The organism is Alkalitalea saponilacus (assembly GCF_900168165.1).
In the GTDB taxonomy this organism is placed as follows: domain Bacteria; phylum Bacteroidota; class Bacteroidia; order Bacteroidales; family Marinilabiliaceae; genus Natronoflexus; species Natronoflexus saponilacus.
The window spans coordinates 1-57,671 of sequence record NZ_FUYV01000017.1 but is presented as its reverse complement, the minus strand read 5'-3'; the positions used below and the strand labels follow the sequence as shown (position 1 = coordinate 57,671).

Genomic DNA, 57,671 nt, shown 5'->3' with positions numbered 1-57,671 from the left:
ATTTTTTCTGAAATATCGATATTAGAATGCAACATCAACAAAAATCACCATGGAGCTGGGTGCCATCGCTCTATTTCACACAAGGAATTCCTTATGTAATAGTCATGACGGTGGCAGTTATCATGTATAAGCGGCTGGATATTTCCAACACCGATATTGCCTTATACACCAGTTGGCTCTATTTACCCTGGATGATAAAACCCTTGTGGAGCCCGGTGGTGGATTTGCTCAAAACCAAACGGTGGTGGATTGTTACCATGCAATTGCTGGTGGGAGCAGGTTTGGCCGGAGTGGCTTTCACCATTCCCATGGATGGCTTTTTTCAATACTCACTGGCTTTTCTGTGGCTTTTGGCCTTTAGCTCTGCCACTCATGACATTGCTGCCGATGGCTTTTATATGTTGGCTTTGAATGATGGAGAACAGTCATATTTTGTTGGGATTAGAAGCACATTTTATCGCATTGCCATGATTGCCGGACAAGGTTTATTGGTAATAGCAGCCGGTTTTTTCGAAGAAAAAACCGGAAATATACCATTGGCCTGGAGCATAACATTTTGGGGAATAACAGGATTGTTTTTATTGCTTCTGCTCTATCACCAAATAATTCTTCCAAAACCGGCTGCCGATAAATCCGTATCGGGAGAAAAGAGCCGGGATTTAATGAAAGAGTTCCTGGTAACATTTGTCTCTTTTTTTGAAAAGAAGGGAATTGTTGCTGCTCTTTTGTTCCTTTTATTGTATCGGCTTGGAGAAGCACAGCTTGTAAAGCTGGCATCGCCCTTTTTGTTAGACCCGGCCAAAGAAGGTGGACTGGGATTAAGCACCGGAGATGTGGGACTTATTTACGGAACTTTTGGGATAGGTGCTCTGATGTTGGGTGGCATTACCGGCGGATTGGCTGTTTCCCGAAAAGGTCTGAAATATTGGTTGCTACCCATGGCCGTGGCCATGAATGCACCAAACCTTGCGTTCGTTTATTTGTCGTGGGTTTTACCCGAGAGCATTTATCTGGTAGGTGCAGCAGTGGTTGTTGAGCAATTTGGCTATGGATTTGGTTTCACCGCTTATGTGATGTTTATGATTTGGTTTTCGGAAGGTAAGCATAAAACAGCGCATTACGCCATTTGTACCGGATTGATGGCTGCCGGTATGATGTTTCCGGGAATGATTTCCGGTTGGTTGCAGGAGATGGCAGGATATCCGCTCTTTTTTGTGTGGGTGGTGCTTTGCACCATCCCCGGTTTTATAATCATTCGATATTTGAAAATTACTCCCGGTTTTGGGATGAAAAAAACCAGTGTCAAGTCAAGCATAAAATGACGGGCTAACTTGGTGTGTTTGGTGGTTCCCCCCTGAGGATTAGGTGTGAGAGATGGAGAAACTTCAGACTTGGCACTAATCCTCAATAATTGAGTCCCTCACTTCAATACTGGTATTACTGTGCATGGAAATGCCCGGATAAACAGGGTACCACGTGCCACCTATGTTGTTTCTAATCACTGACCGGTCAATAACAATATTTCCTGTCATGTTATTGGTGACAAAAAAAACAGCTGAACCATGTGCATTTACCTCATTTTGTTCAATCACTGTTCCCAATATTTTAAGTGTCATTTTATTTCCATCGTTGTAGATGGCTCCTCCGCTACCTCCACCGGCTGTCCCGCTTTGAGCGGGATTGCCGCAACAGCCTATTGCCTTATTGTGGGAAAAGAAACAATTGATAATGGTCCAAGATACGCCTATGCTGCTTATTGCACCTCCGTTTGCCCCTATGTTTGCGTATTCATGTCCCCCTCCAAATGTACAGTTGACTAAATAGACCGGTTGTTGGTCGTATTGACTAAAAACTCGTATGGCACCACCGCCGATATCGGGGCCTTGACTTCCGCAAATGTTGTTAAAGAAACGACAATTTACCGCTTTGAAACGCCCACCGCGAACCCAAACAGCTCCACCTCCATCGTAGGTGGTCTCGTTTGTTGAGTTGCCATCTATCAAGGTGATGTTTTGCAACGTTAGTCTTGGATGATCTTGATTCTGGCAATGCGGAGTAGTCCAAACTTGATCCTGGTCGCAGGTGTTCATGTAAATAATTCTTGTTTTTCCACTGCCACTCAGAGTTACCAATCCTCCACCATCTATTACAATATCAGGTTTTGCATTGTTAAATATTTTTGCCGGTTGGGTTAAATATAGCGTGAAAGGCTCCTCACCGCCGTTAAAAACAATGGTGCCGCCTTGTGCTACTGCCTTAATAAAATCTTCCTCAGTGCAACTCTCCGGGGTTCCGTTGCCTATAATATGGTCGGGGTTCGATACATCTTCTGGGCCGGCATGTTGCGGAACTGGGTAATTTCCCTCCGGATTTCCGGCAGCAGGCCCCCATTCCGGATTGGCAAGCAGATTATGAAATACGGCGGATTTTTCATTCTCATCCTTTTGACAACCTGATAATATTGAAATCAGAGGGAATATAACCGTAATGAAAATTAAGGTACATTTCAAAAATGTTTTGTTTCTATTCATACGATAATTTTTTCTTTCTTATGGCCTGCAATAATCTTCGATTTAAGCCAGCCGATGTATCTACCAAACTCTAATATAAAAAATACCGTTCAACATACTTACCAAAAGAAACAGCTTCTCTGTTCCATAAATCGAGAATATCTTCCACAAGGAATCTTTGTTGAAATAGGATTCTAACCGCATCGGTACCTACAACTTTGTCAAACATATCTAGTCGGGCAGGAGCGCACATCTCAAAAACATTTTTATCGGGGTGGAGTGCATAAGCCTCCTGAAGAACATAAAACTGAATAAGCGATAAAGGCACTTCTGAAATGTCTGTGATGTGAACCTGTACTCCATGGATCAAAGTCCCTTGCGATACGCTATAATATGGCCGGTAATGAACCGGCCGAAAGATGACCCCCGGAATATTGAGGTTGTTCAGGTTTTCCGCTAATCTTGGAGCATTGATCCATTCGGCTGCAAACATTTGAAAGGGCAAAGTATATCCAACACCGATGTTCATCACGTAAAGTTCACCAAGAATTCCGGAAACGGGGTAAAACCATGCTGTTTCAGCATGGGGGATGTGTGGCGACGATGGTACCCATGGAAGGCCTGTTTCCATGAAAGTCATTTCCCTGTTCCAGCCTTCCATTTCAACCACATAAAGTTCGCACTGAACGCCGTTTTTTAGCAATTGCTCTTTATTTAGAAAAATGGCCAGCTCTCCAACGGTAAAGCCATGTACATAGGTTACAGGGTACTGACTGACGAACGAAATAAATTCATTTTCTACCAGAGGGCCTTCAAATTTAAGTCCGCCAAGCGGATTGGGGCGGTCTAGAATAACCATTTTTATGTTATTCTCGGCGGCAGCCTCCATTGCCAGTCCCAATGTGCTGATGTATGTGTATGAACGTGAGCCAATGTCCTGGATATCATAAACCAGCACGTCGATGTTTTTTAGCATTTCGGGAGTAGGTTTTCTGGTGTGGCCATGAAGGCTGAAAACCGGGATTCCGGTTTTTTCATCACGGGCATCCGCCACATGGTCGCCGGCGTAGTAATCTCCACGAACGCCATGTTCCGGTGCGAAAAGAGCTGCCATATTTACTTCCGGCGCCTCGTGAAAAATGTCGACAGTAGATTTTAAATGGCGGTCAACTCCTGTTGGATTGGTAATTAACCCTACTCTTTGGTTTTTTAAAACATCAAATTGCCGATTCCGCAATACCTCAACGCCGGTTTTTACTTGCGATGCCAATGGGGTTGCAAATAGTAGCGTAATTATGAATATTAAAGTGCCTCTCATTCTATAGTTGATCATAATCCGGATTTCTAATGTTTAAAACAGAGCATAAATATAATCATGTCTTTTTTATAATTGCATACTGACTATTTATAATATTTACTGGTCAATATCTTTCGGATCCTTCTTTGGCTTAATTACATATCTGTTGATTTGAAGCAGGTGTTGTTTTTCATAATACGCGTACAAAAGCATTACTTTATAAGAATGGTGTTCACTACTTCAGAGGCATTATTGGCGTTAATTGAAGTAAAGATTTCGAGTCCTGTATAGATATCTTTGTAACTTTGTTTTGTTTCTGCTGCCGGATAAATTTTTAGGTATAATTTTAATCCATCTATAAATTGTAAATCATCAATTTCTATAAAATAGTTGGCAAACTCTAGTTGACTATTCTGAAATAGTACATCAGTTACAATGTATCTGTCGTATGAAACTTCAGATGTATTACTTAAGTAATATCTGAGGGGACTATAGGATAATTGTTCGATTTGATTTATAATTTGAACCTGAAGCATTAACTTATTGTCATTTTGTCCCAATATTATTAAATCAGATACTTCGTGCTGTGGAAGTTTATACAGCATAATCTTGTGTTCATGCATTGATAGGTAAGTTAGCTCGCTTCTGCCGGTAAATTGATAGTTCGCGATTTTGTGTTTACAATAACCATCTTTTTCGAAGTAGATATTATATGTTCCACTTTTTAATTCGTTTATGGTAAAAAAGCCTTCTGCATCTGTTAATGCTTCAATGTGAGAAAGTAATGACGAACGGGAATCCTTAACTTTTACTAAAATATCGCGATGATCTTCCTCTTCAGAAAGAGCTACAAATCCAATCAATTGACCTGTAGAGACCTCTCGTTTAATATCTTTTTGGCAGCTTGTTATGATGAATATTATAAATATTATTTTGGTAATGTTTATAGTCTTTTTCATGTTTGATTTTAAATGATAGTATATGAGTTAATTGGCATGTGGATATTCTGTCTGTTCTTTATTAATTTCTGTTTTTCGAAGCAGATAATGCAAAACGTTTTTATCCTCACTTGAAAAAGTATAGGCTTGGACAAAACTATATCCATTCTGAGTTAGGAAATTCAATGCCTCAATCATTGAGTTAAAGGTTTTCGATTTGCCATTTTCATCCATAATTAAATGACTTCTATTGGAAAAAGTCATTCTGTCCTGACCGTAATCTACTTCTATTTTTATATTTATTCTGGAGCCTTCCGGCCTGGCGCTGATTTGAATGTATTCAGCTTCTATGTCTTTAATTGGGATGTCGTTGACGGTTTGAGAATTGCTGTCTAAAAATGAAAGTGATAAGATAAGCGAAGTTAGAATTAAAGTTTTCATAATGATTAGATTTGGTAGTTATGCCGCCCCTCCGGGGCTTTGTTTCTGCATGTTTTGTTTTTCTATTATGATATCGCCCCTCCGGGGCTTTGTTTGTGCACGCGATATTTTTCTATTATGATGTTGCCCCTCTGGGGCTTTGTTTAATTTCCTTCTATGATTTTTATTTCGTCGTTGGTTAAATTATAAAGTTGATAAATTAATTGTGTTATGTTTTTTTTGATTATGTCGCCCCTCTGGGGCTTTGTGCCGGTGTTTGTTGTTCTTCTATTATGATATCGCCTCTACGAGGCTTTTTTTATAATTGCATTTTATTTTGATGTTGCCCCTCCGGGCTTTTGTGAATTTACATCCTGTTTTCTTTTAATCATTTCGCATTTTATCTAATTCATACTTCAACCTTTCACCCATTATGTTTTTAGAAACTATAATCCCATTGCCATCCAGTAAAACATTTTGGGGCAATCCCGGTAATTTATAACGTTTTGCAACTTCTGATGAAAACCCCTTCAAATCATTTACATGTGTTTTCCAAATCAAACCATCCATTTCAATCGCCTTTAGCCAAGCTGATTTATCTTTATCAAAAGATACAGAAAGAATTATAAACCCTTCCGCAGTACGAAAATTTTTATCTTTATACTGATTATAGATTGCAATTGTGCTTTGCTTATTCCTACAACCTTTGCACCATGATGCCCAAAAATCAACCAAAACAATTTTACCCCTTAAAGATTCTAATGATAGAAGCGTTTCATCAATCATTGGCAGCTCAAAGTTTGGAGCTTGATTGCCCACTCTCAGTCCTGTTGTTGGACTTCTTTGCGAAACTGCTTCAAAACAAATTATTACTATAAAAGCCGAACACAAAAAATACGAAATTTTATTATTCATAACGCGATATTTTACTATTTTCAAGATTTCTCTAGAACTATTTTATCTGTTCTTCCTGCATTATTTGCTCTCTTTGCACGCGTTGCCCCCTCTTACCACTTGAAAAGAAATAAGTGAATTTGAGTAAATAGACAGGTGTTTTATATCTCAGTTTAGATATGTCTTCATAAGTGTTATCCCATGATTTCATGTTAAATTTAACGGCCGTAGGATTAATCAATGATAAACCAATATTTCCTTTTCCTTCAAGTATTTCCTTTGTTAAGGAAATACGCTCAATAAAGGGACTTTCATATATGTGCATATCTATTCTGCTTTCGCTAAATCCGGAAGTAAAATCTACTCCTAAAGATAAATCAAAAGGCAAATGGCACTCGAGACCAAAAAAAGAATAATATGATAGGCCATTGTATTGAGATGATGAAAAATATGATTGAAAAATATTTATATCGGCATCAAACTCAATAAAATCAAAGAAGCTTGCATTACCAGATATTCTTAGACCTATTTTGTTTTCCCAATCAATGTTTTCCCACACACTTCTTAATACTCCATTTTCCATCGTGCGAACCATCCCAAAAATATCATCTGACCGCTGGTGATAAAATGACGTTGAAATGAATAGGTCATTTTTTCTATAGGTGTGTCTTAGAGAAAAGTTATGTTGCTTTTCAACATCCAACTTCGGATTCCCTGAACTGACAAAGGCTGCATCTCCGGAATAGTAATCAAAGGGGATCAGCATCTGAAAAGAGGGATATCTTAAACGCCTGTTATAGGTAAAACCAACGTTGTTACTCTGATTAATTGAATACATTACAGACCCAAGAGGCAAAGGGTGCAAATCCCGGGATGACAGCGTATCAGAAATATTTATTGTAAGATGCTCCATCCTGACACCTGCCCTTAACGAAATGTTTCCTTTTCTATGAGTAAAATCACCGTAAAATGAATTTCTGTAATCCCGATACTCCAAACTTATCGCATTATCAGAATCAAAAAAATCATTGTGGATTTTTCGTCTAAAAAGTTGATAACCCATATTCCAGACGATGTTTTCATGTATGGGTTGAGAGTAGTCAACTTTTATATTAATTGACCGCATTTCATTTATGGTTTTTTCTCTTCGAATAGTATGCTCAAGAGCCATCTCCTGAAGGTGGAATGTACGGTTAATATATTCATCATTCCTTGTTCTATTCATAAGAAACAGGTTGCTGTTAAGCTTTAATTCCTGCCTGGGCTTAAGTTTTAAATTATAAAAGAGGTTGTAGTTGTGTTGCTTAGCATCATAAAACGTATTGTCTTGTGTATTAGAACTGTATATTACATTATTGTTTTGCAGGGATTGAGAATGTGTTAACTGAAAGTCTTCAAAGTCATTAAGAAGCATGTTTCCGGTAAAACTTAATATGTTTTTATCATTTATTCTATAATCAGTTCCATATTGAAAACGATGGCTGTTGGTTTTCATAAGGTTTTCAGGACTAATGGAGTAGTACTGATTTATGACATCTCCAAGAAAATCATGTCGATTACGGGTCTCTATGACATTTCTCTCCTTGAAAGCATTTAAGTTATAACCGGCAAAAACCCGTAGCTTGTCAAAATTGTATTCAATTTGAGCATTGAAATTATTTTGAAGATTTACAAAACTATACTCAAGACTCGATGCTATATGAAACCCTTTTTCTATATCAGGTTTTAATATAATGTTAAGCACGGCTAAAATATCGCTTTCATATGCTGCCGTAGGGTTTTTTATTACTTCTATTCTTTCGATATGCCTGGGGTTAATTGCATTGATGTTGCGATCGCTGCTTGCTCCGTTTATTAGTATTAAAACATTATTGCTGCCTTCGACACTGATTTCTAAATCTCTTGGACGTACTCTGACTCCTGGTATCTTTGATAACAAATCCAATCCGGTGGTAGATGTTTTTATGCTTTGGGCATCAGGAATAAAAACATCCTTGTCAACCAAAGATCTTAATCCTGTCCTTTCTCCTTTAACTACAACTTCTTGCAATTCAGTGAAGTTTGATTGTAAGACAATTGTGTCTAAATCAAGGTGATGACTTTCAGCAGGCAAATCCAGTTCCCGAATGAATGAAGAATAACCGATAAATGATACGGTAATTCTGAATCTTTCACGAGGGACATTCCTTATACTGAATAATCCTGCATCATTTGTTATAGCACCCATCATTATGGTATCCTTTGCAAAAATATCAAGCACGATAGTGGCATAGGGAATGGCCTGATGGTCTGAGTCAATTATTCTTCCTGAAATATTGAAATGATTAATTTGCGAGTAACAACAAAAGGGAAAAATAATCGCTATAAGTTTTACAATTGTAAGCAGCTTTTTCATTTATGATTTTTGGTTAAGGTTGAAATTGTAGTTAGTGGTTTTTTTCGCCCCTCTGGGTCTTTTGCTGTTGCATGTTTTGTTTTTCTATTATGACTTCGCCCCTCCGGGGCTTTCGTTATTTTCCTTCTATGATTTTCATTTTATCGTTGGTTAAGAAGTAAGGTTGGTACACCAATTGTTGGATTTGGGATCCAAATTGTAATTAAGCTCCGTAGGAGCGATATTATTCAGTCCATTGGAAAAGATATTTTTCATCGTAATCAAGATCGAATTTTTGTAATAGTTCTAAATATTCATCTTTAAATGATTTTGCTTTGTGGTGTTTTTCTTGATTGTTTATGTATCTAATAGCCGCATCCGAAAGTTTTATATGCTATATTATAATATTTGGTTGTTCTTGTTCTGTGTCAGTGTTCAGCAGCCAGTTAAAAACATTAAGATGCTTAATTCCGCTTCTGTTTTGAGTAAAGGAGTCTGACGTGAGTAAAAATTTAGGGTAATTGTCGTTGATTTTTTCTAATGCACCAAACTCTCGTTCAATTGTGCTTTCACCCGCCATTTTCCAAGCAACCTGGTAATACTCAATATCGCCTGTCTTGGTTTTGCAAACAAAATCAACTTCGCTATTTCGTGAAGTACCAGTCCAAATCTTGTTGCCTCTTCTAAGCAGTTCCAGATAAACTACGTTTTCTAATATATGCCCTCTGTCCGTAGTACGTTCTTTTCCCGCCAAAATATTGAGCAATCCAACATCCACTAAATAATATTTTTCTTGAGTTGCCAATTGTTTTCTACCTTTTAAATCGAAGCGGTTTACTTTGTAAAATACAAAGCTTGCTACTAAATAATCTAAATATTTCTCAACGGTGGTATTGTGTGTGTTTTGTCCGTCTTGTTTTAATGTTTTTGCTATATTCCCGGGCGAAAGAGGGTTCCCAATGTTGGAAGCTACAAATTTTGTAATATTGCCAAAAGCCCGCTTGTCGTTTATTTGGTGACGTTGTGTAATATCTTTTTCGACAATAGTGGCGTAAATTGCTTCCAGGTACTCATATATCTTATCGAATCCGCCCTCTCGCAGTTCAACACCTTTGGGTAATGATGTTTCATTTACATAATCAAAAAAGAGAGCTTCATAATTGAGGTATCTGTTTGATATGTCAATTTTGCGAGCAGTTAAGTACTCTTTGAATGAGAAAGGCAATATAGAAATTTCAATATATCGACCACTTAAAAGTGTTGCTAATTCACCTGACAGTAAAAAAGCATTTGAACCTGTGATGTAAACATCTATATTCGGTTTTACGAATAACCCATCCACCAATCGTTCAAATTCGTTTACATTTTGCACCTCGTCTAAAAAAACATAGCAGGGCTTTGATAAATCTAACTGACCGATTATATGTGCATACAAAGAATCTAAGTCGTTAAGAAATTTGCGCAGTTCAAATTCTTCAAAGTTTAAAAACACTATTTGCTTCTCTTTCACCCCCATTTGCAATAGCGTTTGTCTATATAGTTCAAACAAGGTGCTTTTGCCGCTTCTGCGCAAACCACTCACCACTTTTATCAGGTCTTTGTCTTTATAAGCCAATAACTTGCTTAAATATTCTTCGCGATTTGTGTAATTATTCATACTGCAAAGATAATGACATAATCATTAAAACATGCATGACTTGCAAGTTTTAATAATTTGGTAAATATTCCTATTAATCATTGTTGTTTGGTTATGGGAGTTTTGGATTATTTCGCCCCTCTGGGGCTTTTGTAAATAGGCGCCTTGTTTATCTATTATTATGCCGCCCCTCCAGGGCTTTGTTGTTGCATGTTTTGTTTTTCTATTATGATATCGCCCCTCCGGGGCTTTTATGAAATTACACCCTTTTTCCTATTAGGATATCGCCTCTCCGGGGCTTTGTTTGTGCACGCGATATTTTTCTATTATGATGTTGCTCATCCGGTGCTTTTGTTGATTCCTTCTATGATTTTTATTTCACCGTTTGTTAATATGTAAAGTTTGTAAACCAATTGGTGGATGTGATTTTCAAATTGTAATTAAGCTCCGTAGGAGCGCCATCGTAATAGCACGATTCTTTGTAGTGATTTTGAAGCTCCGTAGGTGCGATATTATTCAATCCATTGGAAAAGATATTTTTCATCGTAATCAATATCGAATTTTTGTAATAATTCTAAATATTCATCTTTAAATGACTTTGTTTGGTGGTGTTTTTCTTGATTGTTTATGTATCCAATAACCGCATCCAATTGAGATTGAGCATAAGAAAAAGCTCCAAAACCTTCTTGCCATTGAAATTGCCCCATAACTAATTGCTTTTCATTTACCCATTTTGATGAATTTGATTTAATGTCCCGAACCAAATCAGATATAGCAATGTTTGGTTTAATGCTGATTAGTATATGTATATGGTCGGCCATTCCTCCAATGGCATACGCTTTTTGTTCTTTGCCATTAATAATTCCACAGATGTATTTATGTAATTCGTCTTTCCATTTATTTTGAATGAGGTTTTGTCGTCCTTTTACCGAAAACACAACATGTAAATATATTTGGGTATATGTATTTGCCATTTTGTAATTTATTTTATTGTTTATGTCGGCCCTACGGGGGTTTATATATGCGCTGTTTTCTATTATTATTTCGCCCCTACGGGGCTTTGTGTCTGTGTTTGTTGTTCTTCTATTATGATATCGCCCCTCCGGGGCTTTGTTTAATTTCCTTCAATGATTTTTGTTTCGTCGTTGGTTAAGATGTAAGGTTGGTACACCAATTGGTGGATTTGGGTTTCAAATTGTAATCAAGCTCCGTAGGAGTGCCATCATAATAGCACAATTGTTTGTGGTGTTTTAGAAGCTCCGTAGGAGCGATATTATTCATTTCATTGTTGTTATTTGGTTATTGGGGTTATGGAATATGCCGCCCCTACGGGGCTTTTGTTAATATATGCTCTGTTTTCTATTATGATATCGCCCCTCTGGGGCTTTGTTGTTGCATGTTATGTTTTTCTATTATGATGTTGCCCCTCCGGGGCTTTCGTTAATTTCCTTCAATGATTTTTATTTCTTCCTCCGTCAATTCGTAAAGTTGGTAAACCAATTGGTCGATTTGGGATTCTAGGGCGGCGGTGTCGGCTGATGGGTTTTGTTTTTTGAGGGAGAGTATTGAATTCACCAAATCAGAAATATTTTTACGGACGATATCGTTACCCATTGCAATTGGAATTTGACTGAAATACTTCCAAATCAATTGATAGCCATTCTGAATTGCTGTGCAATATTTTGAAATGAGCCACCAGCCAATTTTTGAATTTAGGATGCCTAAAAGAACTTTGTCTGCCGATGGTATAAACCACATAGAATCATTACAATACATTGCATTGTTATCAAGAATAAAACAAGGTTTAACTTGAAATTTTTGATACATTATTTTGGGTGAAAGAAATTTATCGTAATAATCGCAAGCCCTTAATTCCCACCAGTAATCGCCTTTATCGGTACGGGCTTCTGCTTTTTCTTTATGCTTTATAAGATGTTCGGCCAGTCCGGGGTAATTGCCCCTGAACCACGCCCATGCTTCATCATATTCAATATATCCATATCTGGGCATAGCTTCTGAAACATAGTTTGGGTTATCTGGAGGAAGGTTTCTTTTAATTGTAAGCCCTTTGGGGACAAGGATTAGCCAGCTTTTATTTTTTGTTGTAGCATAAGGTTTAACATCTCTTCCCAATAAAAATGGCTTGATTAATTGAGCCGAGTTAGAGTCCGATGAAATGATGCGATTCCTTGTTTCATCGTCAATTAAAAATGCTTCTGTCAACCCAGTTTTAATACCATATTTGCCCATCTGGCCCAAATAAGATTCTAACTTAACACCATTTTTATTAAGCTTTCTTAGAAGTTCTTGTGATAGAGAATCTTCAATAACCCATGTTTCGCCTGATAAAGATGATTGCTCAATATTAAGCTTGTTTGACTCAATATAACTGCCGAAGTTTTTGAAAAAATCAGATGTTTTAATTTTTGTGGTGAAAAAACTTTCTGCTAACGTTTTTTTGCTTGCTATCAAAATACACGGATAAGTAGTTGCTTCATCAAATACCTGAATGTCTCCAAAATCAATAATTTCCAATAAATTGTTTTCCAAAAGGAATTTTCTTGCAGGCTGACCATAAGCGGCTTGCATAAATTTATTTGGCATAATGTAGGTGAAGACTCCGTTATCTTTCAAAATCCCAAAACCTTTTTCAATAAAATATACATAAATATCAGTAGTGCCAGTATGAAGCCTATAATTGGTTTTGTAAAATGACTTAAATTCCTTTAATTCCTCCTGCCTTATATACGGCGGATTCCCAATCACCACATCGAATCCCACAAAATCGCCATCATTGTTAAGCACTTCGGGGAATTCGAAACGCCACTCAAAGGCGTTCTCATAAATTTTGTTGCTTTTAATCTCTTCAATGGCAGCTTCCAGATTTTTGGCTTCGGCTGTTAGTTTATCAACTTTTTTGTTCCATTCGGCTTTTTCTTTTTTAGCGAGTTCAAACAGGGTTGTTTGGTTTGCCAAAGCAAACAATTCGCCATTTACGGTTCGCAGACGCTTTACTTTGGGGTCGTTTTGCGATATTTCGCTGCGGAAATTGGTTTTAATATCGTTAATTAAACGTTCCATCTCCCTTTTTTGCTCCTTGTTTTGGGCGTTTCGGTAGGTTTGCACAGCAACCCGGTAGCCGTCGATGGTCCATTTTGATGAACTCTTTTTTAATGCCTGTTTCAAATCAGAATCCAAAGCAAAACGACTCACCAGAGAATTTCCACATTTTATATTGATGTCGATGTTTGGTAAGGTTTGAAGTTGGGGGTGGTTAGTGAGGGCGTGACTTTGAGTCACACCCTCACTTTGTATATAGTATGCGTTTTTCAAAAGTTCAATCCATAAACGCAATCGGCAAATTTTAACGGAATTAGGGTTTATGTCAACACCAAAAAGGCAGTTTTCAATAATGGATTGCTTTTCGTGAAATAAAGTTTCCTGTATGCGTTGGCTTTCTTTGCTTGTTGGGTTGTATTCGAATAGTTCGCCATCTTCATCGGTAACAATTAACTCGTCGTTGATTACTTCAAAATGATACTCTTTTAATCTTCGGCCTTCACGGTCTTGCAAAATTTTCAAATCGTTTTTAATGGCAATGATTTCATTGAGAGCCGACACCAAAAAGTGACCAGAGCCAACGGCGGGGTCACATATTTTTAGGTCGTTTATAATTGTATTGGCTTCGTGGCGGTCTTCAATTTTATCGTACAAAGAATCTAAATCGGTGCAATTCCAACCTTTCGTGTTATTGAACTTCTGAATAACGGCTTTTCGGATGGTTTCACGACACATGTACATGGTAATAAAACCGGGCGTAAAAAATGAACCGTCCTTATAGCCGTTAATCTTCTCGAAAATAAGTCCTAAAACCGACGCATTTATAATCGTTTTGTTGTCTTCCTGTATTTCCTCGCTTCCCTCACTCGAAAAGTCGTATGCGCTCAGGAATTTAAAAAGATAATTGAGTGTACTCAGTTCTCCCGTCAGGCGTTTGCCTTTGTCGTCCTTTAATACCGTTTGCGAGTATATTGGTATTGTTTTTTCATCTCTCATGTTACTTATAAACAGAGTAACATGCTCCAAATCTGTTGGCTCAAACAGAGAGCTGTTCAGATATGGCACTTTGGCAAAAAGGTCTTTTATGTCTTCGCCGCGTTCATTATGTTTGCGAGCCAGTACCTGAAAAAACAGGCTGTTTAAATCGTCGTAATTTTGAATTCTGTCAGAGTTAAGGAGCTCATAAGATTTGTCGCCTTTGTGGTAGGTTATCAATTGACCTTCCAATAGCTTCAAAAAGAGGATTCGGTTAATCCATGTAATGCTTAATTCAAGAGCTACATTAAACAATCTTTCAGGTGTGTTTGCGCCGAATTGGTTCGGGTTTTGCAGTCGCGAAATTTTATCAAGACTGTCTAACTGTATGATGGCATTTTCTATCAACGAGCCTGTGTTTCTCTGGCCTTCCTTGTTTCGCTCAATAACCTTCTTACTTCCCTGTTTTGTTTCTGTTAATCCTATTAAATGAAGTAATTCGCCATAAAACCTTTTATCAAGGCTGTTGCTGTCGTTTGCAAAAGGGAGATTTAAAAGATGTTCGGGCGAGAGGAGTTTGAACAATGCAATTAACTTATTATCGTCAGTTTTGCTCTCGTTTCGTAAAGGTTTTTCATACTCCCGAATATCGAAATAAGTAAATTCGATGTCGTTTTTTAACTCAGATATGAATGGTTCTGCTATCTCTGTGTAAAAAACTTCTGTTGTTTTACCACTGTTGGTAAACACCTGAAATTGTTTTATTAAGCTTTTGTTTTGTGCAAAAAGGCGTTCAAAAAGTTTTTCGTCAAACACGTACCATTCGTATATGTTTGAAATAATGAGGTGCTTAATATTGTGGTTTTTTTCCGAAATTCTCTCTCTTAAATAGTATAGCAGTAGTTCATGAAAAGCTCTTTTGTTGATGCCGTCGCATTTAATCATTTCCGATTTGTTGCTCGGACGTTTCGCCTCAATAATAACAGCCACATCAGATTTATTGGATTTTCCATGATGTATTACCAAATCCTTTGTATCTTTCGTGTTTATCTCATACGAATCCTTGTAGTAAGTGTCTCTTAAGAAGTCTCTTAAATGCGTTTTCTGATTTTCTTCTCTTTCAATCTCATCAATTTTCCCAATTAATTTAATGAGATTATTCTTGAAGGCTTCAATTTCAGTTCTACCAGGTTTTACTTTAAGAAAGGCTTTGTTTAAAGCCTTCCGAGGTTTCAGGATTTTTATTTGCTCACTCATATATTTTTCAGTTGTATTGGCAAACCGAAAGCGGTTTCCATCAATCAAATGTCACTTAAAAGTTAGTCACTATTTACAAATATACAATTATCTGTGAGTGTGCTGTTTTGTGTGTTGGCATTTTTTATTTAGTTTAATCAGGTTTTGTTTTTTCCCGGTCTTGGTGTTGGCAGCCGGTTTTAATTGTGCCTTTGCCCTAATTTCTCTACTTTGTTCAACCAATCTTGTCGTTTTTTCTCATTTGATGTTTTAATTGGCCCCAATGCCGAAATCTTTACTGGTTTAACGCCACAAAACTCTAAAATCCCCTTTTTCATTGAATTGTGCCCCGGATTTTTATAAATCAATGCATAGAACCATTTCGGTGTATCCATAGTTACAATCAGCCTTGCAGATTTACCTTTTAGTAATTTATCCCAAAGCAAAGAGTTATTGCGATATTTAAAAGAAAAGTCGGGTAAAAAGACTCTGTCAATAAACCCCTTTAATAATGCCGGATAGGTTCCCCACCATGTGGGATAGACAAATACTAAATGGTCAGAATCCAAAATATCTTGTTGAATTTGCAATAAGTCAGGTTCAAGTTCTGTCCGTTTTCTATAACCATATTGCAGATTTAAATTAAAATTTAAATCAATCAGATTCACCAACTTGCAATCAGATTTAGTCGATTGGGCTCCGTTTTTGTATGTAGTTGCTAAATCAGCACAGAAGCTCTCCTTGTCAGGATGCCCGTTAATTATTAAAATCTTTTTCATTATGCGCGTATTACGATTTTCAAACTTCTTTTTCCAGTATCTTTCTATAGGCTATAAATATAATTACAGTTCCTGCCGTAACGCATGCGATGGTATGGCATTTACAGGGATATGAAGCGAATATATGCCGTATTACAATGTTTTTTTACGAGTTAGAATTTTTCAAAATTTCTTCAACCAAATTGCGGTGCAGAGAGTTTCAAAATCATTACGAGAACTGATATTACATATACATTCTGCTACCAAATGTTTATAGTATTTTTAATCATTTCTTATTGCCTCAAAATAATATACTCCATCAGAAACCCTAAACAGGATGTGGCCATTCTCTATCCCATAATATTTTAATATTTCTTTATTATTGATTTCACTCCCATTTTTCCAAATAGATTTATTATCGAGTTTAATCGTTGTAATTTTTTCTGCCGGAATACCAATGATGGCTTCGGTTGCTTTTGGGATGGTAACATTAAGTTTAAAAATATCGTTTGAATTCTCAAAACTGCTTTTGATGATTCCTTTTACCGATTGAATAGTTGCAGAGGCATGTTTTACTGAACCCGGATTAGGAACAATTTGAAATAATTTATACCCGGGCTCAATAGGTTCAATGCCACACAAGTATTGCGATAATAATGTAAGTGGGCCTCCACTCCATGAATGATTGGTCGTACCACCTCCATATCCCATTTCGCCTATGCCCCAACCTTCAAAAAGAGTTGTATATTCTGGGTGGTTTACCATATCTCCATATCGATTTTTCATTCGCTCAATGGCATAATCTACATACCCCATTTTAAATAAAGCTTCCAACACAAATTTCTCCATGTACGGACTTGCGTGTTCTTCTTTCTTAAATATTTTAAGAAGAGCCGGGTACTTTTCCTTGTCAGCAATACCAGAAACTACTGCAAGTGCCTGACTTCTGTCATCAGTTTTTCCTTTATAGTCAGGATGTCGATAGGCTGTCCCATTCCAGAAATCAGAGTTCACAACAATCTTAATTTTTTCCATTAATTGTCGGTATTCCGAAACATCTTCCATTAGATTCAGATCCTCAGCCATATTGGCAGCTCCTTTTAGTGCCAAATAATAAAACATGTTTGTTATAAGTTCCAGATCAATATTCTCGCCCCAATCACCCCACGACCAGCCTCCATGTCTGACTTTAACAGCACCATTATCATTAAAATCCCAAATGTGTAAATATTTTTTTACGCCATCATATAAGTCTGAGATGGTTTGAATATCGTCTGTGTTCAAATAATAATTCCAAAATCCATAGTATCCAATGCTTGTGAGCATCTGAACAGGTAGTTCCTTGTCCCAGTTTCCGGCAGGTATTGGACTAAAAAGGGTGCCATCAGGCCTTTGCCAGTTAATTAATTCGTACATCCCTTTTTTGATTAACAAATGACTTAATGTGTCAAGTGCATAAAATGATTGTCCTGCCTGTATAACAACATCACCCCACCATTGGGCACGTTCTCGGTCGGGACAGTCCATAAAATTATCACGCATGGTAATATAAAGAGTACGCTGAGCCTTTTCCCAAATACTATTAAGGAAGTCACCAGAACTGGTGAAACTTCCGGCAAATTCGGTATCATACCCTGTTTCACGGTATTTTAGGTCTAAAACCTTAACACCTGCGGGTATTTTATAAATGACTTTATGTCCATTCATCCATCCATAGCTTTCGTATTCCTGAACACCTTTACGGGAAACATATTGAGCGTAAACATTAGGTTCGCTTCCACCCATAAAGTTGTCGGTTATTATTTCAATTATATGACCCTCTTCTTTTGTTTCAATTTTAAGGTATGGCGTAATTTGCAAATTAGTGGGTAATATGCAGGTAATTGTAGTATCTCTGTTATATTGAAACGGAAAAGCCGGAGCCTGAGCATAAGATACAAGTTTGGAATCCTTCCATTGAGGAATAGGACGAAGTTCTAATTTATTCCAAGGAGACATTGGTGGCGTTCCAAGTACTCTGGCATTTTTCCAGTTTTTTGTCGAAAAGTCATTGGCATACCATTTCCCTGGATCTTTTGTGGCATCATATCTGATGCTGGATTCTGGAAGCCGAAAATTTGGAAAAGGAGAAGGACAGGTTTGATATGCTTCATTTTGGATCACTTTCCATGAAGCATCAGTTAATATTGTGATTTCAGGAGTTATACATTCAAATAAAAAACCAAATTTTCCACTGCTGATATGAGAAAATCCATCTTTCCCAAAATACCAGCCTAATACTGATATATTATTAGAGCCTATAGTCAGATAAGCCGATATGTCAACCACATCGTAATAAGTATCTTTAGGATTAGGACCACGTTTTAAACCACCTTCAAACACTACCATTTCCCCATTAATCCACAACCAATATTTACTGTCAATAGCAATTTTTGCCAATGCTTCTTCAGGTAATTTTTTCAAATCAAAATCTTTTCGAAAAGAAAACCATGAATTACTTTCATTCTGACTATCAGGGTAAGTAATCCAATTTGCTTCCCAAATATCTTGTCCGTTCAATAAATTTATTTGAAAAATCAAGATAAAACATAAAATAAGTTTACTCATAGTTCTAAAGATTTGTTCTTGAAATGTTGCGTAAAGTCTTACCTGTCTGATTCGGTTCGTGTTGCAGCTTGCTAACTTGGACACCGTGCAAAAGTTTAAGCGATGCAGCGAAAGCCAAACTATCAATATGCCCACCTATTGTTGTCTATAACATATATCTATTTGTGTTTATACCTGTATGCATAACTAGTTGTTCCTTTCCTGATAGTGTCCAAATCTTAATGGGGCGCCCATAATGATAAAAAGCGTTTTCTCCGTTTGCTGGTCATTTACATTGAACAATACGATTAATTCACTTTTCGGTGGGTATGTTTTTATGCAAGAAACACAAAATATTTCAACATTCTCAACACAACTATTACATTCTAACCAATCTTTGAGTTTGTTTAGCCCCTCTTCGTCATTTAGGTTTGCATCCAGACTATTTAGGTATTTGTCTATATACACACCGGTTTTATGGTATTCTTCAGAATTAATATGGGCACAAAATTCAAAGTCATCAGAGCATTTTACATCATCTTTTGTGCAACCTGTATGTATAATGGTCAAAAAGAAGATAGTTGAGAAAAGTTGCCTAATAGTTTTCATTTTCTGTTTTTTAGTATTCGGTGAATGTCATTGGACAGAAATCTTATTATATTTACTGAAGTTCATTGGCGATTCAAAAGTTGACTGTCTTTTTGGGTGCTCTGGAATTGTTTGCAACTGTCACGTATCTGAAATGTTGGGAAATATTAGTTGCGTATTTGTCCGTCATTATCCCTATAAACCTGAATTGAAGAGGGACAGAAATGTTTGAATAAACCTTTTATCACCAAATATAATATTTGCAACTATAGTTTAACGACTTATTTATCAACTTTTTTGCGATTAATGCATAAACTCGCTTATTTTGTAATCGATTCCTTTTTTCCGGAATTATTGTACTAATGCAATATTTAAATTGTTAATAATGAGGTTTTCACGTCTTTTCCTGTTTCAACTCCCGGTACTTCTTTTAATGGTTGTGTTGAGTGCTTGTCCGGCTTCCGGAAATCCGGATGTTTTCGCCGGCCCGCTAAAAACCGGTGCAGACCGCATTCACGAATGGTTGCCTATGGTTAAGAATCAAAAGGTTGGGTTGTTGGTTAATCACACTGCTGTAACCGGCAATGTGCATTTGGTGGATACCTTACTTTCTTTGGGAGTTGATGTGGATAGGATTTTTGTGCCGGAACATGGATTCCGTGGAGATGCCGATGCCGGAGAACTCATTGATGATGGCGTTGATGCAGCCACAGGTATTCCCATTGTTTCGCTCTACAGCGAAACACGAAAACCAACACCGGAGCAAATGGCAGGACTTGATGTTGTTATTTTTGATATTCAGGATGTGGGTGTTCGCTTTTATACCTACATATCTTCCATGCATTACATGATGGAAGCCTGTGCCGAGGCCGGAATTCCTTTGATTGTTCTCGACCGGCCAAATCCCAATGGCGATTATTTTGATGGTCCGGTTTTGCAACACGGATTTACCTCGTTTGTTGGCGTGCATCCCATTCCTTTGGTGCATGGATTAACGGTAGGCGAACTGGCTTTAATGATTAACGGACAGCGATGGCTAAAAGATAGCATGCAATGCCATTTAACCGTAGTGGAGGCGGTCAATTACACAAAAGATATGCAATATTCGGTCATGATGCCGCCATCGCCCAATCTGCCAAACGATTTGTCCATCAGGTTATATCCATCTCTCTGCTTTTTTGAAGCCACCAACGTAAGCATTGGCAGGGGAACTTACTTCCCGTTTCAGGTCATTGGCTATCCCGAGCCAAAATACGGCGAATTTACTTTTACGCCCGTCAGCATAAAAGGGATGGCCACCTCGCCTCCTCAGCAAGACAAAAAATGCTTTGGCGTGGATTTACGTGAGTTGGAACCATGGGAGCAAAGGTTTACTTTGAAATACTATATGGATTTTTTGCGGATTTCAGGAAATAGTCCCGATTTTACCTCACGCAGACGATGGTTTAATCTTCTGGCAGGTAACGATACGTTGTTAAAGCAGATAGAATCCGGCATGAGCGAAGAAGAAATCAGAGCCTCCTGGAAAGAAGAACACGAAGCTTTTGAACGCATGCGCAAACCTTATTTGCTCTATAAATAATATCCCAATGAAGGTTTTTAACCTGATTCTTTTCTCTTTGATTTTTCTGGCCGATGCTGTAGCCACGGATGAATCGGAGTGCCATCAACGCGACTCTCTTTTTGCGGATGTCGTTGTTCTGAAAAATCAGGATAACATCATTCCACTTCAATATCTTCATCAGGGACGTTTTGCATGCATTGTGGTTGGAAACGCCGATGAATTCTACTCCCGGTTGTCATTGTATAAAGAGATGCCATTGTTTGGCATTCCTCCGCAAAACCCGGAAGTTGCATTGTCAATTCTCGATGCTGCAAAGGATTATGACCGCCTGATTATTGTCATCGAATCATCATCTACTGATAAAGAAATTGAACAGGCAATTTCCCGCCTGTCAAAACAAAGTCAAAGTGTGGTTCTGTTTTTGGACGATGCATACCGTTTAATTAATTGGAAAGGAGTTAATGAGATTCCTGCTCTGATGGTAAGTGGAGGGAATTGCAGAATTCAACAGGATTTGGCAGCACAAATCCTTTTTGGCGGAAGAGCGGCCGCAGGCCGTCTTCCTTATTCAGTAGAGGATATTTTTATTGAAGGAGCTGGCATCTCCACCGAAAATTTATCGCGTTTCAGCTATCATATTCCCGGATTGGATGATGATGAAATTCATCATCATCTCAAAAGTAAAATCGATGATTTTCTTACTCACGCCATTGAAGAACTGGCTTTTCCGGGATGTCAGGTTTTTATGGCGGTAAACGGAAGGGTCATCATTCATGAAGCCTATGGTCATCATACCTATCTTGAAAAAACTCCGGTTCATCTGCTCGATTTGTACGATGTTGCTTCCATTACCAAAATAGCAGGTCCTCTTCCTTTGTTGATGCAACTCACAGATAATGAAATCATCGGGTTGGATGATGCTTTCAGCGAGTACTGGGGTGACTGGCGAAGCAGGCTGTTTCGCCGTTCCAACAAAAGTGACGTCACATTGCGACAACTGTTGGCTCATCAGGGAGGTTTGGTTCCCTACATCAATTTTTATGCAAACACAAAGGACGATGGCTTGTTTAGACGTCGGTTTTACCGGCATCAGTTTGAGGAACGATTCACATTGGAGATTGATGACCATCTATACTTGCGCGACCGCTATTTGCGCAGGGTGTTTCGGGATATTCGCCGGTCGTCGGTGAGTGAGAATCCCGAATATCGCTACTCATGTCTCTCTTTTTTAATTTATCCTTCTGTGATTGAGAAACTCACCGATAGAAATTTTGAGGAGGCGCTTTATGAGGATATTTATAAGCCGTTGGGAATAAGTAGAATGGTTTATAATCCGCTGCAAAAGGGATTTTATCGGGAGGAGATTCCTCCAACCGAGATGGATTTAGCATTCAGAAGCGCTTTGGTTCATGGAAGGGTACACGATGAAGCCGCTGCTGTGATGGGAGGGGTCAGTGGAAATGCCGGACTGTTTTCAAATGCCAACGATTTGGGTAAGCTCATGCAGATGTATCTCAATGGAGGAAGTTATGGAGGGGAGGTTATCTTTTCGCAGGATACAATGGAGGAGTTCAACAGGGTTCAGTTTCCGGAGATGGAAAATCGACGGGCGTTGGGGTTTGATAAACCCCACCCGGATAATGATGAGCGAACGGTCAATAATGCTTTTCCTGCTTTGGGAGCTCATTCTTCATCATTCGGACATTTGGGATTTACCGGAACCATGGTGTGGGCCGACCCGGAGCATCAGATGGTGTATGTTTTTTTATCAAACCGGGTTTATCCATCGCGGTCGCACAACGCCATATCGCGTTTGCGGGTGCGAACTGCATTGTTGCAAATGTTGTACGATGAGGTGAAAAATCAATGAAATTGGCTCAAAACTCAACATATTTTTAATGTTGAACATCATAAACAAACACTATCTTTGCGGCGTCAGAGGTATATAAACATGCCTTATAGAAAGTTTTTCAATTCAAAAGAATTCAGTACGTAAATGAGTAAGCAAAGAGAAATTATTCTCCTGAATATAAGCGGAGAAGACAAGCCCGGACTGACATCAACACTCACCGATGTGTTGGCTCAATATGATGTTAACATTCTTGATATAGGACAGGCCGTTATCCATCAGGATTTGGGGTTGGGAATATTGTTTGAGGTTGCCTCGCGTTCCGAATCATCGCCAATATTAAAGGATTTGCTCTTTAAGGCATACGAAATTGGCATGAATGTAAAATTCACCCCAATTACCGAAGAGAGATATAAGCAATGGGTTTCACGTCAGGGTAAGGAGCGATTTATTGTCACCCTTATTTCTCGCAAGCTGACAGCCGGACAATTGGCTTCGGTCACAAAGGAAATTTATCAGCAAAAACTCAATATCGATGTGATTTCCCGTTTGAGTGGGCGTATTCCGCTGGATGATGAAGCCGGGCAGACAAAATCGGTTGTGGAGTTCAGTTTGCGTGGGAAACCTGTGGACATGGAGGCCATGAAAACCCGCTTTATAGAGATTTCAGGAGCTACGGGAGTCGACATCGCGTTCCAGAAGGATAATATCTTCCGCCGTAATCGCAGGCTGATTTGTTTCGATATGGATTCCACGCTGATTCAGGCCGAAGTGATTGACGAACTGGCACGAAAAGCCGGAGTTTACGATGAGGTGAGTGCCATTACCGAAGCTGCCATGCGCGGTGAGATTGATTTTAATGATAGCTTTGTTCAGCGCGTTGCACTTCTTAAGGGGCTTAACGAGTCGGTGATGAAAGAGGTTGCAGATTCCCTGCCGTTAACAGAAGGCGCCGAGCGGTTGTTTAAAACGCTTAAGAAATATGGTTATCGTACTGCTATTCTCTCCGGTGGATTTACTTATTTTGGAAATTATCTTAAAAATAAGCTTGGCATAGATTATGTTTTTGCCAACGAACTTGAAATCAGCAACGGAAAACTAACCGGTCGCCACTTGGGCGAAATTGTTGATGGAAATAAAAAGGCCGAGCTTTTAAAACTGATTGCTTTTAAGGAAGATATTCATATGGAGCAGGTCATTGCCGTTGGCGATGGTTCCAACGATTTGCCAATGCTTCGGCAGGCAGGTTTGGGTATTGCATTTCATGCAAAACCCAAAGTAAAAGCCTCCGCCGAACATGCCATCTCAACCATCGGGCTGGATGCCATTTTGTATCTTCTGGGATTCAGAGACAGGGAACTCAATCTCTAAAATTCAAGTTTATAGCTGAGGAATGGCACCATGCTGGTAAAGAATTCATTTTCTATTTCGCCGGTTTTGAGATTGTATGCCATTCCTTCAAATTGACGTCCCAACAGGTTTTTTATCTGTAGAGCCCAAATAGCCGACCTTCTTTCTTTGTTTACACGATAAGTGATGGTCATGTCTGTTGCTGTTTCCATCGACGAGTGACGATAATTGAAAGGCGAAAGCTCATCATAAACAATGTTTCCTTGTTCTGTCGTTTTTTCTAAATCAGGTTTCTGGTACCACTCAGGCCCCATGAATGTAAACCTCAGACTGATACCCAGCAGGTTTTTGTTGTTAATCAAAAACTCCCGGCCACCCAGCAGGTTTACCGCGTAGCCACCGTCATACCGCGTGCGCCTTGAAATTCCATCGGCATCTTTATAACTGGATTTATAGATGGAAGCTGTTGTCATATAGAAATATCCATCTTTAAGAAAACGTTCCAATGTGATGTCAATGCCTCTGTTGGTTCCTGTTCCATCATTTATCAGTGTTTTGTTAAACGTCCAGTCGCTTCTGAAATTGAGCATGGAATATGAAGTGTTTTCAATGACTGGAACATCGTATAGGTATTGAAAATAAGGTTCGAGTTTAAACCTGAGGTTGTCGGTAATATTCCAGTCATAACCCAATACATAATGTTGAGCTTTTTGCCGTTTTAATTTTTTGTTGGGATAAGTTTCGCTTTGGTTTGTTGGTTGTGCATAATATATCGATAACATTTCGGTTTGACTGTGTAATCCAAAACCTGCCGAAAACCGATGGCTTTGATTTGTCTGCCACTCAAGAGCGAACCTTGGTTCGGCCAGGAATTCTCCATTTAAATCAAACCAGGAGGCATGTATACCTGTTGTTAAGGCCACACTCGAAGAGATATGGTATTTTGTTTGCAGAAAAGTCTGAAGAAGCCATGCAATGCCGTCTCCATCAAGAAATCTGCCATACATATCATTATCATAATCCATAGCGTCACCTCTTAACCGGTAAAAGAGTCTGTTGGTTGTTATACCACCCCGCAAATGCATTCTTGCACCATATTTCTGGTTTATGACTGAGGAGAGAGTTATTTTCCCTTCTACATTATCTATGTGGTGGTTAGGAGTAAGGTTTTCCGGATTGTTGTCATCCAGCCTAACCTCCTCCTTATATATATATTGAGACGCATTTGCTGCCATCGTTGTTCTGATATGTGTGTTGGTTCCGAAGCTCTTTTGATGACTGATACCGGTAGCTCCCATGTTGTAATCGAACCGCATCTTTTCTCTTTGGTGAGAAAACTCCCATTTATCCGGGTCATCGAAACCTTTGGAGGTGCTTTCTGATAAACCACCTATTCCCCAAAATGAAAACACCCCGGCATTTCCGGCAGGCAAATTCAGTTTAAAGGATAAATCCTGATAAATTGGCAGTTCGGTGCCATCTTTTGTCTCGGGAAGAAACTGAAAAATCAATCCCAATGTCGAATAGCGATAGTTGAAAAGGAATGAACTCTGACCACCATCTGTAAAAGGTCCTTCGGCAGCAAATTCCAACCCTTGTATTCCAATTTGGGCTGCGTACTCTTTCTTCCGGTTGTTGCCACTGCGTAATTTCATATCAAATACCCCGGAAGCAGCATTACCGTATTCAGCGGGAAATGCTCCTGTATAAAAATCAGAGTTTGTTAATAACTGGCTGCTGAATATGGATATGCCACCACCTCCTGCAACATTTGAACCCGAGTAATGATTTGGACCTGGTATATCAACCCCTTCCAGCCGCCAAAGGAGTCCTTTGGGAGCATTTCCCCTCACAATTATGGCATTGTTGTTTATTCCTGATGTTGTAATTCCGGCAAAACTGGCAGCCATTCTGGCCGGATCGTCCATTCCGCCGGCATATCTTCTGGCCTCTTCTACTGAAAATGTTCTGGCACTTACGGTAGCCATGCTGTTTAGTGGCTTATCTTTCGAAATGGTAGGTCGAATGGTAACCTCAGAGAGCTGTGAAACCGATTCATGCAGATGAATCGTGATGATGGTTTCTCTTCCTGAGGTAACCAACAGTTCAGGAAACACAACAGGATTATAGCCTAAAAAACCAGCTTCCAACCTATGTCGTCCTACAGGAATGTGCGATAAAACAAATTCGCCATTGATGTTGGTTGTTGTTCCCTTTTCAAGTGTAGGGATATATACGGTGGCTCCGACCAGTGGTTCACCACTTACCGCATCGGTTACCGTTCCACGCACAGACTGACTGGGAGCCTGAGCTTCCATTGCATTGGTGGCTAAGACCAGCAAAATCAATATCAGGAATGAATTTAGATGTTTCATTACTCTTCCATGGCTTTTCTATAGACAATCTTTTTATTGGGAATGTCATATATTTCCATTATATGGCCATTTTCAGGCAGGTTGTTTTGTCTTGTCTGCTTTTTTATGGCCGGATATACCCTTATCACACCAACAATGACAGAAGGTTTTCCCTTATAGGGAAACTCTGTTGTTAAATACTCCCGTTTTGGAACCACTTTTACCTGAAATTTCTGTGAGATTTTTTCTATCAACTCCAGGTCTGGATTTTCTATTACGCAACCCACCTCAGAACGTAGTTCTGAGGTGGGAGTGTTGTCCGGGTCATCATAATATATTGAAACACCTTTGAAAGTTTCTATCTTAAACTCGTTTAATAAGGTGTAATATACTTCATCCATCACTTTCCCAGTCCTTTTATAATCCCCTTTATGGGGGAGGAAAGCAACCGTTTCACCACCACATTGAGTTGTTTTGAATCGGATGTTATAAAACCCACCATACCAAGCAGATATAAGTAGTAGCCCTATGAGAATGATGCTTAGAATAATTAGAATTGTGCTCATCATACAAATATTTATTTGCAATTAAATGTGGCCGGAAATGCTGCAACTGCTTGTCTGTATTCTGTTGGCATTTGGCCTAAAAATTCAACTTCATTACAAACCTTGTCTATCAGGTTGAAATTGTCCTCAATATTGAATGGTTTGAAATTCTTAACTGATGGATTGGCATGGTCTATGTCTATAAAAAGAGGAGTATTGGTGCACGAAAAGTCAAACTCATTGAAGTTGATGGTTCTTACTTCTTTATTTTCATTGGTTTTAAGATGTATTTTGAAATTGGAGATGTCATACACGATGCTCCAACGGGTGCTCTCTCCCTGTGCTACAGCATCCAGAATTTCAAAAGCAAAGGCGGTTTTATCCTTCTGTTTTAAATCTTTTGCACCAATCATCCCGGCTGCAGTTTTAAATCTGCCTGAAGAGTTTTCAACCCAGGGAGTGTGCTCCAAATTTGGATTGGTTGTAGCAATATAATTCAATGAAACATCATAAGAACAGTTACTTAAAACCGGATATTTAAGTTCGTCACCGCTATGCACGACCATCTTTCCATCAAAAAACTCAATGGCAGCTAAGTCGCCTGATGCATCGGCAACCAGAAAATGCAGGGTGGCAACTGAAGTGATTGAAATCCTTAACTTTTCATCGCTGTTGATAACATCCTGTACCGTTGCCGAATTATCCAGATGATATTGAATCCATTGAAGTTCTGTTAATGCCTTACGTTGGTCAGGTTCCGGGTATTTTGCTTCCTGATGCCACATTTGTTCAATAACCAATCCGGCTTCGTTGATGCCTCCATAAGGCATTTCTCTGCCATTTTGGTTAAATGAAATGCTGCCATATTTTGAAACCCATGTAAAAGGTTTTTCCGGAGGAAAAATGAAGGAAGTTTTTTCAATGTTTGCCGGGTTGATGTAAATGTGGCCAACACCCGAAGGGAAATCGAAATTTCGGCCAAAAAGCTTTTGTTCACCATTTAAAAAGAAAGTTGTACATGCATAAACTTGTGCTGTAACGAACAACAAAATCAGGATTGTGGGTAAAATTTTACTTTTCATGATAAGAGGTTTTAGTAAGATGTTCTTTTTTATGATAAATATCATGCCATAGTGTTTAATGTTAAGTTAGTCAGATGAATAGGATTAAATTGGAGTGATTTCTGATGTCCGTAAACGTACACTTTGTGTACGTTTACGTTGGTTCTTTTTTTATCTTTTTGGGTTAATGATTATTAAAATCATACTTTTGCACATTCAATTTACTCATTTTTCATCTTTTATGAAGCTCTCATTTTTCATCTTTATTATGTCTTTCTTTTTATGTGCTTGCAATGGGCAATCGTCTTTTAAATTGCAAACGGGTGATATTCTATTTACCGGAATTGAAGATCATTCCTTAAGCAGTAATTTGTCACAGGCCATTGATGGCGTAACACAAACGCATCTCAAAACCCATTTTACTCACATGGGAATTGTACAGATTGAAAACGACACGATATATGTGATTCATGCGGAACCCAAAAAGGGCGTTCACCGGGAACTCATCGGTGACTTTTTAACTGGCAGGGGAGAGGCTTCTGTTTTTCGTCTTCAGGATGAATGGATTTACTCTGTTGATGGAGCCATTGATTCTGCTTTGTCGTTACTGGGGTTGCCGTACGATTATACTTACATGATAGGCGGTGATGCACACTATTGTTCAGGATTTATTTATACTATTTTTGAGCCGGCAGGAGTTTTCCAATTAGAACCTATGACCTTTATTGATCCTGAAACGGGTGATTTTCACCCTGTTTGGGTGGAGCACTATAAAAAAATGGGTATTGATATTCCCGAAGGAGCTCCCGGATGTAATCCAAACGGGATGGCTGCTTCTCCTGCTCTTTTTAATGTTGGAACCTTTAGTTTGAATTAAAACTTCGATACATTCTGAAATTCCGATATACTGTCAAAAAAAGAGGCTGTCCCGTGATTTCGGGACAGCCTTCTGTAAAATGATATGACTTTTCCGGATTAATCCAGAATTTTAAGTTTCAGGTTTCTGAACCATACATCATCGCCATGATCCTGAAGTCCTATGTAACCCATGCGGTTTTCACCGCCAGCGTTGATGAACTCTCCCCATCCTGCAAATTTGCTGTTTTCCACCATCTCTTCCCATGCAGGAGTCCATAAGTGATATTCAACAACGTTTTCGCCATTTTGAAAATGAACTACAGTTCCTCTGTAAATAATAACACTTCCGGTGTTCCACTCACCATAAGGTTTTGAGTTTTGAGGTTTAGCAGGAATCAGGTCATACAGAGACGCTGATTTTCTGTTTCCATCCACTCCAAGACGGGCATCCAGGTGGTTTACGTTGTCCAGAATCTGATATTCAGGAGCCGAACGCCAAATAGGCAGGTCTTCAATTTCCTGAGCCAGATAGAACACTCCACTGTTTCCACCACGTGAAACTTTCCATTCAAATGTCAGTTCGAAATTCTGGAATTGTTGATCAAATATGATGTCTCCGCCATCTTCATGCCCGGCTTCACCAGCTCCGGAACCTTGGATTTTAATGGCATCGTCTTCGATGATCCATGCAGATGGCACATCTTCGCGACCATAGCCACGCCAACCATCAAAAGTTTCGCCATCAAATAGAAGAATCCAGCCTTCTGCTTTCTCCTGCTCGGTAAGCGCATTTAATGGAGTTTCTTTGGCTTCCTGTCGTGAAGCCCCGGTTCCACAGGCCGATAACAATACAATACCGACCATTGTCAGTCCTAAAAATAGTCTTTTCATGTTTTTAATAATTAGTAATTGGGGATTTAAAATACTAAGCTGGCATATCTGGTAATGACCAACCTTTTCTGTACTCATGTTTAATTAACTCCTCGGCAAATTTTTTGGCGTTAACAGGCTCTGTCCATGTTTGGTCAAAAGTTGGATGTCCGTCTCTGATTTCAAAACCATCTTTTATTACAGTACGGATGGTTTCGTCATCACCAATATTTGTGAAACGCATGTTTTCGCCGTCCCAGTGCAACTCTTTGTTCAGTGCCTGTAGTCTTACAGCCAAAACTCCCATGACAACCATTTCGTTGAATGGGCCTGCTTCGTCAAATGCTGATGAACATTCGGTTCTGTTTTCCGGGCTCTCTTTACATGCACGCACCCAATCCATCTCGTGGCTCACGTTGATTCTGCGTTCTGTTTTAGGTGCATTAGGCACTCTTCCTGAAAGCAGGAATGGCTCACGTCCATAACATCCCACGTGCAGGATATCTTTGGTTCCATAGAAAAGAGCACCACCACCCTGAACGTTCAGGCTTTTTCCGGCAGGCCAGTTGTCTGGCTTTAATGGCTGTAAGCCGCCATCATACCAGTGTACCTCAACTTCCGGCATACGAACCCTTCTCAAGCGAGCTCTTTCGGGGAATATCATGCGGACTTTTTCTGCTACTGGGGCACAGTCCTGAAGTAATAAGGTAGAACTTCCCTGAACGCGGGTTGGATATCCCAGATTCAGGCCTTTAAATACGGGATGCAAAATATGACATGCCATATCTCCCAAAGCACCTGTTCCGTAATCCCACCATCCGCGGAAGTTCCATGGAGTATAAATTTCATTGTATGGGCGCATTTTTGCAGGTCCAACAAACAGATCCCAGTTTAAATGATCTGGTACCCATTGACCTTGAGTTGGAGTATTTAGACCCTGTGGCCAAATTGGGCGGTCAGTGAAAGCTTCAACACGTGTTACTTCGCCAATTTCTCCGTTTTGAATCCACTCTTTTACCAACGAAACGCCTTCTTCAGATGCTCCCTGGTTACCCATTTGTGTGGCAACTTTGTATTTTTTTGCCAGTTTTGTTAATAGTCTGGATTCATAAACCGTGTGTGTTAATGGCTTTTCAACATACACGTGTTTTCCCATAGTAATGGCAGTTGCTGCAATAGCGGCATGGGTGTGATCGGCTGTAGCAACCATAACAGCATCAATTTCATCGCCCATTTCATCTAGCATTTTGCGCCAGTCCCAATACTTTTTAGCTTTGGGCCAGTAGTCAAAACAGTTTTTTGAATACCTCCAGTCAACGTCGCAAAGCGCAACGATTTCTTCGCTTTCCATAGCACGAAGCACTGCAAATCCGCGTCCGCCAACGCCAACACCTGCAATTCTTAATTTATCACCGGGGGATCTTCTGGCTGGTTTAGCCGGTTGTGAAGCCGATACGATTCCGGGCAGTACGCTTAATCCGACTGCTGCTGCACCACTCTTTTGAAGGAAATCCCTTCTTCCAATTTTTGATTTCATAGGTGTAATAATTATTAGATAGAACTTGTGTTTATTATTCTTTCTTAACTATAATTACACGTAAACGACACTCAATCAATTCCGGAAGGGATTGAGTGATATTTGATAAGAGTTGATTTTACAGACCAATGGCTAAATTAATACTTTTTTTCTTTATAGACATAATGTAAAGTCCATTTTGTTACAAAATTATTGAACAGATAGGTTTTATTCTGAATATGAGATATTCAGAATTATGTCTTACATGACAGATGGCTATTTATGAATATGTATAAAAAACAGAAGGAGTGTCCTGATTGACACTCCTTCTGTTTTTTATCTATCTGTGTATCGGGATTATCTTTTCCCTTTCTTTTTAATCTGCTGTTGCTGTTTTGCCATATCTTCAAGCCTTTGAGCAAATTTAGATTTCTTTACCGGCTTTTTCTGGTTGGCCTGAATTTTTTTCAACAGTTTTTTCTCATCCACAAATTGTTTTATAATGATGGTCTGGAAAATGGTAATCAAGGTTGAGATAAAGTAATAGTAACTTAATCCCGATGAATAACTGTTAAAGAAGAACAGGAACATCACCGGCATCATGTACATCATGCCTTTCATACCCGGCATTTGGTTTGTTGACTGGGTCATTTCCATGTTCATTTTTGTGTAAACAATATTGGTAATGGCCATTAAGAGTGTAAACAAACTCACATGAGCACCATAAAATGGTATGTTAAATGGTAAATCTATAATGGAATCGTATGTTGAAAGGTCATTTGCCCATAGAAACGCTTCTTGTCTCAACTCAATTGATGCCGGGAAAAACCTGAATAGGGCAATCAGAATAGGCATTTGCAAGAGCATTGGTAAACAGCCACCCATTGGATTTACACCAGCTTTTTTATAAAGTCCCATTACCGCCTGTTGTCGCTCCAATGCCTTGTCTTTCGGTATTCGTTCATTGATCTCATCAATTTGAGGTTTTAACACCTTCATTTTGGCTGTTGAGATGTATGATTTATAGGTTAATGGAAATAAAACCAGTTTAATAAGTAATGTCAGAATTAATATAATGATTCCATAACTTGCGATGCGATTTTCTAACAGATTAAAAACCGGGATGACTGCGAAGCGGTTGATCCATCCAAAAATACCCCACCCCAACGGAAGTAACCTGTTAAATTCAAGATCTTTGCCATAGCTATTTAGAGTATAGTAATGATTTGGCCCAAAATAGAAATTGAATCTGTGTTCCTGGTTCAACGAAAAATCCACCGGAACCAGAGCTTCGGCTGTTTTATAACTAAGGAACGTGCTGTATTCATTTTCCTCCTGAACGGCTGACAGATAGGCGCCTGTAAAGGTTTCTTCAGCAATAAAAATGGATGAGAAGAATTGACTTTTAAAGGCGATCCATTTAAGAGGTGTTCTTATGCTCTCACTATCATTTCGGCCGGGACGAAGATTGTCAACATCAGAAAGATGATATTTATAGTAAAGACGTGTGTTTGGTTGCTCTTGGGTACGGTTTAATTCAAAAGCTGGCATTTCAACATGCCAATTGATGTCAATGGTTCCCCTTGGTGTTGCCATCAAATTTCTCAGGTTTTGTGTTTGAATTGCAAAACCAGTCATGTACTCATCTTCCGGAAGAGTATACCTGAATCTCAAAGATTCATTTTGTTCTGTTGCAATTTGGAAAACAATAATCGAATCTGAATGAGACTGAACATCAAAGTACAGGTCATTGGTGTTGAAAACCCTGGTGTTATGAGTAAAAGAGAAGCCGAATTTGTTGTTTTCCCCTTCGAATAAGATTAGCGGTTCCCCTTCATGGGTTTTATAATCTTTTAATTCAACCGAATAGATTCTTCCTCCTTTGTTAGTGAAAGTCATTATGATTTTCTCATTTTCAAGAGTGAAGAACTCCTGCTCGCCTGAAACAAATGGACTTAACTGGCCATACATTTGTCGGGCGCGCTGTTGCTGAACAGTATCATTTTCAGTAATAGTCACAGTCTCATCGGTAAGAGATACCGGGGTTGCTTCGGCTTCTTTTCGAACCTCTTCACTTAACCGGCGCTCTTCTTCAAGCATTTCAACCATTCGAAGAGAGTCTCTTTGTTGACGCATGGCTTCAACTTGCTCCTGTGATGGCTTGTTGATAAACCAAAATCCTATCAGAATGAGTGTGATTAGCAGTAAACCTGTGATTGAATTTCTATCCATTTTTATTGTCTTATGAAATATTCTTTTTGGGAATTATTTTATTTTGTTGATTTCTTATCGTCAATGGAAGCCTTTACAAATGCCATAAATAATGGGTGTGGCGACACTACTGTACTACTGTATTCCGGATGAAATTGTACCCCGACAAACCACTTGTGATCAGGGATTTCAATGATCTCCACCAGACCCGTATCCGGATTGCAGCCAGCTGCTATCATTCCGCCTTCTTCAAATCGCTTTAGAAAATCGTTGTTAAACTCGTACCTGTGTCTGTGACGTTCTTTAATAAGTTCAGTTCCGTATGCTTGATATGTTTTGCTGTTTTTCTTTAGTTGACAATCGTAAGCACCCAAACGCATCGTACCACCTTTATCTGTAATGTTTTTTTGATCTTCCATGAGATCAATAACGGGGTATGCAGTTGTGTGATCCATCTCTTTAGAGTTGGCTTTGTCCAACTTTAAAACATCACGTGCATATTCTATAACAGCGCATTGCATGCCCAAACAAATGCCTAAAAAGGGAATGTTGTTTTCACGAGCATATTTTACTGCTGCCAGTTTTCCGTCGAACCCACGATGGCCAAATCCCGGAGCAACCAGAATGCCCTGTAGATCTTTTAATTTGCTTTTGATATTTTCAGTTGTAATTGATTCGCTTTGAATTAGCTGGATATCAAGTTTATGATCGTTGTATGTGGCTGCATGAATTAAAGCTTCGATGATGGATTTATATGCATCAGGTAGTTCCACGTATTTCCCAACCAAACCAATGCGAACTGTTTTTTTTGCATTTTTAAGCTTGCTTAAAAATGCTTTCCATTGTTTCAGTTCAGGTTTTTGATCTATCGGGAGGTTAAGTTTTTCCATCACAATTTCATCCAGGCCTTCTTCCTGCATTTTAACAGGAACTTCGTATATGGAGCTCACATCAATTGATTGTATAACAGCTTTGCTGTTAACATTACAAAAAAGAGCTACTTTTTTGCGAATGTCAGCATCCAAATGATGTTCTGTTCTAAGAACGAGTACATCCGGTTGAACACCTATTTCAAGGAGTGATTTTACAGAGTGTTGAGTTGGTTTGGTTTTCAGCTCTCCGCTGGCAGCCAAAAACGGAACCAATGTCAGGTGAATCACCATGGCCTTAGAACCCAGTTCCCACTTTAACTGACGAACTGCTTCTATATAGGGTAGTGATTCAATATCACCAACTGTTCCTCCTATTTCTGTGATAACAACATCAAACTTGTGTTTGCTTCCCAGTAATTTGATGTTCCTTTTTATTTCATCTGTTATGTGGGGAATGATTTGAACTGTTTTTCCCAAAAAATCACCTCTTCGTTCTTTGTTTATTACATTTTGATAGATGCGACCAGTGGTCACATTGTTGGATTGTGAGGTAGGTACATTCAGGAAACGCTCGTAATGTCCCAGATCCAGATCTGTTTCCGCTCCATCTTCAGTAACATAGCACTCTCCATGTTCATAGGGGTTTAATGTCCCCGGATCCACGTTGAGATATGGATCGAGTTTTTGAATGGTTACTTTGTAACCTCTGGCTTGAAGTAATTTTGCCAGGGATGCGGAGATGATTCCTTTTCCAAGTGACGAAGCAACTCCTCCTGTGACGAAAACATAGCGTGTATCTGGCACGATGATCTGGTGTTAAATTCTACATTTTGTGATAAACTGCCGGAATGAGATGCTCGGTTTAGAAGTGGCTCAATCTCAGCAAACTAAGCTTGTGTTACGAAAAATAATGTACAAAGGTAACAAAATCTATCCTAAAATATTAATTGCATAGCGTAGTTTGGTTTTTTTTCATAGGTATGTGTAGTTTTTTGGTTAAATCTTGCTTCAACTTATTCTTTTTGATTTTGAAATCTTTCATTTGAAACGGATAATTATCATTACAATGATTGAATTGTTAAATAAATGCAAGCGCTTGCACTTTAAAAGATTGTTTTCTATTTTTGTCTTAAAGTTGACTAAGATTTTAACTAAAACCATTTAATAATGAAGTACTTTTTAAGATTTGCGATGATGCCTGCATTTTTGTTATTTGCTCATTGTGGATTTGGTTCCGAAGGGGCTGGTGTAGGTTCAGAAGTTTTGGTAAATCATCTGGGTTATAATTCGGGTGGAGCAAAAACTGTTGTCTTTCAAACGACTGGAGGTTTTGAGCCTCGCAACTTTTCCATTCATAATTTGAATGATAAAGAAGTTTTTAGCGGAAATTTTGAATCAGGAGGGGCGATAGACTCTTGGCATACCGGAAGAGCATATCGTGGCAGTTTTTCCGATTTTGATCTTCCCGGGAAATATTATGCTGCAGTTCAGATGAATGGTAGTATGGTTAAGAGCAAGGTATTTGAAATTAATGACCAGGTACTTGCTATTTCGACACTTGATTTACTCACCAAAGGAATTCGTTCTCAAAGAGCAGCCGGAGAATTTAATGAGGCCGATAAAAATATTAGTTTTTTTGGTGAAAGAGATGACATAATAGATGCAAGTGGAGGTTGGTATGATGCATCAGGTGACAGAGGGAAATATCTAAGCCATTTGAGTTATGCCAATTTCATGAATCCTCAGCAAGCACCTATGGTTGTTTGGAATTTTCTTGAAACCCTTAAAAATGTTGAGAAATATTATAAAGGTGATGATAAAGAGGTTCTTAAATCTAATCTTATTGTAGAAGCAGTTCATGGTGCTGATTGGTTAATTAGGATGCAAGATGAAGAGGGGTACTTTTACATTAATGTCTTTGCCAATTGGTCATGGGATCCTGCTCAGCGCGAAATATGTGCATACATTGGTCAGGAAGGCTTTAAAAATGACAATTATGAAGCCGGCTACAGAGAAGGTGGCGGTATGTCAATTGCAGCACTTGCCAGAGCTGCTGCTGAAGGACATAGTGGAGAATTTTCAACAGAAACCTACCTCGAGGCAGCTATTCGTGGTTTCCATCATCTCGAAAAATATAATCATCTGCATATTGCCGATGGTAAAGAGAACATCATTGACGACTATTGCGCTTTAATGGCAGCAACCGAACTTTATCATGCTACTGGTGATCGGCAGTTTCTTGAAGCTGCCAGAGTTAGAATGCAAAACCTAACTTCTCGCCTTACAAGCGATGAAACCATGACTGACTTTTGGCGTGCTGATGACGAGAACATCCGATCATTTTTTCACGCCGCAGAAGCCGGCCTTCCGGTGGTTTCTCTGGTTCGCTATTTAAATTTTGAGACAGACTCACAGTACCAGTCGATTGCTGTTGATGGCGTTCGCCGCGGAGTAGCTTTTGAATTAGCTGTTACCAGTGAAGTAAATAATCCTTTCGGATATGCACGGCAGTATGTAAAAGCAGTGAACGAAGATAGTAAGCGTACATCCTTTTTCATTCCTCAAAACAACGAAACTGGCTATTGGTGGCAGGGCGAAAATGCACGATTGGCTTCCCTTGCTACGGCCATGTATCAGGCTTTCCCATATCTTGATTCAGATATACAGAAAAAAGCTTTACATTATGCCTCTGATCAAAAGAACTGGATTCTTGGCCTTAATCCTTTCAACATGACTATGCTTCATGGCAGAGGCTACAACAACCCTTCTTATGCACCTGCATATTCAGATTATCGTGAACTTAATGTAAAAGGTTGCGTTTTGAACGGAATTACTGCGGGCTTTGGTAATGAGTCTGATATTGCTTTCAGACCTGCTCCGTGGGGCGACGATGTAAGTCATATGTGGCGTTGGTCAGAACAGTGGTTACAACATGGTTCATGGTTGATGGTTGCAATTGGCTCCTCTTTAGGAATTGAATGATTGCAGATTCGCGTCTGGTTTGATTAATTGATGAAATGCTAAAGCATTTCATCAATTAAATCAAGTTTCTTATTCAACAACTCAATGTTTCGTTTTCCATTCTCTATTTTGTGCTTGAAATCGCGCACCAAAGCTTCTGAATTTTTAGATTTTGTAAAGAAGCCTATGTTGTTTTCCCAAAGTACAATATCACTTTCAAGCTGTTTGAGTTTCAACATGATTTTGTTTCGCTCCTGACCAATTTTCTCATTAAACTGGTCGTTGGATTTCCAGTTTTCCAGTTTGTTTCTGAATTTCTGAAGGTTTTTGTTGACTTCATCCAGATTCAGATGGTCAAATTTCTGATTAATCAGGTTTCTAAAATCCTGATTGATGCGGTCTTTATCTTTTATTGGAACGAAGCCAACTTCAGACCATCTGCGCTGAAAGTCCTGTAAAACAGCAAAACACTTCTCGCTGTCATCCTGAAGTTCAAAATCTTGTAACTCCTTAATGATAGCTTCTTTTTTATTAAGGTTCTCGTCTTGTTCAGCGTCAATGTTGTTAAAAAACTTAGATTTTCTGTTGAAGAAATAGTCACAAGCTTCTCTGAATCGTTTCCATATGGCATCGGATTGTTTTCGGGGCACTGGTCCGATCTCTTTCCATTTTTTCTGAATCCGAATGTATTCTTCTGTTGTTTTTTTCCAGTCGTTACTCTCCTTCATGGCCTCGGCCTGAATACAGAGTTCTGTTTTTAGTTGCAGATTATTTTGTTGCTCATCTTTATAGTTCTTGAAAAAGTCGCGTTTCCGGTTAAAGAACTCATCGCATGCTTTTCTGAATCTATCGTAAACCAGATTGTTGTCTTTTTTTGGTGCAAACCCAATGGTTTTCCATATTTGTTGTAAATCAATCAGTTGCTTGCTCTTGTTTTCCCATTCTCTGGGTGATGTAATCTCCTGTTGTAAAAGGGCTTCGGCCTTCTCGCAAAGTTCTATTTTTGCCTCAAGGTTTTTATGCAATTGATTTTTCAACGACTCAAAATGCTCATGTTGTCGTTGATTAATTTTGGAAGTCGCTGCTTTAAACCTGTCCCAGAGTTCATCTTTTTTATCTCTTGGCACCGGACCAATCTCCCTCCACTGATCATGATATTTCTGGAGTGTTTTAAATGCCTTCACCGGCGAGGGCTCCAGTAACAAGGTTTCTGCCTTTTCACACAAGGCAAGCTTGGACTCATAGTTCTTCTTGAGATCCAGATCCCGCAACTCGTTGTTTATTTTGATGTAATTGTAGAAGTTCTCAACATGCAAGTGGAAAGTTTCCCATAAATCATGCAGTTTGTTTTGAGGAACCGGTCCAATATCTCGCCATTTTTGTTGCAGTGTCCTAAATTCCTGAAAAGTATCGTTCAATGACTCCTGACGGTTAATGAGGTCTTTTATCCCTTCTATTACTTCATACTTGTCCTTAAGGTTTTTCTCTTTTTCGTTCTCCTGAGACAGTCTTTCTTCATCTCTTTTGTTGCGGTACTCGGCAAAAAGTCCGGCAAAATCCTTTTGCAGAAAATCAGGTTGTGGATCGAATGATTCTTCCGGTTCTCCGGATTCAATGAATTTCTGTTTGGCCGCTACTTCTTCCTCTTTGGTCTTGTTTTCAAATATTAAACGAATGGCTTCTGCATGGGTTTTAATATTTGAAACAGGATATTTATTAAGATTATCCTTGAATTTCTCTATGAGTTGCTCTCTCGATAAAGAAGTATAATCCATCTCTTCCGGATACAGATTTTCCTGCGGAAGTTTTTTCTCCGGCTCTTCTGAATTCTCCAATTTCGTTGTTTCTGACTCCTGACCATCTGCACCAGATACTTCTTCCGGTTGATTTTCCGATTTGTTTTCTTCCCTTTTTGGAGTTTGGTCTTCCTGTCCGGAATTTTTAACCTCCTCGGGGGATTGTTGTTCAGTAGTCTGTTCAGTATTGCCGGACTGGTTGCCGGTGTTCAAATTCGTCCGTTCTTCGGATGATTTGTTTAGTTCATTTGCTTCCATCACCATGGGTGTTTGGGGATCCTACATATAAACTCCTGATGGAGTTTATCTTATTAATTATAAAGTACGAATATATCACATATCATGGAATGGTCAAAGTTTTTTTGCCATTTCCTTATTTTAACTTATCATGCCAAAAGGCTCCTTTAAACATCTATTTGTTATCTTTGTGTTCTATAATTAAGATACTATGCGCATAGATATTCTCACACTTTTTCCCGAAATGTTTGAAGGTCCGTTTAACGAATCTATTTTGCGGCGTTCTCAGGAAAACGGATTTGTTGAAATTGTTTTTCACGATATTAGAGACTATTCTCAAGATAAGCATAAAAAAGTGGATGACTATGCTTTTGGAGGGGGAGCAGGCATGGTAATGCAGATTGAACCCATCGCTCTTTTATTGGATAAATTAAAGAGCGAAAGAAGTTATGATGAAATCATTTATATGACTCCCGATGGAGACCGTTTTTCTCAAACCATCGCCAATCAGGTTTCCTTGTTGAATAATATCATTGTTCTTTGTGGACACTATAAAGGGGTTGACCAACGTGTTAGGGACTATTATGTCACACGCGAAATTTCCATTGGCGATTTTGTTCTTACCGGAGGGGAGTTGGCGGCTGCCGTGGTTGTTGACGCTGTTGTTCGTTTAATTCCCGGTGTTATTTCTGATGAAACTTCCGCATTGACAGATTCTTTTCAGGATAACCTTTTAGCCCCGCCGGTTTATACCCGACCGGCCGACTTTCGCGGCTGGAAAGTGCCGGATGTGTTGTTGTCGGGTCATCAGGCAAAAATTGACCAATGGCGCGAAGAACAAGCCTGGCAAAGAACCAAAAAACTCAGGCCTGATTTGTTGGACGAGAAGTAATTATTTAGTCTTTATAAGAAAACGCCAAATACTGCGTTATTCTCGGTTTTGAAACAGTCATTTACGAAAAGTAAACTCCTTGATTTCAAAACCTTCGAAAGCCTTGTCTTTGACGCTTTCTTAAAAAAGACTGAAAAAAATGTTGTTTTCTTAGTGACACTATTTACTGCAATTCTCCTTAAAGGTACAATAAGCACAACTCTTTTCATTGGATGTTTGTCTGAAAGGGATAGCCGGGTTAAAAAGTTCTGCAAGGATGGTGTTTAAGTGTTCAATATATTCATCTTTAACCAGCTCCAAAGTGATTACTTCTTTGTTTTGTCTGTTTTTAAGATACAGTTGATTATCGTATTCTTTATATAAATCTTTAACGGAAATAACTCCGGGAACGATTCGTTGATGGCCAATGGTTTGAGATTTTATCAGAGAGTAGAGCAAGGTCTGGAATATGGCTTTATTATCTGAATGGTGATTTTCATCAAACAGTTTGTCAATACTCTGTATGGTTTTGCCGGCTTTTCCCGTTTTGTAATCGGTGATTCGAAGTGTTCCGTCTTTTTCATCTGTCCGGTCAATGGTACCACCAATATTAATGGTTAGTTGGTCGCTGATTTTTAGCTTTCCGAAAACACGCTCTTCCAGTGCCAGCAATTGAAACGGCGCATCTTGTTGCTCACACTCCAGAAAACGAATGATATATTTATAAAGAATTTCATAAATAAGGCTGTTTTTTCCCTGCAAGTCGGTAAAGATATTGGACTTTTGCCTGATAAAAGGAATGTTCTGCACAAAGATGGAGTCCATCGTATCCCGAATAAACCCCTTATTTGAACGAAGTTCTTTAATCATATCGGCGGTTACCTCTTTTCCCACAAAGGGTTTGTAAAGATGTTCCACCATTTGGTGGAACAGATTCCCAAAAACCCTCGGGTCAAGGTCTTCGCTGATGTCATCCGGCTCCTTTATCTTTGCCACGTATCTGTAATAAAAGCGCAACGGACACTCCAGGTATGAACTTAATGCACTTGGAGATAATGCCTCTTTTCCCGATTCAGTCCATTGATGCAGTATCTCCATCACATCCTCGGTTTTTGATGCAGTAATTACCGGATGAACCGGAACTGTTACTTTCTGATGAATTGATTCCATGGTAACACTTCCACCGTATTCGTAATAGAGCTGTTGCAAAAAACGGCTCATTTCCCCCTCCTCGGTAACCGAACGGGTGGTGGTGTGTATCAGTTTAATGTTTTTGGCGCGATGAATCAGCCGGTAAAAATAGTAAGCAAAGATAGAATCTTGATTTTCAATGGTTGGCAAGCCATGGCCCTTTCTCAAATTAAAAGGAATGGATGTGTTTGGCGGCGAGGTTTTTGGGAAAACCCCTTCGTTGAGCCCAATAATGACGAGATTTTCAAAGTCAATGGCTCTGGTTTCCAAGATTCCCATCACCTGAAGCCCCTGCAAAGGTTCACCTTTAAATGGAACCATCTCCTGTGAAGCAATTTTTTTGAACAACGATTGCCATGTTTCCGGAGCCGGTTTTTGAGGAAGTGCTGCCAATATATCCGATAACTTTTTAATCACTGTATAGAGATGATAAATGAACTCCATCTCAACCTGATTGTTGCTGCCTTTCTCCAGGTCTTTATAAATTTTTACAAGAATATCGTTGAGATATTTGGTCAATTCCTCAGTTGTGTCTGTTTTTTTGAAAATGGACGATATTACTGAATCCACATTCAGTTGTTCATCTACGATGAACAACTGGTTTGCTTTAATCAGCTTATTTATCAATTCAAGATTTTTTCCATCGGTAATAATGTGCATATACTGATGTCGCAAAAGAGCCAGTACATCGCGATGGTAGAACCATGTTTTGCCTTCTTTGGTTTTTCTGGTGGTTTTTTGCATGGCCAAAAGGTTTTCCACCAGAGCATAGGCAGGGGTGTTTTTTAATGAATAGCCAATGGTAATGTTAATGGCTGAAAACTCTTCGGGAATGGCATGTAAAACCGGCAAAAGTTGTTGTTCGTCGGCCAGAACCAGTGCCGTTTTTTCCGGGTCGGGACGGTTTTCGGCCATGCTTTTAAGGTAATAATTGGCAAGGCGGGTTTGCTCCAGTTCATTAGTGGCCGATGCAATGGTTATATCTGCCATTTTCTCTGAAAATGGCGGTTGCCAGTCGTCTGGAGAGGGGTAGTTCAGTAAATTACTTTGCAGAAAGCGTGCTGCTTCGTGTTGAACAGCATATTTATCGTTTGTGTTGTGAAAAATCCATTCCGGGTAATCCCAATAAAACTGTGCCTTTTTCTGGTTTTGAAGAATGTGGAAAACCTCTTTTTCGCACTCGTTGAGTGCGTTAAAACCTGCAAATACCACTTTTTTATATGGAATGGAGATTGATTTCTCTTTAACGGCGTTTTCCGCTACCGAGCGGAAAACCATCCCTTCGTAGGCTTCGTTTCCTGATTTCAAATCGTCTCTGAAACAGTTATACAAATCGTACATTTTTTCCCACTGAGCAAGGAAATAGGCTTGTTGTTCCGATATCTTTTCAGGGTTAAAACTGCTCCAAAAGCTTTGAATGGCTAATATCTGCTCTGGTGACAGATGTGAGAAATCATCGTCCAAAGCTTTAATGGCCGCCAAATTTGAGAACAGTTGCGCAGGTTTGGCGAGGTACTTATCAATATCATTAAAATCACCCAACAACATTTCGCCTATCGGGATGAATTCATCAATGGAAATGTCGGTTTCCATTACTTTTTGGTAGGATAGATGGAGTTTGAAGAGCAGCGTGATGGAATCGGCCACCGGCGTAGGGTCTATTTCTGAGAAGAATTCATTAATGGTCAGGATTTTGGGTGCCCATACCGGACGCGATATTTGTTGCGACAGATAACGACTAAAAAAAAGCCCTGCTCGTCGACTGGGGAAAACAAAACAAAAATCGTTTATTTCTGTTAAATGTTTACTGGTATGATGGTGTGCTAACTGCTCAAGGAAAGTTTGCATATTATTTACTATTTTTACAAATATACAATTGTCCTTTAAATATTTTGCCAATTCTACGAAGGGAGTCATAGATTTTCGAAATGGTAAAACCTTCGTTTTACCGGTTGAAAATAGGTGTGAATTCCTTTCTTAATAGAGACATAGAGTTAATTATGGATGATTTTTCGTTTATAGGAAACAGTGACATACAGTCCATCGAAGCATTATACGAACAGTATAAGCAAAACCCCGACTCAGTAGATGAGAGTTTTGCCAAATTCTTTAAAGGGTTTGATTTTGCCCTGAAACATTTTCAGGCAGTTCCCGGAAAGATAATTAGCAAAGAATTCAACGTGATAAATCTGATTCACGGCTATCGTCAGCGAGGTCATTTTTTTACTAAAACAAACCCGGTTCGTGCACGGCGCAAGTATTTTCCAACCCTTGATATAGAGAGCTTTGGCTTGGAAGAGGAAGATTTGGATACTGTATTTGAGGCCGGCAACCAAATTGGAATTGGTGCAGCACCTTTGCGGGAGATTATAAAACACTTGCAGGAAACCTATTGTCAGTCGGTGGGTGTGGAGTATCTCTACGTTCGGCATCCGGAAATGGTGAATTGGCTCCGGGAGAGAATGGAGTCTGTGCGCAATCTGCCCGAATACTCCCTCGAAAAAAAGAAATCCATTTTTAAACACCTCAATCATGCCGTTGGTTTTGAGGCTTTTGTTCACAAAAAGTTCGTGGGTCAGAAGCGCTTTTCCCTCGAAGGGTCTGAAGGACTTATTCCCGGACTCAAGGCACTTATCAAAAAAGGTGCCTCAATGGGTGTTAAGGAGTTTATGGTTGGGATGGCGCACCGTGGCAGACTGAATGTGCTTACCAATATTCTCGGGAAGCCCTATCGCAAGGTTTTCAAGGAATTTGTGGCCGATGAATACGACGATAACGTGTCTCTTGGTGATGTAAAATACCATCTTGGTTACGATAATTATATGGATTTGGACAATGGTGAGAAGGTACGCCTTTGTCTTCTGCCCAATCCATCGCATTTGGAAGCGGTCACTCCGGTCACCGTTGGTTTAGCCCGAGCCCGAATTGACCATGCCTACAATCAGGATTTTGACAAAGTTGTGCCGGTTGTTATTCATGGCGATGCTGCCATTGCCGGACAAGGAGTGGTTTATGAAGTGGTACAGATGTCAAAACTACCGGGTTATCGAACCGGGGGAACCATTCACGTTGTGGTAAATAATCAGGTTGGTTTTACAACCAACTATCTTGAAGCACGCTCCAGTACTTATTGTACCGATGTTGGCAAGGTCATCAACAGTCCTGTATTCCATGTTAATGGTGATGATGCGGAAGCGGTAGCTTACGTATTTGAACTGGCCATGGAATTTCGTCACAGGTTTAATGTCGATATTTTTATTGATATTTTATCCTATCGCAAATATGGTCACAACGAAGGCGACGAGCCACGCTTTACACAACCTACGTTGTATAAAGCCATAGCCAATCACCACAATCCACGGGATATTTACGCAAAACATCTCGAAGTAACAGGCGTTTTGGGACGTCAGGAGATGAAACAAATGGTCATTGATTTTGAGAATCATCTCGAGCAGGAGTTTGATGCTTCTACCGAAATAAAAAAGATGTCCATTGCACGGTTTATGCCTGATTTATGGAATAATTTCCGATACCCCAAAAGAGAGGATTTTAATGGGGAGATGAAAACAGGCGTACCGATATCTAAAATGAAAGAGTTATGTGATAAATTAAATCACTTGCCGGAAGACAAGCCATTTTTTAATAAGGTTCATAAAATTCTGGCCGACCGAAAAAAGATGATGCAGGCCAATAAAATGGATTGGGCCATGGCGGAGATGATGGGTTATGCCACTTTGGTTGCTGAAGGTCACCCTGTCCGTTTGAGCGGACAGGACTCAGAAAGAGGAACTTTTGCCCATCGGCATGCCGGTTTTACGGTTGAGGATATGAATGAACGATACATCCCGCTTAAACATCTGGATGAAAATCCATTATCCTTTAATGTTTATAACTCTTCCCTATCCGAGTACGGGGTTTTGGGATTCGAGTATGGCTATGCTCTTGGGGTTCCAAAAGGCCTTACCATTTGGGAGGCTCAATTTGGCGATTTTACCAATACCGCGCAAGTGGTGGTCGACCAATACATCAGTTCTGCAGAGGAAAAATGGGGGTTGATGAATGGTCTTGTATTATATCTGCCCCACGCTTACGAAGGACAAGGGCCTGAACATTCAAGTGCACGAATGGAGCGATTTCTGTCACTTTCAGCCCGCAATAATATGCAAGTCATGAACTTTACCACCCCGGCTAACCTGTTTCATGCGCTTAGGCGGCATATTAAAAGGGATTTCAGGGTTCCGATGGTGGTGTTTACACCCAAAAGCCTGTTGCGACATCCAAAATGTGTCTCCTCTTTGGAAGATATGCAGGATGGTCGTTTTCAGGAGGTCATTGATGACTCTAATGTGGATGAAAAAAATGTTACGAGACTTGTTTTATGTACCGGAAAAATTTACTACGACTTACTGGCACGAAAGGAAGAACTCAATGCCACCAACGTGGCATTGATAAGGATTGAACAACTTCATCCATTTCCGAAAGAGGCCGTAGAAGCCTTGTTTGCAAAATACTCGAATGTCGTTTTAACCTTATGGGTGCAGGAAGAGCCTGAAAACATGGGAGCATGGAATTATATTCGCAGTATGTTGCCCGGTAAAAATATTGTTCCTGTGGCACGCATTGCCAGTGCCAGTCCGGCAACAGGTCTTGCAGGTCTGCATCTGGTTGGTCAGAATGAAATCATTGGAAAGGTTTTCAAAAAGTGTCATTGTGAATTAAAATTGCCATATTGTAATTTGAATTGCCTTGAAGGAAAACCTCGCGAGGAAATTCTCAAAGCACATTACTATTTTGCTGAATCAGATAAATTTTCAATATAACGGAATATATCAATGACCAGTGAAAGTTTAAAGTTTAAAGTTGATAGTTGGGAGTTGATAGTTGATGGAGTTGATAGTTGGGAGTTAAAGAACCCAAAACCATGAACTATGAACCAAAAACACTGAACTATGAACTATGAACCATCAACTAAAAACACTGAACACTGCTAACTGAACACTGCTAACTGAACACTGCTAACTGAACACTGAATATGATAACAGAAGTAAAAGTTCCAACACCCGGCGAATCAATATCTGAAGTTGAACTATCATCCTGGCTGGTGTCCGACGGAGATTTAGTGCGGAAGAATCAGGATTTGGCAGAGATAGAGTCTGACAAAGCCACCTTGTCGTTAACCGCTCCTGAATCCGGAAAAATTGAACTTTTAGCATCCGAAGGCGATGTGGTAAAGGTAAATTCCGTTGTTTGCAAAATCGACACCTCTGTTGAAGTTCCTGAAGAAATAAATGGCGATGAAGATGAAGCTGAGGAAAATCTGAAAGCCGAAGAAAAGGAGAAAGCTCCGGTAGCCGACGAGTCCGGACAAACTGTTTCGACGAATGAATCGCAACCAGATTCAGACGTAAAGTTAACACCTTTGGCCCGCAAAAAGATGGAGGCAGAAGGGTTGAATCTGAATGATGTGTTGGCAGGTTTAAAAAAGCTAACAACAAAAGAGATTGATAAAGTTATTGATTTACAGGATGCCGATGGTCAATTAATATCCTCAGGAGGTGAAGTGTCGCGCGATGTAGAGCGAAAGCGAATGACTCAATTGCGAAAACAATTGAGCAAGCGGCTGGTGCAGGTTAAAAACGAAACGGCCATGCTCACAACTTTCAACGAGGTAGATATGTCTGCGCTGATGGATTTACGCAAAAAACACCAGGGAGCTTTTGTTGAAAAGTATGGTTTTAAAATCGGGTTGATATCATTCTTTTTAAAGGCTTCGGCTTACGCATTAAAAATGCACCCAATGGTAAACAGTATGATTGATGAGGAGGAGATCGTGACTCCCAATTATGTTGATATCTCTGTGGCAGTGCAATCCCCAAAAGGACTTATGGTTCCGGTAATCAGAAATGTTGATTCTTTATCGTTGGCACAAATAGAGTCAGCACTGAAAGAATTAGCTGAAAAAGCCAGAACAGGAAAAGTTTCGCTGGAAGAGATGACCGGCGGCACATTTACACTGACCAATGGGGGTGTTTTTGGCTCCATGCTCTCCACTCCGCTGATTAATCCACCGCAATCTGCCATCATTGGAATGCATAACATTGTTGAGCGACCGGTGGCTGTAAACGGAAAGGTTGAAATCAGGCCAATGATGTATGTGGCGTTGAGCTATGACCACCGCATCATTGACGGGAAAGATTCTGTGGGATTTTTGGTGGATGTTAAAAAAATGATTGAAAATCCGTTATCTATGTTGCTTGGAGGAAAAAGTGCAGAGGAAGCTTTGTTAGGGTTGTAGGTTTATTGGGTGAAATTGATTATTTTTATTTCCTTTTAATATACCACAATGATAAATAATAAACTGACCCCAAAAATGGTGCGAACGCACCATTTTTTAATTACACTGCTATTCCTGATTTTTGTATCAGGAAACCTTTATTCTCAGGAGCTTCGAGAGCGACTTGAGACGCATGTTACCATATTGGCAGCAGATAGTCTCGAGGGTCGCGGACTGGGAACCAGGGGTAAAGATATAGCAAGGGATTACATCCGGAATCAATTTGCTGAAATCGGGCTGACTTCATTCAAAGAAGATTATTTCCACCATTTTGAGTTTAGAAGTACAAGTGGAGTTATAGCAAATATATACGGTACCAATGTGGTTGGTTTTCTGAAAGGTCATGATTCAAAACTAAAGGATGAGTACATCGTAATTGGTGCGCACTACGACCATTTAGGATATGAAATGCGAGGAGATGAGCGGGTTATTTTTCCCGGTGCCGACGATAACGCATCTGGAGTGTCTCTAATGCTCGAAATGGCCAGGTATTTTGCCACCAACCCTGAAAGTCATGGAAGGAGCCTTATATTCGTGGCTTTTGACGCCGAAGAGAGTGGCCTGATTGGCTCACGCTGGTTTATTGAAGATGAGAGATTTGCATCCAAAGATATAAAAACCATGTTTAGTCTTGATATGGTTGGAATGTACCGCAGCAATGAAGGATTAAATTTAAAAGGTATAGGTTCCATTGCCGGAGGTGAAGAGTTGGCAGGATACCTTGCAGGAAATCACAACCTGATACTCAGGAAACAGGGTTCTCGCATTGAGGAACGGACAGATACCTGGTATTTTGGCTTGGCCGGAATACCTTCTGTTCATGTTCATACTGGTCCACACTCGCCTTATCATCAACCTGGAGATTTAGCCCATCTTCTTCAATATGAAGAGATGGCAAAGGTGAAAAACTTTACAGTAGATTTGGTTAAGATTCTCTCATTTCAGGAATCCATTGAGCCTTCCGGTAGTTTTCTTGCTCAGTCGGGAAACGTTCGTTTTGATTTTGGCGCTGTCGCCATGTTAGGAAGAAGCCGACACTTATACCCCGATGAGTTTTTCACAGCCGATGATGTGTTTGGATTTGGTGCAGGTTTTTTTCTGAGAATTCACATGGGGCAGAAAATTGTTGTTCAACCTGAAGTGCTATATGATTATAATGGAAGTAAATCGCCGGAAGGCTCTTTTCGCAGACATTCTGTGATGCTTCCATTAAATATACAGTATAATTTAATGAGTATGCATGGTGGTATCTTTCGCATGTATCCTTTTGCGGGTGGTTATTATCAACACCATTTTAATGGGAAAAACGGAGGTGAAACCATTGATTTTTCAACATACTACAAAGACCATGAATGGGGATTTCAGTATGGACTTGGAATTGATATGTTGAAATTTCACTTAGGCTTTGTTTATCATCAGGCATTAACTGGTGTTGCTGATGATGATCTTCTTAAGATACGAAGCAGCAGCAACCGTTTTAGAATTGGTTACCGCTTCTAATATTCTTCCACAACAACTACCTGATTCTGTTAAGACTTCTTACCAGTGCTTCATCTTTGCCAATGGCACGCATGGCCATTACAATAAAAATCAATGAGATTAAAGGCGCAATGATAGGCCATTTAAAGGCAAGTTCAGCGCCTAATTCGTTGGCAGATGTTTTTCCAACGAAATAAATCATGGCTGAAATTCCTATGAGTAACCCGATTGCAAGGCCGCAAATACGTATTTGAAGAATTCTGTTTTTGAACATGAAAATCGAAACCAGAATCACTACGGTTGTCACTGTTATTAACAAAGTTAAAGCAAGGCTATTGATGGCAGTTTCGCTGGTAGTAATATCTGTTACGCCTTTAAATGTAAGAATGTAATTATCTGTTACAGATGCAAGCTCGGCCATATTCACAAAAAATAAAATGGCAGTAAGTGTAAGGGCAATTAATAAGTATACCGTTTGAATCCGTTGTATCATCTCTTTTTTTTGCAAAAATAGAAAGAAAAAATGAATCGCATCCTAACAAAAGTGATTTTGTATAGTTGCCAGCCTGGTTGTATTCTTTTGATTTATGCACGGTGATGAATTTGATCCGTTTTTTTTGGATTGTATGTTTCAGGATATTAGTGTGATATGGTTTGTTGGGAAGTTTCAGATTGATTGATATTAACAAAATGTATTGTTTTGTTAATATTGTTTTCTCTTATTTTTCAAAAGAAATTAACAACCATGTTGATAACTTATGTTTTGTAAATTATTGAATTTTTATTAAATTGAATAATGGGATTGTTTTAATTCTCTTAATTTTGTGAAGTCGAATGCAGTATTTGACTCAAAGGTTGCTTTCAGAACCCTTTGTCGATTTAAATGAAAGATGTTATAAATGGAAAGAATAGCAGAGTCAGAGTTGATCATTAATCCAGATGGATCGGTATTTCATTTACATATTAAGCCCGGTGAATTAAGTGACAGGGTTATACTTGTTGGAGACCCGGGCAGAGTGGAGAGTGTTGCTGCCTTCTTTGACAAAGTTGATTTTGAAGGCGGCAATCGTGAGTTTGTATGGAAAACCGGGGTTTACCAAGGTAAATCTTTTACTGTACTTTCATCCGGAATAGGAACTGATAATATTGATATAGTTCTGAATGAACTGGATGCGCTTGTAAATGTAGATTTTTCCACCAGAATACCCAAAAAAGAGCATAAGTCATTAAAGATTGTCAGAATTGGCACGTCCGGTTCCCTTCAGGCTGATTTACCGGTTGACACTTGGTTGTTGAGCGAAAAGGCCATCGGATTTGACGGATTGCTTAATTTTTATGAACGTCGGGATGAGGTTAGTGATTTGAAATTTGAAGAGTCCTTTGTTAAATCAGTGGGCTTTCAGAACAACCTTTCAGCACCCTATGTTGTTAATGGAGAGGATGAACTGTTGAAGCAATTGGACTCAAATGCTGTCATAAAAGGGGTCACCATTTCGGCACCCGGATTTTATGGACCGCAGGGACGGGTTATTCGTTTGCCATTGGCCATGAAGGATATCAATGAACGCATCACAGCATTTCGCTACAATGATTTCAGGATAACCAATTATGAAATGGAGTGTTCGGCCATATATGGATTATCTGCCTTGTTGGGGCATCAGGCTGCCACAGTTTGTGCCATCATTGCTAACAGGTTGGCAGGAACTTATAGTAAAGATTACAAAGTTGTAGTTAATCGTTTAATTGAATATGTGTTAAATGCTTTAGCCAAATAGAACGTTTTCTTTCCGTTTTATTAACTACATGTTTTAAGAATATGGATAAGAATAAAATTCAGGCACTTATAACTCTACTTGATGATCCTAATGAGGAGATATTCAGTACCGTTGAAGGAGAGCTTTTAAAGGAGGAGGTCGATATAATTCCTGATCTTGAAAAAGCCTGGGAGACGACCTTTGACTCTAAGCACCAAAAACGTCTCGAAAACCTGATTCATAATATCCAGTTTAAAAATGTAAAAAGCGGTTTTCGAAGCTGGCTTGCCAATTCAGAGGATGATCTTTTGTACGGAGCTTATCTCGTATCAAAATATCAATACCCTGAATTGACTTATCAGTCAATTAACGATAAAATTAACCAGCTGCGCAAGGACGTGTGGTTGGAGTTAAATGATCACCTAACAGCGCTTGAGAAAGTTCGCATAATCAATCATATACTTTTTGATGTTCACGGGTACACGCGTAACAACAGTAACTTTATGGCACCACAAAATTCCTTAATCTGTGATGTGCTGGATACGCGAAAGGGTAACCCTATTTCACTCTCAGTAATATATTCTGTTATTGCATTGCGATTAGGAATTCCGGTTTACGGAGTAAACCTTCCGAAGAATTTTATTCTGGCTTATCTTGATGATGCAGCTGACTTAAATACCATTGCACAGGAAACGGAAATGTCGGTTCTTTTCTATATAAATCCCATTAACAAAGGAGCTGTTTTGGGTAGAAAGGAAATTGAGTTTTTTGTAAAACAACAAAAACTTGAACCAAAGGTCAATTACTTTTTGCCATGTAGCAACAAGGATATTGTTCAACGTATGCTGAACAATATATATTATGCCTACGAAACTTCAGGTCACAAGGAAAAAGCCGCTGAAATTCAGGAATTGTTATCTCTTTTTGGTAATATTTCCGGATGATCAATTAGCACTCCAAAAGGATTCCTTCTTGATATGATTTACGCGGTTCTCAATATGTTTAATCAATAAATGATTCATTCCGGAAAGTGGTTCCTCGTTTTCGTTGTTTGCGCTCAAAATGTTTTCATAATAAATTAGAGCTTCTTCCTTATTATTGAACCAATTGTCATACAAATCAGCCAAAAAATAATGAAAACGATAATCATTTGGAATGGTAATGATGGCCTGTTTGTATATCTCAATTGCAGTGTTATGCTCGTTGATATCGGTATAACTTTCTCCTAAATGTTGGTAGGCTGTGGCCAAAAGAGCAGGAGAAGGTGTTATTATCCCGATTAGTTCATGTAGTTGATGAATGGCTGACTCAGATTTTCCGGTATATATGTATGACAGCGCAAGCAACAGACAAATGTTGCTGTTGTTTTCAGCTTCCAGAAATGCCTTTTCCAAAAAAGGAATGGCTCCTGCATAATCATCTGATTTGAAAAGAGACATCCCTGTATATTGCAGCACATGCAGGCTGGAATCTCCAAGTGTTAAGCATCTTTCATATCTAAGAATTGCCTTTTTGTAATTTCCTGTAATGAATTGCAGTTGACCATTTAATCTTAATACGCGGAGATTGTTGTTATTAATGTTTAAATATCTGTCTGATGTAGCTAGTGCCTTCTTCACCTGGTCATTTCTTCGGTAAATGTTTGTAAGCCTCAGAACAACGGTGTAATCATGAGGATTTTGATTTAATGATAACTCATAATAGTAAATGGCGGAATCGGGCTGATTCATGTTTTCATATATTCTTCCCAATTGTTTATTTAGATGGTGCGTGGAGTGAGTTTTTCGGCATTTTATGTAATGTGGTTTTGCTTCTGAAAACTGGTTGTTATTGAACAATGCGTCGGCAAGCCTCTGCCTGATGTATAAGTTTTGAGGGTCTAATCGGATTGCTTTACCGAAGAATGAAATTGCATTGCTGTAGTTGTACATTGACATATAACCATTGGCCAATTCCAGAATGTAATAAACATTTGTGCTGTCCTGACTGTATAGTTGTTGCTGGAATTTGATGGCTTCTTCAAATCTGTTTGTGTTTCTGAGTGCCCTGATTTTAAGATGAAGCAATCCTGATTCTAATGATTCTGCGAGTTTGATTTGCTCCAATGCTTCATCATATTTGTGCTCAGCAATAAGTTTTGTAATTACCTCATAGTTTGATGCTGACATTTGCTTTGGCATTGCCAGAAGCATTAGTATTATGAATAATTTTAGCATGGGATTTCTTTTTGGGTTAGTATTGTATTCTTATGAAGAGGTTGCCCGATAAAAATCCCATTGTGTTCATATCTATAAAAACATGAGAATAGAATTTATCAGGCAACTTCTACCTTTGCCGGGTTTGGGTTTGTTTTGTTACTCTTCCTAGTTAAGGACAAAGTTTATGGGAACTGTGTAACTTACGGCCACTGTTATGTTTCTTTGTTTTCCAGGTTGCCAGCTAGGCATTTTACGGACTACCCTGTGTGCTTCATTATCAAGTAAAGGATGAACTCCACGTAGTATCTTAACATTGTCTATTTCACCTTCTTTAGTGATGACGAATTGAACATATACGCGCCCTTGAATTCCTTCTTCAGCTGCCTGAATAGGGTAGCTTACGTTGTCTCTTAGGTAGTTTTGAAGTGCTTCGATCCCTCCAGGGAATACAGGCATTTCTTCTACCACCATAAAAACTTGCTCTCCATCACTGCTGCGAATTGTTTCTCTTGGAAGATTAGCTCTTTGATCATCAGTCAGGTTTCGATAAAAATCAGCCAGCGTGTTACCAAAATCCTGAGTCCGGGTGTTTATCTCAACTACCCCATTTTTCCCAAGATTTCCGAATTTCTCAAGGGCAGACTCATCTTTATAAATTTGAATAGAGGCTATCATATCTGGAGTCAGTACTTTGTTTAAAACCTCCTCATGGACGTCTGTAATGACACCGTCAATGAAATAAATAACCCCCTCTTCATGTGGAGGGATTGTGGAGGAAGAGTGCTCCCCTTTTTCGATAGAACCATAGTTGTCATCCAGTTTTGTGCATGCAAATACTGCAACCAGAATGGCCGGAATAATCCATAGGAATTTTAATTTTTGTAAAGCTGTTGTCGTTTTTTGGGTCATCATGATAAATCTTTTTTTGTTGAGTGAATAGCAGAACATATTACCCAAACGTATGGCTTCACCGCCAATCATCTGGTTAATGAGAACCGCTCTGTAAATTGCCGGATTACTGCAGTTTTGTATTGCGTGATTATCTGCAAGATATTCGTGGTTTTGGCGAACAAAGTGACCATATAGCCATGCAATAGGGTTAAACCAAAGCAACAAACGGACAATTTCGGAGAGCATCAGGTCAATACAATGATATTGCTTAATATGCTCCGCCTCGTGTCTCACAATTTCTTTTATATCGCTTTTATTAGCAGAGGGATTAATAAAAATATAAGCGAAGAATGAAAACGGGGCAGGGTATCGGTTTGATTCTATAACTGTAAAGTTATTGACGTAAGTTTGTGGTGAAACAACAATTTCTTTAAGTAGAATGTAGGTTTGATAGAGAAGCCTGGAACTAAATGTCAGCAGACCTATGGCAAACAGTACCGGTAAAATGAACACCCAATTTAGGCGTCTGGTGATATCTTCAGTGATGACTTCTCCTGCAACTAATTCCCCAACAATCACCTGTTCGGTATATGTTGACGAATCAACTAACAGTGTTGGATAGGAAAATGTGAAGAAGGGTAATATGATAGAGGCCAATATTCCTGCAATCAGGAATATTCGGTTTGCAAAGAATAGTCGTTGGTTGCGTAAAAATAGATAATAGACCAAGGCGAAGGCTGAGAGCCACAGCGACGATTTCAAAAGATAGAGGATTAAAGCATTCATAACGGATTGGTTTAAGTTTCTGTTTTTTATTCTTCAGAATTCTTCATTGATTTTTTAATTTCTTTTTTAGTCTGTTCCAACAGCTCTTCGAGCTCTTGAACTGAGAGATCTGTTTCTTTGGCAAAGAAGGAGGCCAGAGCAGGGAATGAATTGTTAAAGTAGTTTTTCATCAAACCCAACAGCTGTTTTTTTGAATAATCTTCTTTTTTGGTAAGAGGAAAATAGACGTGAACGTTGCCATAAGTTTTATGATCAACATGTCCTTTCTTTTCTAATATGCGGATAATGGTCGAAACGGTGTTGCGTGCAGGTTTTGGATCCGGAAACTCATTTCTGATGTCCTTGACTGCACCTTCCTGTAATCGCCAAAGAATCTGCATTATTTGTTCTTCTGCGTTGGTTAACTGCATTTTTTTTCTTGTTTATTAAATGTAACATCAAAATAACGACTAAGAAATTAGTCAGTCAATAGGGGAGGTGTTAAAAATAACTAAATAATTAGTCGGTGTGTTTGTTTGTAATTGAACTGAGTATATGAGAATGGATTCTTCAGTGCAACATATTACCCTATGAGCACCGATCTGAAATACAGATAAGTTAACTAGTATTCCTTATGGTAAGATTTTGTTGTCCCGTTTTGAGATGAACCACCAAAAGGGGTGTTGTTAATTTTATTGCAGATGTTGATTATGGATATGTGAAAAAACGTACGCAGCAATCTTCCTCCACTTTGCTAAAGTACATTCAATATTGTTTGAATTAATAACTTTTCGTCAATGGGTTTAGAGATATAACCATCAAAACCTGCCTGTAGTATTCTTTTTTTGTCGAATTCTGTGGCATAGGCAGTTTGCGCAATGATTGGGATATTTAATCCATGTTGGCGGATAGTATTTGTAGCTTCAAATCCATCCATGAATGGCATTTTAATATCCATTAAAATCAAATCAATGGATGAACTTTGGTTTAATGTCATGTCAATGGCTTCTTGGCCATTGGTCGCACGAAATAATTCAGCAACATATAGTCTGAGAATTTCAACGAGAAATTCCATGTTAATAAAGTCATCCTCAACAATAAGGACTTTTAGTCGGCACAACTGTTCTGATGTCCCCATATAACTCTCATTCATATATTATGCATCTCTCCTTTATTGCATTATTCATTATTAGCGGGAATTCTGAAATGAAAAACCGAACCTCTACCAGGTTCACTCTCTAATGATATTGTCCCGCCGAGTACTTCAATATACGCTTTTGATATGGGAAGTCCAAGCCCAATACCTTCGTGTCCTCTCGAAAGCTCTGTATTAGCTTGAATAAATCTCTCAAATATTGCTTCATGCATTTCTTTTGGAATACCTATTCCTGAATCTTTAATATAAAAATTAACGAAGTCAGTATCTTTGGTGCATTCGATAATTATAGAGCCTGAGTAACTAAATTTTATGGCGTTATCAACCAGATTTGATAGTATTTTACTTAGTTTGTCGTAATCTGAATGAATGGTTTTAAATGATGGAGGCAAATGATTTTTTATTTCAATTGAGAGTTTTCTCTCTTCTGCAAAGTTTTCATGTAGTTGCATAATTTCCATCAACAGATTATTGATGCTAAAGTCCGTTCGATGCAAAAGTATTTGACCGGTTTCAATTTTTGAGATATCGACCAAAGCATTGATGGTGTTCATCATTCGTATCCCCGATAATTCAATCATTTCAACATAATATGCATAGCTGCTTGGGTCGTCCGGTTTCCTTTTTAATAACTGTGTAAATCCGAGAATTCCATTCATCGGCGTTCTGATCTCATGTGATAAGTTTTGAAGGAAAGCGGTTTTTAATTGGTCGCTCTCCTCAGCTTTTTCCTTGGCTTTTTGTAACTCTACTGTTCTTGCTCTTACTTCGGTTTCTAAGGATGTATTTAATGTTTTAAGCTGCTCCAAACTATGTTTTAATGTTAGATGGGTTTCCACCCTCATAATTAGTTCCTGGTGATCGAAGGGCTTGATGATATAATCCTGTGCACCAACCCTGAACCCTTCAATTATGCTTTCCCGGTCGCTCTGAGCAGTAAGAAAGAGTACCGGAAGGTTTGCAAGTTCTGGGTTATTTCTGATTTTCTTGCAAACTTCGAAACCGTCCATTCCCGGCATGTGGATGTCAAGTAACACTAGGTCGTATCGATTTTTATCCAGTAAATCCAACGCCTCTAAACCATTCATAGCTTGATCGAACGGATAGCCTTCCAGACTTAAGGATTTATTCAGTAGGGTGAGGTTTACCTTGCTGTCATCAACAATTAGTATTTTGCTCTTGGTTTTGTTCATTGGTTTTGGGGTTATGTTTTATAAGTAACAACCTGTATTTATCAGTTACTCTTAATAAATGGTAGAGATATAGACATTTAATATAGATATAATTACGATATTATGTGATGTTTTGTTGATGGAATTTTGTTAACTGTTTAGTTTTTATTGACCAATGAATCTTTTTTTGTTGTATATGGGTTTTAAATTAAAACATGAGTCCACTCCGAAAAGTGATTTTATTTATAATGTATTATATATCAAATAATTAGTTGCGTATTTCAATCATTTTGTGTATCTTAGTTGCATCATAAAAAGAGCCATAAATGTTTAAAAAATCATCAGAATCAGGTCAGCTAAATATATTTACGTCGTCCAAATCTTTGTTTTCTGGCAATTCGCTTAAGATGTACGAAGATAAACAGGCATGGCATAATCAGTTCCGTAAACAGATCACCATGCGAATTGATGAAAATATCTTCCGACCTTTATATTGCAAGGATAACGGCACCCCTAATGCTCCTATACGCATACTGGTTGCAAT

At 39.0% G+C, this 57,671-nt stretch carries 40 protein-coding genes; 13 read left to right on the top strand and 27 right to left on the bottom strand.

Annotated elements, in window-relative coordinates; genetic code table 11:
- The first annotated feature begins 26 nt into the window (after positions 1-26).
- Positions 27-1,322: an MFS transporter gene (locus B5X70_RS13410; RefSeq protein ID WP_079558422.1), complete on the top strand. Its 1,296-nt coding sequence runs from the start codon at positions 27-29 to the stop codon at positions 1,320-1,322.
- 75 nt (positions 1,323-1,397) lie between these two features.
- Here the strand turns inward: B5X70_RS13410 and B5X70_RS13405 are convergent, their stop codons facing one another.
- From B5X70_RS13405 to B5X70_RS13350, 12 genes are all read right to left on the bottom strand, one after another.
- Positions 1,398-2,531 (bottom strand): hypothetical protein, encoded by a 1,134-nt coding sequence (locus B5X70_RS13405; protein WP_079558421.1) that lies wholly within the window; start codon positions 2,529-2,531, stop codon positions 1,398-1,400.
- Between the two features lie 70 nt (positions 2,532-2,601).
- The gene (locus B5X70_RS13400) at positions 2,602-3,843 is read right to left on the bottom strand and encodes an exo-beta-N-acetylmuramidase NamZ family protein (protein ID WP_232468311.1); all 1,242 of its coding nucleotides are present in this window, start codon (positions 3,841-3,843) and stop codon (positions 2,602-2,604) included.
- A gap of 176 nt (positions 3,844-4,019) precedes the next feature.
- Positions 4,020-4,766 (bottom strand): carboxypeptidase-like regulatory domain-containing protein, encoded by a 747-nt coding sequence (locus B5X70_RS13395; RefSeq protein ID WP_079558419.1) that lies wholly within the window; start codon positions 4,764-4,766, stop codon positions 4,020-4,022.
- Between the two features lie 27 nt (positions 4,767-4,793).
- A complete protein-coding gene (locus B5X70_RS13390; RefSeq protein ID WP_079558418.1) occupies positions 4,794-5,186 on the bottom strand; it encodes a hypothetical protein in 393 nt (130 codons plus the stop codon).
- 363 nt (positions 5,187-5,549) lie between these two features.
- Positions 5,550-6,080 carry a TlpA family protein disulfide reductase gene (locus B5X70_RS13385; protein WP_079558417.1) on the bottom strand — a complete coding sequence of 177 codons (531 nt, stop codon included), beginning with the start codon at positions 6,078-6,080 and terminating at the stop codon, positions 5,550-5,552.
- Positions 6,081-6,117: 37 nt separating this feature from the next.
- Positions 6,118-8,454, bottom strand: a complete 2,337-nt coding sequence (locus tag B5X70_RS13380; RefSeq protein WP_079558416.1) for a TonB-dependent receptor — start codon at positions 8,452-8,454, stop codon at positions 6,118-6,120.
- A gap of 373 nt (positions 8,455-8,827) precedes the next feature.
- Entirely contained in the window at positions 8,828-10,090 is a 1,263-nt protein-coding gene (locus tag B5X70_RS13375; protein WP_079558415.1) for an ATP-binding protein, read from the bottom strand.
- 491 nt (positions 10,091-10,581) lie between these two features.
- Positions 10,582-11,043 carry an IS200/IS605 family transposase gene (gene tnpA, locus B5X70_RS13370; RefSeq protein ID WP_079558414.1) on the bottom strand — a complete coding sequence of 154 codons (462 nt, stop codon included), beginning with the start codon at positions 11,041-11,043 and terminating at the stop codon, positions 10,582-10,584.
- A 466-nt stretch (positions 11,044-11,509) separates the two neighbouring features.
- A complete protein-coding gene (locus B5X70_RS13365) occupies positions 11,510-15,361 on the bottom strand; it encodes a class I SAM-dependent DNA methyltransferase (protein ID WP_079558413.1) in 3,852 nt (1,283 codons plus the stop codon).
- A 179-nt stretch (positions 15,362-15,540) separates the two neighbouring features.
- Positions 15,541-16,119, bottom strand: coding sequence for an NAD(P)H-dependent oxidoreductase (locus B5X70_RS13360; RefSeq protein ID WP_079558412.1), 579 nt, complete (start codon positions 16,117-16,119; stop codon positions 15,541-15,543).
- Between the two features lie 261 nt (positions 16,120-16,380).
- Positions 16,381-18,705: an alpha-L-rhamnosidase-related protein gene (locus B5X70_RS13355; protein ID WP_079558411.1), complete on the bottom strand. Its 2,325-nt coding sequence runs from the start codon at positions 18,703-18,705 to the stop codon at positions 16,381-16,383.
- Positions 18,706-18,891: 186 nt separating this feature from the next.
- Complete coding sequence (locus tag B5X70_RS13350; RefSeq protein ID WP_079558410.1) at positions 18,892-19,293, bottom strand: hypothetical protein; 402 nt, start codon at positions 19,291-19,293, stop codon at positions 18,892-18,894.
- Positions 19,294-19,657: 364 nt separating this feature from the next.
- Here B5X70_RS13350 and B5X70_RS13345 point away from each other — a divergent pair, with 364 nt between their 5' ends.
- From B5X70_RS13345 to serB, 3 genes are all read left to right on the top strand, one after another.
- Positions 19,658-20,854 carry an exo-beta-N-acetylmuramidase NamZ family protein gene (locus B5X70_RS13345; protein ID WP_079558409.1) on the top strand — a complete coding sequence of 399 codons (1,197 nt, stop codon included), beginning with the start codon at positions 19,658-19,660 and terminating at the stop codon, positions 20,852-20,854.
- A gap of 7 nt (positions 20,855-20,861) precedes the next feature.
- Positions 20,862-22,706, top strand: a complete 1,845-nt coding sequence (locus tag B5X70_RS13340) for a serine hydrolase domain-containing protein (protein WP_079558408.1) — start codon at positions 20,862-20,864, stop codon at positions 22,704-22,706.
- A 126-nt stretch (positions 22,707-22,832) separates the two neighbouring features.
- Complete coding sequence (serB, locus tag B5X70_RS13335) at positions 22,833-24,056, top strand: phosphoserine phosphatase SerB (protein ID WP_079558407.1); 1,224 nt, start codon at positions 22,833-22,835, stop codon at positions 24,054-24,056.
- On the opposite strand, the gene B5X70_RS13330 is transcribed toward serB, so the two are convergent.
- From B5X70_RS13330 to B5X70_RS13320, 3 genes are read right to left on the bottom strand one after another with little or no spacing between them, the layout of a single operon-like run.
- The gene (locus tag B5X70_RS13330; RefSeq protein ID WP_079558406.1) at positions 24,053-26,410 is read right to left on the bottom strand and encodes a TonB-dependent receptor; all 2,358 of its coding nucleotides are present in this window, start codon (positions 26,408-26,410) and stop codon (positions 24,053-24,055) included. The two genes, serB and B5X70_RS13330, sit on opposite strands and share 4 nt — an antisense overlap.
- Entirely contained in the window at positions 26,410-26,958 is a 549-nt protein-coding gene (locus tag B5X70_RS13325; RefSeq protein ID WP_079558405.1) for a GyrI-like domain-containing protein, read from the bottom strand. The genes B5X70_RS13330 and B5X70_RS13325 overlap by 1 nt, the downstream gene beginning before the upstream one ends.
- Positions 26,959-26,966: 8 nt before the next feature.
- Positions 26,967-28,016: a linear amide C-N hydrolase gene (locus B5X70_RS13320; RefSeq protein WP_157666516.1), complete on the bottom strand. Its 1,050-nt coding sequence runs from the start codon at positions 28,014-28,016 to the stop codon at positions 26,967-26,969.
- Between the two features lie 220 nt (positions 28,017-28,236).
- Between B5X70_RS13320 and B5X70_RS13315 the strand changes: the two genes are divergently transcribed.
- Positions 28,237-28,872: a YiiX/YebB-like N1pC/P60 family cysteine hydrolase gene (locus B5X70_RS13315; RefSeq protein WP_157666517.1), complete on the top strand. Its 636-nt coding sequence runs from the start codon at positions 28,237-28,239 to the stop codon at positions 28,870-28,872.
- A 98-nt stretch (positions 28,873-28,970) separates the two neighbouring features.
- On the opposite strand, the gene B5X70_RS13310 is transcribed toward B5X70_RS13315, so the two are convergent.
- The 4 genes from B5X70_RS13310 to B5X70_RS13295 form a co-directional block, all read right to left on the bottom strand.
- A complete protein-coding gene (locus B5X70_RS13310; protein WP_079558402.1) occupies positions 28,971-29,744 on the bottom strand; it encodes a 3-keto-disaccharide hydrolase in 774 nt (257 codons plus the stop codon).
- Positions 29,745-29,778: 34 nt separating this feature from the next.
- Complete coding sequence (locus tag B5X70_RS13305) at positions 29,779-31,260, bottom strand: Gfo/Idh/MocA family protein (protein ID WP_079558401.1); 1,482 nt, start codon at positions 31,258-31,260, stop codon at positions 29,779-29,781.
- 336 nt (positions 31,261-31,596) lie between these two features.
- The gene (gene yidC, locus B5X70_RS13300; protein ID WP_079558400.1) at positions 31,597-33,471 is read right to left on the bottom strand and encodes a membrane protein insertase YidC; all 1,875 of its coding nucleotides are present in this window, start codon (positions 33,469-33,471) and stop codon (positions 31,597-31,599) included.
- A 38-nt stretch (positions 33,472-33,509) separates the two neighbouring features.
- On the bottom strand, positions 33,510-35,126 hold the full coding sequence (locus B5X70_RS13295; protein ID WP_079558399.1) for a CTP synthase: 1,617 nt from the start codon (positions 35,124-35,126) through the stop codon (positions 33,510-33,512).
- A 363-nt stretch (positions 35,127-35,489) separates the two neighbouring features.
- Between B5X70_RS13295 and B5X70_RS13290 the strand changes: the two genes are divergently transcribed.
- On the top strand, positions 35,490-37,304 hold the full coding sequence (locus tag B5X70_RS13290) for a glycoside hydrolase family 9 protein (protein WP_079558398.1): 1,815 nt from the start codon (positions 35,490-35,492) through the stop codon (positions 37,302-37,304).
- Between the two features lie 38 nt (positions 37,305-37,342).
- On the opposite strand, the gene B5X70_RS13285 is transcribed toward B5X70_RS13290, so the two are convergent.
- The gene (locus B5X70_RS13285) at positions 37,343-39,337 is read right to left on the bottom strand and encodes a DUF349 domain-containing protein (RefSeq protein WP_079558397.1); all 1,995 of its coding nucleotides are present in this window, start codon (positions 39,335-39,337) and stop codon (positions 37,343-37,345) included.
- Positions 39,338-39,527: 190 nt separating this feature from the next.
- On the opposite strand from B5X70_RS13285, the gene trmD reads away from it, so the two are divergent.
- Complete coding sequence (gene trmD / locus B5X70_RS13280) at positions 39,528-40,208, top strand: tRNA (guanosine(37)-N1)-methyltransferase TrmD (protein WP_079558396.1); 681 nt, start codon at positions 39,528-39,530, stop codon at positions 40,206-40,208.
- Positions 40,209-40,367: 159 nt separating this feature from the next.
- Here trmD and B5X70_RS13275 read toward each other — a convergent pair whose 3' ends face one another.
- Positions 40,368-43,226: a PD-(D/E)XK nuclease family protein gene (locus B5X70_RS13275; protein WP_079558395.1), complete on the bottom strand. Its 2,859-nt coding sequence runs from the start codon at positions 43,224-43,226 to the stop codon at positions 40,368-40,370.
- Positions 43,227-43,378: 152 nt separating this feature from the next.
- On the opposite strand from B5X70_RS13275, the gene B5X70_RS13270 reads away from it, so the two are divergent.
- From B5X70_RS13270 to B5X70_RS13260, 3 genes are all read left to right on the top strand, one after another.
- Positions 43,379-46,198 (top strand): 2-oxoglutarate dehydrogenase E1 component, encoded by a 2,820-nt coding sequence (locus tag B5X70_RS13270; RefSeq protein WP_079558394.1) that lies wholly within the window; start codon positions 43,379-43,381, stop codon positions 46,196-46,198.
- Positions 46,199-46,410: 212 nt separating this feature from the next.
- Positions 46,411-47,673, top strand: coding sequence for a 2-oxoglutarate dehydrogenase complex dihydrolipoyllysine-residue succinyltransferase (gene odhB, locus B5X70_RS13265; protein ID WP_079558393.1), 1,263 nt, complete (start codon positions 46,411-46,413; stop codon positions 47,671-47,673).
- Positions 47,674-47,721: 48 nt separating this feature from the next.
- Positions 47,722-49,212 (top strand): M20/M25/M40 family metallo-hydrolase, encoded by a 1,491-nt coding sequence (locus tag B5X70_RS13260; protein ID WP_079558392.1) that lies wholly within the window; start codon positions 47,722-47,724, stop codon positions 49,210-49,212.
- Positions 49,213-49,228: 16 nt separating this feature from the next.
- On the opposite strand, the gene B5X70_RS13255 is transcribed toward B5X70_RS13260, so the two are convergent.
- The gene (locus B5X70_RS13255; RefSeq protein WP_079558391.1) at positions 49,229-49,684 is read right to left on the bottom strand and encodes a DUF4293 domain-containing protein; all 456 of its coding nucleotides are present in this window, start codon (positions 49,682-49,684) and stop codon (positions 49,229-49,231) included.
- 406 nt (positions 49,685-50,090) lie between these two features.
- On the opposite strand from B5X70_RS13255, the gene B5X70_RS13250 reads away from it, so the two are divergent.
- Entirely contained in the window at positions 50,091-50,966 is an 876-nt protein-coding gene (locus tag B5X70_RS13250) for a nucleoside phosphorylase (protein ID WP_079558390.1), read from the top strand.
- A gap of 41 nt (positions 50,967-51,007) precedes the next feature.
- A complete protein-coding gene (locus B5X70_RS13245) occupies positions 51,008-51,889 on the top strand; it encodes a transglutaminase-like domain-containing protein (protein ID WP_079558389.1) in 882 nt (293 codons plus the stop codon).
- Here B5X70_RS13245 and B5X70_RS13240 read toward each other — a convergent pair whose 3' ends face one another.
- The 5 genes from B5X70_RS13240 to B5X70_RS18385 all read right to left on the bottom strand — a co-directional run bounded on the left by B5X70_RS13240 (position 51,890) and on the right by B5X70_RS18385 (position 57,148).
- The gene (locus tag B5X70_RS13240) at positions 51,890-53,161 is read right to left on the bottom strand and encodes a tetratricopeptide repeat protein (RefSeq protein ID WP_079558388.1); all 1,272 of its coding nucleotides are present in this window, start codon (positions 53,159-53,161) and stop codon (positions 51,890-51,892) included.
- A gap of 147 nt (positions 53,162-53,308) precedes the next feature.
- Positions 53,309-54,820, bottom strand: coding sequence for a M56 family metallopeptidase (locus tag B5X70_RS13235; protein ID WP_079558387.1), 1,512 nt, complete (start codon positions 54,818-54,820; stop codon positions 53,309-53,311).
- A 26-nt stretch (positions 54,821-54,846) separates the two neighbouring features.
- Positions 54,847-55,230: a BlaI/MecI/CopY family transcriptional regulator gene (locus tag B5X70_RS13230; RefSeq protein ID WP_079558386.1), complete on the bottom strand. Its 384-nt coding sequence runs from the start codon at positions 55,228-55,230 to the stop codon at positions 54,847-54,849.
- A 323-nt stretch (positions 55,231-55,553) separates the two neighbouring features.
- Positions 55,554-55,937 (bottom strand): response regulator, encoded by a 384-nt coding sequence (locus tag B5X70_RS13225; protein WP_079558479.1) that lies wholly within the window; start codon positions 55,935-55,937, stop codon positions 55,554-55,556.
- 41 nt (positions 55,938-55,978) lie between these two features.
- Positions 55,979-57,148, bottom strand: a complete 1,170-nt coding sequence (locus B5X70_RS18385) for a hybrid sensor histidine kinase/response regulator (protein WP_079558385.1) — start codon at positions 57,146-57,148, stop codon at positions 55,979-55,981.
- 305 nt (positions 57,149-57,453) lie between these two features.
- Between B5X70_RS18385 and B5X70_RS13215 the strand changes: the two genes are divergently transcribed.
- The coding region (locus tag B5X70_RS13215) for a hypothetical protein (RefSeq protein WP_200812616.1) at positions 57,454-57,671 on the top strand (218 nt) is incomplete at its 3' end.

What these genes read in the sequence shown, in the direction of transcription:
- B5X70_RS13410 (WP_079558422.1), top strand. Translation starts at nt 27, where the DNA reads ATGCAACATCAACAAAAATCACCATGGAGCTGGGTGCCATCGCTCTAT.
- B5X70_RS13405 (WP_079558421.1), bottom strand. Translation starts at nt 2,531, where the DNA reads ATGAATAGAAACAAAACATTTTTGAAATGTACCTTAATTTTCATTACG.
- B5X70_RS13400 (WP_232468311.1), bottom strand. Translation starts at nt 3,843, where the DNA reads ATGATCAACTATAGAATGAGAGGCACTTTAATATTCATAATTACGCTA.
- B5X70_RS13395 (WP_079558419.1), bottom strand. Translation starts at nt 4,766, where the DNA reads ATGAAAAAGACTATAAACATTACCAAAATAATATTTATAATATTCATC.
- B5X70_RS13390 (WP_079558418.1), bottom strand. Translation starts at nt 5,186, where the DNA reads ATGAAAACTTTAATTCTAACTTCGCTTATCTTATCACTTTCATTTTTA.
- B5X70_RS13385 (WP_079558417.1), bottom strand. Translation starts at nt 6,080, where the DNA reads ATGAATAATAAAATTTCGTATTTTTTGTGTTCGGCTTTTATAGTAATA.
- B5X70_RS13380 (WP_079558416.1), bottom strand. Translation starts at nt 8,454, where the DNA reads ATGAAAAAGCTGCTTACAATTGTAAAACTTATAGCGATTATTTTTCCC.
- B5X70_RS13375 (WP_079558415.1), bottom strand. Translation starts at nt 10,090, where the DNA reads ATGAATAATTACACAAATCGCGAAGAATATTTAAGCAAGTTATTGGCT.
- tnpA (WP_079558414.1), bottom strand. Translation starts at nt 11,043, where the DNA reads ATGGCAAATACATATACCCAAATATATTTACATGTTGTGTTTTCGGTA.
- B5X70_RS13365 (WP_079558413.1), bottom strand. Translation starts at nt 15,361, where the DNA reads ATGAGTGAGCAAATAAAAATCCTGAAACCTCGGAAGGCTTTAAACAAA.
- B5X70_RS13360 (WP_079558412.1), bottom strand. Translation starts at nt 16,119, where the DNA reads ATGAAAAAGATTTTAATAATTAACGGGCATCCTGACAAGGAGAGCTTC.
- B5X70_RS13355 (WP_079558411.1), bottom strand. Translation starts at nt 18,705, where the DNA reads ATGAGTAAACTTATTTTATGTTTTATCTTGATTTTTCAAATAAATTTA.
- B5X70_RS13350 (WP_079558410.1), bottom strand. Translation starts at nt 19,293, where the DNA reads ATGAAAACTATTAGGCAACTTTTCTCAACTATCTTCTTTTTGACCATT.
- B5X70_RS13345 (WP_079558409.1), top strand. Translation starts at nt 19,658, where the DNA reads ATGAGGTTTTCACGTCTTTTCCTGTTTCAACTCCCGGTACTTCTTTTA.
- B5X70_RS13340 (WP_079558408.1), top strand. Translation starts at nt 20,862, where the DNA reads ATGAAGGTTTTTAACCTGATTCTTTTCTCTTTGATTTTTCTGGCCGAT.
- serB (WP_079558407.1), top strand. Translation starts at nt 22,833, where the DNA reads ATGAGTAAGCAAAGAGAAATTATTCTCCTGAATATAAGCGGAGAAGAC.
- B5X70_RS13330 (WP_079558406.1), bottom strand. Translation starts at nt 26,410, where the DNA reads ATGAAACATCTAAATTCATTCCTGATATTGATTTTGCTGGTCTTAGCC.
- B5X70_RS13325 (WP_079558405.1), bottom strand. Translation starts at nt 26,958, where the DNA reads ATGATGAGCACAATTCTAATTATTCTAAGCATCATTCTCATAGGGCTA.
- B5X70_RS13320 (WP_157666516.1), bottom strand. Translation starts at nt 28,016, where the DNA reads ATGAAAAGTAAAATTTTACCCACAATCCTGATTTTGTTGTTCGTTACA.
- B5X70_RS13315 (WP_157666517.1), top strand. Translation starts at nt 28,237, where the DNA reads ATGAAGCTCTCATTTTTCATCTTTATTATGTCTTTCTTTTTATGTGCT.
- B5X70_RS13310 (WP_079558402.1), bottom strand. Translation starts at nt 29,744, where the DNA reads ATGAAAAGACTATTTTTAGGACTGACAATGGTCGGTATTGTATTGTTA.
- B5X70_RS13305 (WP_079558401.1), bottom strand. Translation starts at nt 31,260, where the DNA reads ATGAAATCAAAAATTGGAAGAAGGGATTTCCTTCAAAAGAGTGGTGCA.
- yidC (WP_079558400.1), bottom strand. Translation starts at nt 33,471, where the DNA reads ATGGATAGAAATTCAATCACAGGTTTACTGCTAATCACACTCATTCTG.
- B5X70_RS13290 (WP_079558398.1), top strand. Translation starts at nt 35,490, where the DNA reads ATGAAGTACTTTTTAAGATTTGCGATGATGCCTGCATTTTTGTTATTT.
- B5X70_RS13285 (WP_079558397.1), bottom strand. Translation starts at nt 39,337, where the DNA reads ATGGAAGCAAATGAACTAAACAAATCATCCGAAGAACGGACGAATTTG.
- trmD (WP_079558396.1), top strand. Translation starts at nt 39,528, where the DNA reads ATGCGCATAGATATTCTCACACTTTTTCCCGAAATGTTTGAAGGTCCG.
- B5X70_RS13275 (WP_079558395.1), bottom strand. Translation starts at nt 43,226, where the DNA reads ATGCAAACTTTCCTTGAGCAGTTAGCACACCATCATACCAGTAAACAT.
- B5X70_RS13270 (WP_079558394.1), top strand. Translation starts at nt 43,379, where the DNA reads ATGGATGATTTTTCGTTTATAGGAAACAGTGACATACAGTCCATCGAA.
- odhB (WP_079558393.1), top strand. Translation starts at nt 46,411, where the DNA reads ATGATAACAGAAGTAAAAGTTCCAACACCCGGCGAATCAATATCTGAA.
- B5X70_RS13260 (WP_079558392.1), top strand. Translation starts at nt 47,722, where the DNA reads ATGATAAATAATAAACTGACCCCAAAAATGGTGCGAACGCACCATTTT.
- B5X70_RS13255 (WP_079558391.1), bottom strand. Translation starts at nt 49,684, where the DNA reads ATGATACAACGGATTCAAACGGTATACTTATTAATTGCCCTTACACTT.
- B5X70_RS13250 (WP_079558390.1), top strand. Translation starts at nt 50,091, where the DNA reads ATGGAAAGAATAGCAGAGTCAGAGTTGATCATTAATCCAGATGGATCG.
- B5X70_RS13245 (WP_079558389.1), top strand. Translation starts at nt 51,008, where the DNA reads ATGGATAAGAATAAAATTCAGGCACTTATAACTCTACTTGATGATCCT.
- B5X70_RS13240 (WP_079558388.1), bottom strand. Translation starts at nt 53,161, where the DNA reads ATGCTAAAATTATTCATAATACTAATGCTTCTGGCAATGCCAAAGCAA.
- B5X70_RS13235 (WP_079558387.1), bottom strand. Translation starts at nt 54,820, where the DNA reads ATGAATGCTTTAATCCTCTATCTTTTGAAATCGTCGCTGTGGCTCTCA.
- B5X70_RS13230 (WP_079558386.1), bottom strand. Translation starts at nt 55,230, where the DNA reads ATGCAGTTAACCAACGCAGAAGAACAAATAATGCAGATTCTTTGGCGA.
- B5X70_RS13225 (WP_079558479.1), bottom strand. Translation starts at nt 55,937, where the DNA reads ATGGGGACATCAGAACAGTTGTGCCGACTAAAAGTCCTTATTGTTGAG.
- B5X70_RS18385 (WP_079558385.1), bottom strand. Translation starts at nt 57,148, where the DNA reads ATGAACAAAACCAAGAGCAAAATACTAATTGTTGATGACAGCAAGGTA.